The following is a 57,671-nucleotide window of genomic DNA, read 5'->3' on the forward strand; positions in this document are numbered from 1 at the left end:
AATCATCGGCAGAGACATTGCTGACGCTTTCGCTAAAGGTAACGGTGTAATCGACGGATGCAGCATTGGCATCGGGTGAACCGCTGGGGGCAATACTGGTAACGCTGGGAGCCACATCGTCGGTGACATTGATGGTGACATCTTGCGTTGATGCGGTATTGCCATCGGTGGCTTGTACGCTGAGCGTATAGCTGCCGGTCGCACTGGCATCGAGCTGACTGGTATCGCTCAGGATGATCTCGCCCGTGGTGCCATCGATAGTGAAGGCGTTGCCAGTGTTGCCGGACTCGATGGAGTAGTTCACTGGATCGTCGCCCGTGGTAGCGACAGTGCCCAGTACCGTGCTGTTATCATCGCTCTCTTTAACGCTAAAGACTTGGCCGGTGGTGATGGCCGGGGCGATATCGTTGACGGAAATGGTGATGTCTTGAGTAGCCGTGTTGTTGCTGCTTTCACCGTCATCGGCCTGGATAGTCAGGGTGTAGCTTGCGGTGGCTTCATAGTCGAGTGCGTCAGGATCCGCTAGACGAATCTCGCCGTTATTGCTATCGATCTCAAACGCGCCGTCGACGTTGCCAGCGGTGATCGAGTAGGTGACAGAGTCGGTTCCACTGCTATCGCCATCGTTGGCATTGACATCGTGGATGACGGAGGTGGTATCAGTGGACGTTTCGTCGACGACCAGGCCGCCTGGATCCGTATTTTCAAAAACGGGATTATTATTCGTGACAGCCGGTGACGCGACAAGATCATCCATTTCGAGCACGGCGACGTCGCTAAATGTAATCCTGACTTCATCAACGTTGTCGTAGCCAGACTGAAAATCTATCGCGCCATAAGCACCACCCGCTGTAGTTTCGTTGTAGGTGTAGTGGGCGTCTCCTTGTGTATCGGAAGCTGTAAAGTCAAGTGATTCAGCAGAAGTTACTGCGGCACCGTCACGGAACCCCTGAATCGTTGCCACGGGATTAGTGTCAGTTGTTGTCTCAGATATGCCAATGGCAACCGAGGCAAGGTCAAATTCAGATCCATCGGTCGAAGAAAAGGTGAATTGACGAATATCTGGATTCTCAAAGTTCATCCAAATTACTCGGTCATTAGGATCCCCTGAATTATTCAAGTTGACCGTGAAGTCTGAAGGGCTGGGGGTAGCTATCCTGTCAGCACCATCCATTGCAAACGTCCAATCTCCAACGTTTATTGATGTAACCGGTTTTTCATTGATAAGGCCTACATCATCAAAATTCTCATTGGATATTGCCAAGGTCGACTGAAATAGCCCCGGTGCGGGTGAAAAAACGGCTGTTTCGATCAGGCCTGTTTGTTGTTCCAGATCCCAGTCCCCACCAAGATCGCTGGCCCCGGTTAGGTCATCGGAGGCGGCCACATCCGCGCCCGTTACCTGCGCTAGCGATTCCACAAACCGCAGTCCCTGCTCGCCCGCGCCAACATCACAGCCGTAAATAAGGATGTCGCCGTTTGGCCCCAATGCTTCGCCCCATTGTTCCAGGAAGCGGGCATAACTCGGCAGAGTCTCGCTATCAAGCGTGCTGTTACCAAGCGCTATACGCCCCTCACTGCCGTGGGAAACCAAGTGGATGGCGTCAAATTCGCCGCGCTGTGCTAACGCCTGGGCGATTTGTTCAACGCCGTTAGCGCTGGGGTCTAACAGTATGACCACGGTATCGTCGGCCACGCCGTTAAGCAGTGTTTGGTAATCGTCAACTCGGGGGTCGACGAAGATAACTTCGTTACGACCAGTCGATTGGCTTGGGGGCGTTTGGCGGGTGGGAGTATTCATAAAGAGTACACTCTTTAAGTTGTGTAGAGATTTGGTTGTTTGTGTATATTTTATCTGTAGGTATTTGTTTATACGTCTTTTTTATATGGCTTTTCCTATACGGCGTCGATCCGGTAATAGGCAAGTGACAGGCCGGAGACGCCGCCGTCAAAGATAGCAACCCGAAGCGGTGAAATGTCCATCTTAATGCTCCTTGTGCAGTTCTTTACTCTAGGATCTTTCGAGAGCACGTCGCTGACAAGGGGTTGCGAGAAGTTGATACTGAAGTGATCCGTTGTGCTATGGGTGGCCGCTCTAGTGATTTCGGTGATACCCAACTGATACTGTGATGCTGCGGCATCTAAGCTGAAATGCTGAATATGACAGCCGTCACTGAGTAAGCGACACTGTCTGTGATTGATATAAAGACGCTCACAGGGTGAAAGATGCATACATTGGATTTCCCTATTTCAACACTGCTGGATGATCTGGTCGCTAGATGAGGCCCATCTTCCCATGTTCAGAAACACGTGATCGCGCTCTTCGCTACATCAAAGAGCTCCACTGATTTGTGAAGTGCTCTAAGCTTTAATCCAATTTTTGCTTGTTTAACTTTTGTTTATTTATATTACTGCTTATACAGTTTTTTGGTTTCTTAACTATGTAAAAGCAGTCTAGGTTTATTGAGGAATTAGCACAGTAATACTAAAATTATGATCGTGACCCTAAGCATATGCAAGATTTTACTACTAGGTTTAATGAGTCTATGGTTACTGTGCGTGCAGCCGGATCGTCCTTTCCAATCATGCGCAGCCGCTAATGGTTGAGTAACCGCCATAAGCATTAATGATACCTTTATTAAAGATATCTTTATTACAACAGTGACAAGGAGTATTTTATGGATCCATTCCTCGGTGAAATCAAAATGTTCGGCTTCGAATGGGCGCCTCAAGGCTGGGGGGTGTGCAATGGTGCCCAGTTGTCTATTGCACAGAATACCGCCCTCTTCTCTTTACTTGGCGTTGTGTATGGCGGCAACGGCCAAACCACCTTTAACCTGCCAGATCTGAGAGGGCGAATGCCCAGAGGGCAAGGTCAGGGAGCGGGCATGGCAAATGTCGATATCGGGGAGCTGGCTGGAGCGGAAAACCGCACACTGACTATCAATGAAATGCCTCAACATACGCATGCCGCAGGGGCAATGACTACGCCGGATGACGCCAATCAAGCTACGCCTGCCACAGGGGATTATCTAGCCAGCGGTAAAGTGGGCCTAAGTGACTCTGTACGTAATTACTATAGTGGCACCCCCTCTGGCACGGTTGAGTTAGGCAATGGCCAAACGGGCATTAGCGGAGGGAGCCAACCGTTTAACGTTATGAACCCTTATCTCGCCCTGAACTTCAGTATTGCATTGCAGGGTATCTATCCATCCCGCCAATAGGTAGGGCAACAAGTGATGGTGGCCGAACGTTTGGAGGTTCGGCCTCTTATCGTAGGAGTCACGATGTTAGGCACCATTACGGCGGCGGATTTTCAGCCGCTACAGGGAAAAGAGTGTACCTTTGAGGCGACCTCTGCGCTTTCGGTGAAGTTAACGGTCGAGCAAGTCACAAGCCGCCCCGACTGCCAAGTGCCGGGGGCAGGCGAAGCGCGGGAGCCTTTCGGTGTTCTTCTGTCTGGGCAGCAAGACGAGGTTGATTTTACCAGCGCCACCGGGGTCTTGCGCTTAGGCGACGGAGCAACGCTGGAAGGCGTTTACATTAACCGTGTGTTACCCCCAATGGGGGGCGACCCACGGCCCTGGTATCAACTGGTTTTTAACTAATATTTTTACTAACTAATAGTTGACTAGGGCGTTTGCGGATACCAGACCCAGCGTTCTACTGCCCCCATTAATCTTTCAAAGCGGAACCCTAGCTGCTGGTAAAGCTGTTTGGCATAAACATTAAATGGATCGACGGAGAGGGAAACGGGGCTCATAACTTGAGCCCCTGCTGCCTGGACTGCCCTAAGAACGACAGCACCATAGCCTTTATTACGTGCTCCCTTGATCAGCGCGAGGTCGAGAATATGCACTTCGTTGGCACCGAAATCCACGGTGACACGGCCGATCCGCTCACCCTGTTTCTCGACGATATAATACAAGGCATTGGGGTAGGCAGTTCCATAACCGATTGCCTGGGCCTTAACCTGCATCTCAAGCAGCGCCTCAATCATGTCTTGATCAGCCAGCGCTAGTTGCAGGTCTTGCCGGATATCTCGATAAAGCGCTTCAAGAAAAAGATGATCTGAATCTCTAGAGGGTCGAAGTTGCAACCCATCGTTTAAGTGCCCGCCAATACCTGCCATTCGTTTGCCATTGCCCAAGGATATAAGTTGATTGAATCGCCCACCACTACAAGATAAACGTGAGCTTGCCAAAAATCGTGAGTGCTCACCAACCCCCTTGGCCCTCTAACAAGCTTCGGGTGTTGTTATTGAGCGGTAAGCGGAAATCGGCGCTGCCGAGTACCATGGCATCACCTGCTCGAACGACCCGAGCACTTACATAGACGTAGTCCTGGCCCTGTGCATAGGTGCCCATTAGAATTGAACGGGCGTTGTGCTGAGCGGTTAGGCGCTGAACTTGCCGTGATAGAATCAATTCCCCCACGCTCTCTTCGATAAACATGCTGTCGCGCATTTTGACTTCGCGTACCTGCATACCCTGGCGGGCCAGTGCGGAGGCCATAATTTCAGAGCTAATACGCCCAAGCGTAGACGACTGGCTTAGATTGTCGATGCTCACAAAAGTGGCGGCAATCATGGGGCTATAGCGCGTGAGCTCTGGATTGCTGGCAACCATCTGCTCGGCAGCGGCATGAACCAATTCAGAGAGATCGGGTTCCGGTTCGGCGGGCGTGTTGTTAGCATTGCCCAGCGCGCTGCAACCAGCCAGTAACAGTAGCGTTATGCCCATGGTCATCCCACGGGTAGCATGGCCGATAGAGCGAGCGCGCCAAGTAGTTAAAAGTGTCATCAGCATGAAATTACCACGTATCAGTAAGGGGAACGGAGGGTGTGGTAGGTGCCTGAGGCACGCGATGAGGGGCATATTGACGACGGTCACCGGCATTGATGTAGTAAATGTTGGACGAAGAGTAGAGAATTCGTTCGCCATCGATAATTTGCGTGGTCACGATGATCTCTTCGTCACCGGTGTATGTCCAACTACCGCTGGTGGTATCGGCAAGCATGCCGGCGGGGATTAATCCCAGCGCAGGTTCGCTCCACTGATTAAACGGAATCGTGGCTACCGCAATGCCCGCGGTGAGTGCGGTAAAAGCGCCAACCGGTGGGCGGATAAAGCCGCGGTCACGGTGCTCGACAACTTCGACGTCGATAGTGATATTGGCGCTGTTTGCAGTGGGGACGGTGGTAAGGTTAGCGCCCCGTGACACCAGTTCGCTGGTCAGCAGTGCGCGAAAGCCACGCCCAAATTCACCGCCACTGTAGGCGTGCAGTGCTTCACTGTCTGACTCGCTGATGTGTAAATCGCGATTGCGAACGCGCTCGCGTTGTAAAATGCTGGTAGCTTCATGGCGGGCCAGCACATCCCAGTGGTGAGCTGCCTGCATACGTTGCTGTTCGGTATAGGGGTAGGTAGTGGCGATCGGCGCTTGAGATGTGTTGGCATAAAAGCAGCCGCTAAGCATTAAGCTTGCCAGCCCCAAACTAACAGGACGTATGAAATAGGGTAATGGAAATAATCGGGGACGGGTGCGCACCTGCTGGTTCCTTTTTCGCTACAAAACGGCTTTTGATAGACTATGTGCTTTGCTTAGTTTGCCATGCCTAATTCGACGTATCTAATTCATCATACCTAGCAAGATCGGCCACGAGGTTAAAAACTTGAATGAGCGATAATGCCAATGCTTGAAGATCACCGCGGCGGTCCGCGCCATGATTCGCTGATGTCGGCCTATCATGAAAGTGATAGCGGTAGCGGTTGGATGATCAGTTATCTCGATATCATGACCTTGTTGGTGGCTCTGTTCGTGGTCATTATCGCCGCTGCAGGGCCGGTTATTCCTCAATTGAACCAGAAGGATAGTGTGAGCGAGGACGCGGGCACATCCTCGCCTACTTTGGGAGTCCCCCTGCCTGAAGCATTGGCCCAGGTAAGCCATGAGCGTGAGAGTGTCGCCCGGTGGAGCAGTGCAGGATTGAACCCCATGGCGATTAGTGCGGCACTTGGCGTGGCAGGGCTGCCCAAGCTGGCCGATCTTCCTCGACGAGTCAGCTTCGGTGTTCCACCGCTTTTGGCTGCACCATTGCCGCCTGCTGAGCCGGTTATTTCTTTACCAAAACTACTGATGCCCGCGGGCAGTGATGATTTTACATCGCCCTTAGCTGACTACATGGTGGTGTTAACCGACCACCCCCCGGCAAATGTACAAGCGGTGAGCGATGAGTCAGTAGCGGGGGCGACTGCGCTAAATCAGGCGCTTTCGGAACGCGTTGAAGAGTCTACCTATTTGCCCGACCTGGAGGGTGTTGAAGTATCGCGGGTGGCTGAGGGGATTAGCCTGCGTGTACAGGATCAACTGCTGTTTCCCTCTGCCACGGCTGAGCTAACCAACGATGGGTCGTCACTAGTGAGCAGTTTGCTCGAGACTATTCAGCGCTACGATGGCGAAGTGTGGGTGGAGGGCCATTCGGACAGCCAGACCATTAGCACCGAGGAGTTCTCATCTAACTGGGCGCTGTCGAGTGCTCGTGCCATTGCCATTGTGGAAGCGCTGGAAGCGGCGGGCGTGGATGCTGAACGCCTTCGCGCAGTCGGCTTGGCAGCAACAAAACCGCTAGAGAGCAACGCCACCGCGGAAGGGCGTGCACGTAATCGGCGGGTTGAGGTGGTGATTCATGTGGAGTAAGGGGCAGTTAATAGAGGAGTAAATAGCTGCTCAGCTATAAGGAAAATGTCATTGCGAGAAGCGCAGCGACGCGGCAATCTGATTTGTCAGTGATAGCTAACCCCGAGATTGCTTCTCTATGTTTGCAATGACGGCAACATGATCGCCACGCTTCGCTCGCGATGACATAAGAGGGGCAATGACATAGAAAAAAGCCCGCCGGGGGAGGCGGGCATTAAAGGGCTTGGCTCACTGCAGTCCACTGGCATCAGGTGAGGGGGTGTACAGGGTTGCCAGTGGGTACAATATCAGTATAGCTATTTATTAAGCGTTGCCAAGTGCGGTAAAGCTTTTTTTACTTTTTATCATCTTAGTTATCGCTAATGCTTATTCTGAAAGGGGCTGTACAAAGCGCACCGATCTGCTTCATGCACTTTTGTGGTGCGTTTTAACTGCCTCTTTTTGGTGCTTGCAAGTACTCTGATTTATTTATCCCGTCAAATTCCACGTAACCCTCTGTTGAATAGACACTTCTCTGTTTTGGCTTATTAATTGCTATGCTTTACGTAGCAATTAATAGCTGGTCATAGTAGTTAATAGCTGGCCATAGCTATTTAGGCGTTCTAGACATGACGTCTTAACGAAGCGTTAAGGCCGAAGAGAGGTAGTGCTATGCCTGAACCCGCTCGTCTTTCAGCGTCAACCCCTTCGGTTGATCCGGCTCTGCAGCCGCGGCTTGTCTTGACCGATTTAGATGGCTCACTGCTCGACCATCACAGTTATGACTTCAGCCCTGCTGCTCCCTGGCTTGCCCGCTTAAAGCAAATGGGGGTGCCGGTGGTTCCGGTGACCAGTAAAACCCGTGCCGAACTGATACCGCTGCGCGAAGCGCTGGGCCTCACGGCAACCCCATTTATTGCTGAAAATGGTGCGGTTATTGGTCTCCCCCCTGGCTGGTGTCATGCACGCTTAGACCGTCCAGGCAGTGGCCGTGATGGTGTCGTTATCAAACATCCTGGTGTGGATATTGGCTTTATACGTGCCCGATTAAAGGTGTGGCGTGAACGCTTGGATATTCGCTTTACCCGCATGGGAGAGATGAGCGTAGCTGAGGTGATGGAGCTTACCGGGCTCGACGCAGTTCGCGCCCGGGATGCTCGGCAGCGGGAAGGTAGCGAACCGTTGTTGTGGGAAGACTCGGCCGCGGCCCTTGAGACGTTTCGCGCCGCTTTAGAGGGGGATGGCTTACAGCTTACTCAAGGTGGGCGCTTTTGGCATGTAATGGGGCGCTCCGCCGATAAGGGCAATGCCGTCGAGTGGCTGGTTAAACGCTTCACGGCATTAAGAGGGCGAATGCCTCTTTCATTGGGTTTGGGAGATGGGCCAAACGATATCACTATGCTTGAAGCAGTGGATCAAGCGGTCGTGATACGAGGTTGTCACGACTTAGCCGTAGAACCCCGCAACGCTTCGCTCTATCGCACGGATGCCACAGGGCCAACCGGCTGGGCTGAGGGAGTGGCCTACTGGTGGGGGCGAGATGACCGCCGTTTAGCGACGGCGGAAAAGGGCGATGCCGCTGTCCTTTGAGTACAGTTCTTTGAGTCCAGTACTTTGACCCCAGTTCTATGAATCCAGGGAGGTAAGTGAATGAGTGACTTTCATCAAAACGGAATTATTACCGACTTTCACAACCTTACCCGGCGCTCGGTGGAGGCGCTTGAACAAGAGCTGTGCCAGTTTGCTCGACGACGTCCAATGGGGCTGATTCTACCGTCGCTGTTTTCGGAGCTGGAAGGGCCAGCGCTGTCGGCGATCGTCGATGAGCTGGTTAAAGTCCCTTATCTCAACGAGATAGTCATTGGCCTGGATAGAGCCGATCGCGAGCAATTTTTATATGCTCGGGAGTTTTTCTCACGCCTGCCGCAACACACGCGCATCTTATGGAACGATGGCCCACGGCTGCGCGCCCTGGATGCGGAGCTGGAAGAGCACGGTTTAGGCGCTTTAGAGCCTGGGAAAGGGCGCAATGTATGGTATTGCGCAGGCTATATGCTGTCGTCAGGGCGCTCGACGGTGGTAGGGCTTCACGACTGCGATATTTTGACCTATGAGCGTGGGCTGCTTGCGCGCTTGATGTATCCGGTGGCGCACCCCAATTTCAATTACAGCTTCTGCAAAGGTTATTACCCCCGTATTGCCGAGGGCAAACTGAATGGGCGCGTCTCACGGCTGTTAGTCACACCGCTGCTGCGGGCGCTTAAAACTGTCTGTGGGCCGATGCCCTACCTTGATTACCTGGATAGCTTTCGCTACCCACTGTCAGGTGAGTTTGCGATGCGCAGCGAAGTGCTTGAGGGGATTCGTATGCCTGCGGATTGGGGGCTGGAAATTGGCGTTTTGTCGGAGTTACAACGCAACTACTCCCTGCGCCAGCTCTGCCAGGTAGATATTGCCGATGCCTACGACCACAAGCATCAGCCGGTTAGCGAAGATGATCCTGATAGCGGCTTAAACCGCATGAGCCTGGATATTTCAAAAGCGCTCTATCGCAAACTAGCCACCCAGGGGGTTACCTTTAGCAGCGAAGACTTCCGCACGCTTAAAGCTACCTACTACCGCTTTGCGCTGGATTTGATCGAAGCCTACGACCACGATGCGACGATGAACGGCCTAAGCCTTGATCGCCACAGCGAAGAGCAGGCCGTGGAGCTGTTTGCCAGTAACCTGCTCGAAGCGGGCAATCTTTTTATGGATAACCCACGTGAGCGACCCTTTATCCCCAGCTGGAACCGTGTTCAGGCCGCGGTGCCAGATCTGCTCACGCGCATGCACGAAGCGGTAGAGCTGGATAACCAAGGTAAGGTTTAGCGCCTATTCATATGTCATTGCAAGGAGCCTACTCATATGTCATTGCGAGGAGCGCAGCGACGCGGCAATCTCGATCTGCGATGGCAGGTAACCTCGAGATTGCTTCACTGCGTTCCCAATGACAACACCGAGATCGCCACGCTTCGCTCGCGATGACACCCATTTGTCATTGCAAGGAGCCTACTCATATGTCATTGCGAGGAGCGCAGCGACGCGGCAATCTCGATCTGCGATGGCAGGTAACCTCGAGATTGCTTCACTGCGTTCCCAATGACAACACCGAGATCGCCACGCTTCGCTCGCGATGACACCCATTTGTCATTGCAAGGAGCCTACTCATATGTCATTGCGAGGAGCGCAGCGACGCGGCAATCTCGATCTGCGATGGCAGGTAACCCCGAGATTGCTTCACTGCGCTCGCAATGACAAGACATCAAAAATCGCTGTGCTGGAGGGCTGCACGCGGAGCCGATGACGAGGCGGGTAAATTTGCTTGTGCATGTCCCGTGCTCTGGTTAATGCGGAAGTGGGCAACCAGTTGACGCAGCTGAGCACTGAGCTGTGCGAGCGTTTGGGTGGCGTGGTTACTCTCTTGCACCAGGCCGGCATTTTGCTGGGTCATTTGATCCATCTGCGTTACCGCCTGATTGACCTGCTCAATGCCGCTGCTCTGCTCAATGGTGGCTGCAGAGATTTCCTGAACCAGTGTACTGAGCTGTTTAATGTCATCGACCATGCCATTGATCTCATCGCCGGTGTCATGCACTTGACGGCTGCCTTCCACCACTTTGCTATCCGACGCTTCGATCAGCGTTTTGATCTCTTGGGCGGCAGCAGCCGAACGGCTGGCTAGTTGGCGAACTTCATTGGCGACAACGGCAAAACCGCGCCCCTGCTCGCCGGCTCGGGCGGCTTCCACCGAGGCGTTAAGAGCCAAAATATTGGTTTGGAAGGCGATGCCGTCAATGGTGTTAACGATGCTGCTCATTTGGGTGGCGCTTTCGTTAATCGTCGCCATGGTGGAGATCACCGTGGACATTGAGTCACTGCCGCGTTGAGCGCTGTCAGCGGTGCGTGTGGCAAGTGTTCGCGCGTGATCCGCATGTTCGGCATTTTGTTTAACCGTGGCGGTAAGCTGCTCCATGCTGGAGGCCGTTTCGGCCAACGACGCTGCCTGCTCTTCGGTGCGTGTGGAAAGCTCTTCATTAACACCCACAATCTGCTCTACGCCACTGTTAACCTGGTTTGCGCCGTGGTGAATATCGCCAATGGTATTGGCCAGGGTTTCACGCATCCGGTTGATATCAAATAGTAAGCTCTGCTGATCCTTCGACGAAAGCTGAGTGGTTTGGGTCAAATCTCCATCAGCAATATGGCGTACTACGCTAGCTGCATAGCGTGGGTCGCCCCCCAGCCTGCGAGCAACATCACGAATGACCCAGCCCATTAGCAGCGTTACAGGAAGGCCTATAATCAGCAGTACCATTACCGAGTAAATTAAACGTGTAATAAAAGCTTCGTTTATATCATCTACATAAACACCCGTGGCCAGCGACCACTGCCATTCGGGAAGATAGGCCACGTAACTGATTTTCGGTACCTGCTCATCACCAGTGATACGACGGGAGTAGTAGTCAACGTGCCCACCGCCAGCTTGAGCTGCTTCTCGAAAAGCAGCGTAAAGATCCATGCCGCTGGCATCCTGGTAAGCGCTCATGTCTTCACCGCGGGGGCGCTTGGGGTGGGAAACGATCTTTAGGTCATCATCGAAGGAGAAGATATATTCTCCACCGCCAAAACTGACGCTAGACATATTGTCGATGGCACGCTGTTGGGCTTCTTCAAGGCTGAGCTCTCCAGCAACTACCCGCTCTTGTAGCGCTTCAATTTGGCTCTGTACGCTTTCCACCACGTATTGAATACTGTCTCGGCGTTCACTCTCAATCGTCTGGCGATTCTCCCAGGCCAACCAGCCTACCAGCAGTAGCATGGCAACCCAGATAATACCCAGCGTTCCCCAGAGTTTTTGCGTCGTCGTTAAGCGTGTCATTTTTTTCCTAGCCGATGTAAGTAAGCAACGTTGTTCCCTATCGGCCTAAGGCACCAATACCTTAGCAAAATTTAAAGTAAATGCTGCCGCGGCAATTTCGCTTGCCGAGGCAGCATATTCTGAGATGTGTTTCACATCGCTCGCAATGACACCCAGTTGATCATTGTGAGGAGCCTACTCATATGTCATTGCGAGGAGCGCAGCGACGAGGCAATCTCGATCTGCGGTGGCAGGTAACCCCGAGATTGCTTCACTACGTTCGCAATGACAGGTGAAGGATTTCAATGATATCACCTACGTCATTGCGAGGAGCGCAGCGACGCGGCAATCTCGATCTGCGGTGGCAGGTAACCCTGAGATTGCTTCACTGCGCTCGCAATGACAAAACATCAAAAATCGCTATGCTGATGAGCGGTCTGCGGGGCGGGTGAGGAGGCGGGTAAGCTTGCCTGTGTATGCTCCGTGCTCTGGTGAATGCGGAAGTGGGCAACCAGTTGGCGCAGCTGGGCGCTGAGCTGGGCCAGGGCTTGAGTCGCGTGAGTGCTTTCTTGCACCAAGCTGGCATTTTGCTGGGTCATTTGATCCATTTGCGTTACCGCTTGGTTGACCTGCTCAATGCCGCTGCTCTGTTCAATGGTAGCCGCAGAAATTTCCTGAACCAGCGTACTGAGCTGTTTGATATCATCGACCATGCTGTTAATCACATCACCGGTGTCGCGTACTTGGCGGCTGCCTTCAACTACTTTGCTGTCCGACGCTTCGATCAGCGTTTTAATCTCCTGTGCCGCAGCAGCTGAGCGGCTGGCAAGTTGACGAACCTCATTGGCGACAACCGCAAAGCCGCGCCCTTGATCACCTGCTCGGGCGGCTTCAACTGACGCGTTCAGTGCCAAAATATTGGTTTGGAAAGCGATACCGTCAATGGTGTTAACGATGCTGCTCATCTGTGTGGCGCTTTCGTTAATCGTCGCCATAGTGGTCGTGACGGACGACATCGAGTCGCTGCCGCGCTGAGCGCTATCGGCCGCTCTGGTGGCAAGCTTACGCGCATGGTCAGCGTGTTCAGCATTTTGCTTAACAGTCGCGGTGAGCTGTTCCATACTGGAAGCGGTTTCAGCTAGTGATGCTGCCTGCTCTTCGGTGCGGGTCGAAAGCTCTTCGTTTACGCCCACGATCTGCTCTACGCCACTGTTGACCTGGCTTGCGCCGTGGTGGATGTCACCAATCGTCTCGGCAAGAGCTTCACGCATCCGGTTGATATTAAAAAGTAAGCTCTGTTGATCCTTCGGCGAAAGCCGTGTGACCTGGGTCAGGTCGCCGTCGGCAATATGACGTACTACGTTGGCTGCATAGCGTGGGTCTCCACCTAAACGACGAGAAACATCACGAATAACCCATCCCATCAGCAGCGTTACCGGCAGGCCAATGATCAGTAGTATCACGATCGAGCGAATCAAACCGGCAATAAAGGCGGCATTAATATCATCGACATAAACGCCGGTCGCCAGTGACCAGTCCCATTCGGGAAGGTGCGCTACATAACTGGTTTTCGGCAGCTGCTCGTCGCCACCCGCGCGGGTAGAATAGTAATTGACGTGACCACCACCTGCTTGCGCGACACGCAGCAACTCGGGGTACAGCGCCATCCCGCTGGCGTCTTCATAATTGGTCATGTCAGTGCCGGGTGTGCGGCTAGGATGCGATATAATCAGTAAGTCATCGTTGAATGAAAAGATATACTCGCCCGCCCCAAAGCTAACGCTAGACATATTATCGATCGCACGCTGCTGCGCTTCTTCCAGGCTAAGTTCACCGGAGGCTACCCGTTCTTGCAGGGCTTCAATTTGGTTTTGCACGCTTTCCACTACGTATTGAATGCTATCGCGGCGTTCGCTCTCAATCGTCTGGCGGTTCTCCCAGGCAAGCCAGCCAACCAATAGCAGCATGGCAACCCAGATAATACCCAGCGTTCCCCAGAGTTTTTGTGTCGTTGTTAAGTGAGTCATGTTCTTCCTAATTTTTGTAATTGAGTAACTCCTTCATTATCGGCCTAAATGGAGCAGACCTTAGCAAAAATAGTCTTGAACACTCTTTTGGGATATATAGCACTCTTATATTCTAAAATAATCTAAATATAGAACTTAAAATGCACTATGCTGTCTTTATAGCATGAGATTGAGATCACCACCCCTATGGGAGGCAACGATGCAACGCCCAATCGTTACGCACTTTTTTGATGAGCCTACGAACACCTTTAGCTATGTCGTCCAAGACCCTGATAGCCGTGCCTGCGCAATTATAGATTCGGTACTCGATTTTGATTATGCCGCTGGGCGAACCGACGTGCGATCTGCTAACACCATCATCGCTTTTATTCGCGAACACGATCTCGATGTAGTCTGGATTTTGGAGACCCATGTACATGCAGACCATCTCTCGGCGGCGCCCTACCTGCATGAGCAGTTAGGCGGTAAAACCGGCATTGGTGCCAACATAGTGAAGGTGCAGGAGATATTCGGTAAGGCGTTCAATGCGGGCAGTGAGTTTGCTCGGGATGGCAGCCAGTTTGATGCGCTGTTTGAAGAAGGGGATACGTTCACGGTTGGCCAATTACAAGGTCGTGTGCTGCATACCCCAGGGCATACGCCTGCTTGTTTAACCTACGTAGTGGGCGATGCCGCCTTTGTAGGCGATACACTATTTATGCCGGATTATGGCACCGCGCGGTGCGACTTCCCCGGCGGTGATGCGCGCACCTTGTATCACTCTATTCAAAAAGTGTTAGCGCTTCCCGAGCAGACACGATTGTTTTTATGCCACGACTATAAAGCCCCTGGCCGCGATACCTTTCAGCATGAAACCAGCGTTGCTGAGCAGGTAAATGAAAATGTTCATGTACATAAAGGTATCAGCGAAGACGAGTTTGTGAAGATGCGCACCGAGCGTGACGCCACCTTAGGCATGCCACGGCTCATTATTCCTTCGGTGCAGGTCAATATGCGTGCGGGGGAGCTGCCTCCGGCGGAAGAGAACGGCACTGTCTATCTCAAAGTGCCGCTTAATTTTTTCTAACGGTTTAAGTGCGAGCTGAGGAGTGATCAGTGGATTGGACAGCAGGCTTACAAGGGCTGGTTGGGGGTGTATTAATTGGGCTTTCCGCTACCTGGCTGATGGCAACGCTGGGGCGTATCGCCGGTATCAGTGGCATCGTGGGTAACTTGATAACCCAGCGCCCCAAGGGCGATAGCGCTTGGCGAGTGGCTTTTCTGTTAGGGCTGATTAGCGGCCCGCTTCTGCTTATGGCGTTAGGTGGTGGTTTGGGCAACGTTGCCGGAAGCCCTGGTGAGGTGATTGGCGCGCCGGTGGGAGGCGTAGGGTTAATGCTGGTGGCTGGGCTGTTAGTGGGCGTAGGCACGGGGCTGGGCAGTGGCTGTACCAGCGGCCATGGGGTATGCGGGCTGGCGCGCTTGGCACCACGCTCCATGGCGGCCACCGGTATGTTTTTGCTGACGGCGCTAGTGACCGTTTATATCTCGCGCCACATGCTAGGCCTAGGCGGTGGAGTATGAGTCAGTCAAACAAGAGTCATTGGATGAAAACAGCGGCAGGCTATGCGGCGGGGCTACTTTTCGGTATCGGCTTAGCTGTTTCAGGCATGACCGACCCCGCGCGAGTAGTGGGGTTTCTAGACGTAGCGGGCGCCTGGGATCCAACGCTGATGTTCGTATTGGGCGGGGCCGTCATCACCACCTTTGTTGGCTATCGGCTGGTATTCAAGCGTACTGCACCATTGTTGGGTGGCGTCTTTCAGTTACCGACCAAACGAGAGTTAGACGCGAAGTTATTAGGGGGCGCTGCCCTGTTCGGCATCGGCTGGGGGCTTTCCGGCTACTGCCCAGGGCCAGCGATTGCCTCCATTGGCGGTCTTTCCTTACCGCTATTGGCCATGCTGGTGACAATGGTGTTGGGGTGGTTTGCTGCTAAGCGTCTCGCCTAGCCATTCGTCCTTATTCGGCGATTGCCATGCCCGCGCCCTTGCCATCAAAGCAAGGGCGTTTTTATTTGTCTTAACGCTGGGTTAATGCCCGTCCGCCATGCTGATGGGTAATAAATGGGAAACTGCTATGCACGTCTTGTTGATTGAAGATGACCCGCTGGTTGCTTCGGGTATTCGCGCTGGATTAATGACCTTCGACTTTGTGGTCGATCACGTCTCCACGGGGAGCGCTGCCCGTCAGGCGATGCGAACGGTGGCCAGTGATGTGGTCATTCTTGATCGCGGATTGCCCGATGGCGATGGTCTTCAATTGCTGGCCGAGTGGCGCGAGCAGGGCAACGACGTTCCCGTGCTGGTGTTAACCGCAAGGGATGCGGTGCGTGACCGAGTGGATGGACTACAGGGCGGCGCCGACGACTATCTGGTGAAACCTTTCGATTTAGATGAGTTGGTAGCGCGTTTGCACGCCTTGTTACGCCGAGTAGCAGGGCGCAGCAGCGGCCTGATTGCCCACGGCGCACTCTGCTTAGATCCAACGGCTAGGGAGGTCTACGTCGATGAACAGCTGATTATGCTGTCTCGCCGGGAGCTGGTGCTGCTTGAAACCTTCCTGCAATCGCCACGCAGCGTCCTGTCAGCCGACCAGCTTAAAGATAGCCTTTACGGTATGAACGACGATGTTGAGAGCAATGCGCTGAATGTGCATATCCACCACCTGCGCCGCAAGTTGGGGAGCGGCGTGATTGAAACAGTGCGCGGGCTTGGCTATCGGTTGGGCAAACCCGAGGCGGTACATGCGGCCGGTACGCCCTATAAGGGGCAGCTATGAGTTTACGTGCGCGCTTGCTGCTGACTCTGGGATTAACGCTGGCACTGCTCTGGGGTGTGGCGGCGGCGTGGCTGATGCGCGACCTGGAAGAGAAGTTTGTGGAAACCCTGGATCAGCGCTTAGCGCAGTCGGCAAGAATGGTGGCCGGGTTAGTCCTGCAGCTGCCGTTTGACGTATGGGAGGATGCCGAGCATCCAGTGCTGTCTATTCCACCCATTGAGGGTCTGGCCTGCCAAGTGCACTCGCCCCAAGGCGAAATCATGGCGCGCACCCATGCCGATATGGACGCTATTCTCGCCCCGGGAGAGGGCGGCCACACTTATCGCCAGGCAGGCGACGTGACTTGGCGGGTATTTACCTACGAGCGCGGTGGCATCGTGATTACCACCGCTGATCGTATGGATGAGCGCGATATGCTGCTCGGCGGCGTTATACGCATGACCGTGGTGCCCTTTATCGTAGCGCTGGTAGGCAGCATGTTTGCGCTTTGGCTGGGGGTTTGGCGTGGCTTAGCACCGCTAACACGGCTGCGCGAATCGCTGGCCAATCGCCACCCCGATGCACTGGCCCCTGTCGCTACCTATGGCCTGCCTAAAGAGATTCGTCCGCTGATTGAAACCTTAAATACGCTTCTTGAGCGTGTACAGCAAACCATTATCCGTGAGCAGCGCTTTACAAACGATGCCGCCCACGAACTGCGCACACCGCTTACCGCGATCAAAACCCACCTGCAAGTGGCTCGCCGGGTCGAAGGTCAGGCCGCAATAACATCGCTCAACTATGCTGAAGAGGGAGTGGTGCGGTTGAGCTCAACCCTTGACCAACTGCTCACGCTGGCTCGCGTAGAGGGGCGTGTGCGCTTTGATGATGGTGAGGCTAGTCGCGTCGCAGATGTAGCCGAACACGCCCTGGCGGATAGCCAGCACAACAAATCAGCCCGCTTTGTAGTGTCGCCCCATTGGCCCGATGTCGCCCTTGCGATGCCCCGCGAATTGGCTATCACCGCGCTGCGTAATTTGCTCGATAACGCTATTAACCATGGGCCCGCCGATGCCCCCGTTAACTTTGATGCGCAGTGGGAGCCAGGGGAGCGCCATCTTACCTTTAGCGTTAGCGACCAAGGCCCAGGTGTTGATGGCGCGACGCTTGAACAATTAACTCAACGATTCTGGCGCGCCAGTAAACAGCAAGGCAGTGGACTGGGGTTAGCCATTGTGGCTGCTATCGCCGAACGTTTTGGTGGCGAAGTGACGTTTGTCAGCCCTGCTGGAGGTGGTTTTACCGCCCGTCTGGTGGTGCCAGTGGCGGGTAGCTAACAACGATAACGCAAGGGAGAAACCGAGATGAATAAAAAATACTTAAGCAGGTTTGGCCTGCTGATAGGGATTAGCTTAGTCACTGGAGGCGCGCTGGCGCAGCAGGGTGACGCGGAGCGAGGCCAGGCTGCAGCGGCTACCTGCACAGCCTGTCATCAGGCCGATGGCAGCGGTATGAATGTGCCCAATGGTGAGTCATGGCCGCGCTTAGCGGGGCTGAATGCGGACTATATCGCTAAGCAGTTGCACGACTTTAAAGCCGGGCAGCGTCAAAATGCGACCATGATGACGTTTGCCAATATGCTCGACGATCAGCAAATAGCCGATGTTGCCGAATACTATAGCCAAATGCCGGTAACGCCGGGGCAAGGCGGCGATGAGGCCGACGAAGCGCTGCTGGCGCGGGGTCAACAGCTTGCCGAACGCGGCGATTGGAACGCCTACATTGTTTCCTGCCAAAGCTGCCACGGGCCCGGTGGTACGGGCGTTGGCAGCACCTTCCCAGGTGTCGCCAGCCAGCATGCTGGCTATATCAGCGCTCAGTTGAGGGCGTGGAAAAACGAGACACGCATCAACGACCCACAGAATCTCATGGGGGCCATTGCCAAACGCATGAGCGATAACGACATTCAGGCGGTGTCTGCCTGGTATGCCACGCAACCCGGTTCAGAAGAACAGGAGACAGCACAATGACCATCTGTCGTCGCTCCCTCGTCATAACCCTGACCGGCTGCTCGCTGGCGTTCGGTACCGTTTATACAGCCACGGTTTTTGCCCTGCCAGAAGAGCGTCCAGACGCTGCGCTGAATATGCTGGTACACGAGCCCCCCACCATGGAAGACCTTGAGAATTCCGAACTTCATCCGGAACTGAAAAAAGTCATCCGCTATGGGCATGATCTATTCACCAATACGCAGCAGTTGCGTGGTGAGAACGTGTTCAATGATATGAACTGCTCTAGCTGTCATTTGGGCGAAGGGCGGGTGCCGTTCAGTGCGCCAGTGTGGGCCGCGGCTATCACGCTGCCGGATTTTCGTGGTAAGAACCAGCATGTGAATAACCTGGAAGAACGTATCGCAGGTTGCTTTGCTTATTCCATGAATGGTGTGCCACCGGAGTATGGCAGCGATGAAATGCTGGCGCTGAGCGCCTACCATCAATGGCTGGCCACCGGTGCGCCGATGTATCCAGACAAACCGATCTATGGGCGTGGCTTCCCCGCACCGGATGAGCCAGCTGAAGAGCCCGACTACGCTAGAGGCGAAGCGGCTTACCAGGAAAATTGTTCGATATGCCATCAGAACGATGGCTCTGGCCACTATGAAAACGGTGAATACGTATTTCCAGCCCCTTGGGGCGACGGCTCTAATAATTGGGGCGCGGGGATCGCGCGAGTAGAAACCATGGCGGGCTTTATTTACCAAAATATGCCGCTTGGTCAGCCGCGGTCACTCAGCGATCAAGACGCCTGGGATATTGCTTACTTCATAAGCAGCCAAGAGCGACCCCAAGACCCTCGCTACACGGGCGATGTCGCCGAGACAGCCGAGCGTTTTGGCCCGACCTTCCATAACCGCTCACTGTACGGGCAAACCCGCGAACACGACGGCCATGTACTCGGTGATCACGACAACTTCGGGGAGAAGGGCGACCTTAAACCCTGGAACGTCGGGATGCCGAGGTTTGAAAACCTTTCCGAGGAGTAATACCGTCACGAAATGTGATTATGAGGAACTTTCATTTTTTGTCATTGAGAGGAGTCCTCTTTATGTCATTGCGAGGAACTTGCGACGAAGCAATCTTTGGCGGCGGTGGCAGATTAACCCCGAGATTGCTTCACTACGTTCGCAATGACAGGTAGCGGATTTCAATGACATCACCTACGTCATTGCGAGGAGCGCAGCGACGCGGCAATCTTTGGCAGTGGCAGATTAACCCCGAGATTGCTTCACTACGTTCGCAATGACAGGTGAAGGATTTCAATGACATCACCTACGTCATTGCGAGGAGCGCAGCGACGCGGCAATCTTTGGCGGCGGTGGCAGATTAACCTCGAGATTGCTTCACTACGTTCGCAATGACAGGTGAAGGATTTCAATGACATCACCTACGTCATTGCGAGGAGCGCAGCGACGCGGCAATCTTTGGCGGCGGTGGCAGATTAACCCCGAGATTGCTTCACTACGTTCGCAATGACAGGTAGAGGATTTCAATGACATCACCTACGTCATTGCGAGGAGCGCAGCGACGCGGCAATCTCAGCTAGCGGTGGCAGGCTAAGTTCATCAAGGTGTTTCACTGCCCATCATCTCGATCAGCCGCTCATCACTGGGCATACCCTGAATACGGTCAAGACGCACGGCCCCGTTCTCTGTTTCACGCTGAAAAACGGAAGTGGGGGTTGCATATAGGCCCAGCTCTTCGAACAACTGGTTATTGGCGTACACCTGCTCTTCAATTTCTCTCGGTTGGGCACTAGCTTCGATTTCCTGCTGGCCGCTTTCATGGGCATGCAGTGTCGCCGCTGGATCGTCGGCGCCGAGAATAGCGGCTGCTTTTCCAGGGCTGTCGGGTGCTAAGATACCTACCATGATATGGCGTAGCTGCACCTCACCTGCTTCCACCCAGGGGCGAACGTCTTGCCACATTTGACGGCAGTAGGGGCAGTTGGCATCCGTGAAGGTGTAAATCACCCGGGGGGCATCCACATTGCCGTCCTGTACCCAGTGGCTTTCGCTTAATAGCTGCCATGTTTGTGCCTCTAGCGGTGCACGTACATGCTCATTCAGTTGCGCTTCGGTAAGGTCATTCCCCTCATTATCCATTAGCGTACCCACCACGGCGTGCTCGCCATCCGGCGTCAGGTAAATCGCCATGTCCTGGCCCTGCACGCTGGCGCCGTAGCCGCGCAACCCTCCGGGGGCATCGAATTGACCATGAATTTCCAAGCCTTGGTCGGCAAGTGCCTGAATAGGGGCGGGTAGCTCATCGGCATAGCTCGCAGAGGTGCCGACCAATCCTGCCAGCAGGAGAAAACCACTTATGCCAGCGTGACGTTTTAAGTGCATTGCAGCGCCTTGTTTGAATAAGAGTGAGAGGCTAGAGATTTAATAACCGCCGCCTTAGTGCTGGCAATCCCTAAAATAATGCCGTGTTGCGATTATCGCAGCACAACATTATTTAGGGATTATGCGCTTTATAACTGGGGCAATATGTCGCAACTTACGGTTTTTGAAGTTTACGGTTTTTGAAACTTTAGATTTCTCAATGGTATTAACGAAATGGCATTAACGATCAGCTACCAGCCAACGCACCGCGTAGGGCGGCAGCGCTCCTTCTGCGACCCAGGGGTTAGCGGGATCCAGCGCTTGCCAGGCGTGTTTTTCAAGTGCCTGGGTAACTGCCTCGCCCACGTTTTCTAAGGGAAGCGGCAGATCGGTGACGTTGTACAGCGCCAGTAATCGGCGGCCATCGTGCAGTGGGCCGCGCTCTACCGCCAGCAGTTCCGGTGCCGAGACTAACACTCGCTGGGCGGCATTGGGGTGAAAGCAGGGCTCTTGACGGCGCTGATCTAATAGCCGGTTTAAGGCGTGAAAAACATCGTGGGTGGGCGTTGAAGGGCTATCTAACAGCAGGTCTAGCTCGCTACGCTGCCAGCGCCGGCGGTTGATCGAACGTAGCCGCCCACTGCGCTCAACGCCTTCCACGTCATTGAGTGTGCCAGTTAGGGTGTGAATATACAGCGCGGGGATACCTTGCAAACTCAGCATAATTGCTTGGCTGCATAGAAAACGCGCTACCTGCCACGGGTCGGGGCCGCGGCGGGTGCCGCGCATGGCTTCAAACCAGGTGATATTGATCTCATAGGGCGTATCGCTTCCATCGGGGTTGCTACGCATGCTGACAAAGCCTCCGAAACGGTGCATCAGCTCCAGCAGCGCATCCCGCTCGTGATCGGGCAATAAACCTTCCAAGGGTCGCACGCCAATGCCGTCGTGGCTGGCCGTAAAGTTGAGGTAGGTGCATTGGTCGGGCAGTACCGGAAGGCTGGCAAGCCAGGTTTGTAAGGTGCTCGCTTCGCCCCGGGTGAGGGTGTGCAATAGCAGCGGGGGGAGGGCAAACTGATACACCATATGGGCTTCGTCGGGGCCCCCCGCTGGCAACCGATCCAAGCCAAAATAACTGATATTTTCCTGGTGGGGCACATTGGTTTCGGTGATTAACAGGGTACCTGGGGCCACGTGATCCACAATCGCTCGTAGCAGCCGCACCACAGTGTGGGTTTCCGGCAGGTGAATGCAGGCAGTACCCAGCCGCTTCCACAGAAAGGCCACCGCATCCAAACGTACAATCCGCGTTCCTTGCTCCAGGTAGAACAGCAAAATACCCACGAACTCCAGCAGCACATCCGGATTTTCAAAGTTCAGGTCAAGCTGGTCTTCGGAGAACGTCGCCCACAGGTAGCGGGTGCCGCGCCGGGTGGAAATGGGCACCAGCAGCGGGCTGCTGCGTGGGCGCACCACCTGGGAGACATCGGTCTCTGGATCGACTTCGATAAAGTAGTCGCGGCCGGGCAGGCTGCCGCTCAGGTAATCCACAAACCAGAGAGACTCCCGTGAGACGTGATTGAGCACCAGGTCGGCCATTAAGTCGTAATGGCTGGCGAGTTCGCGGATGTGCGACCAATCACCAAGATCGGGGTTCACTTCCCGGTAGTGGATCACCGAAAAGCCGTCGTCGCTGCTCCAGGGAAAGAAGGGCAGTACATGTACACCGCTGATGCGATCGCCCAACCGCGCTTGAAGAAAATCGCTAAGCACTGCCAACGGCGGCACACCATCTTCAATAATCGAGTCACCGTAGCTGATCACCCACTGATCTTTTTCGCTCCAAGAGGGTGCATTTTTAGTGCTGGTTCTACCGGAGCTGGATGAAAATGGGGCAAGCGACTGAAAATGCGCTAGACGCTGGTTTAAACGGCGCTGCACTTCCCCCGCCCTGGGGCCATAAAGGTGGCTGAGGTAGTCGTTAACGGTCTGCTCAAAGGGGGGCATGGGTAGCTCCTGATAAACAATCTGCCACAAACGCTGCAGCTTGTGTGCCAAATCGTTACAATACGAGGTTGATACCGCGTTTAAACGCTAAGATACATTAGCTTGTGGCAGTTACTACTGCTAAAACGCTATTAATAGCACACACATTGACAGGTTATAACACGCTAACTCGTGCGGTACGCCGACACGAGCTGACAACAGGTTGACCGCCATGCATTGCCCTTTTTGTGGTGCAAACGATACTCGAGTGACTGATTCGCGCCTGGTAGCGGATGGTGATCAGGTACGCCGTCGACGCCAGTGTGCGAGCTGCCAAGAGCGCTTTACCACCTACGAAACCGCAGAATTGGTAATGCCGCGGGTGGTGAAGTCCGACGGCTCCCGCGAGAGCTTTAATGAAGCCAAACTGCGGGCAGGTATGTTGCGTGCGCTGGAAAAGCGTCCGGTCAGTGCAGAAGCCATTGAAGCGGCGGTAGAGCGCATCCGCCAAACCTTACGTGCCCGGGGCGATCGCGAAATCAACGCCCGTGATATTGGCGAGTCGGTCATGCAAGCGCTTAAAACCCTCGATCACGTAGCCTATATCCGCTTTGCTTCGGTATATCGCAAGTTCCAGGATCTGGATGAATTTCGCGCTGAGATTGACCGGCTGTCCCAAGAGCCCTCTTCCCGACTGGGCCATGGCAGCGAGTCGTCAAAATGAGTGCTGTCTTTAGCCAAGCCGACCACCGCTATATGGCGCGGGCGCTGCAACTGGCGCAAAAAGGCTTATACACCACGGATCCCAACCCGCGGGTCGGCTGTGTGATTGTGCGTGACGAGCAGATTGTCGGTGAAGGCTTTCACCTGTGTGCCGGTGAACCCCACGCCGAAATTCACGCGTTGAATGATGCTGGTGAGCAAGCCCTGGGCGCGACCGCGTACGTCACCCTGGAGCCTTGTTCCCACACCGGCCGCACTGGCCCCTGCGCGGTGGCGCTCCAGGAAGCGAAGGTGTCGCGGGTAGTGGTTGCCATGGTGGATCCGAACCCGCAGGTGAGTGGCCGCGGTATTCGTCTGCTTGAAGAGGCGGGTGTTGAGGTGGCGGTGGGGTTATTAGAGAGTGACGCGCGCGCTCTGAATCCCGGCTTTATTGCTCGCATGACCCAGCAGCGTCCCTTTGTGCGCCTGAAAATGGCGATGAGTCTAGATGGTCGTACCGCCATGGGGTCGGGGGAGTCTCAGTGGATCACCGGGCCTGAAGCACGCACCCAGGTGCAGCGGCTACGGGCACGCTCCAGCGCGATATTAAGCGGCGTTGAGTCGCTTATTATGGACGACTCTCGGCTGACGTTACGAGCAGAGCAGTTACAGCTTAACAACGCAGACGAAGTGGTTCGCCGCCAGCCCCTGCGGGTGATTTTAGATACCCACTTGCGCCTACCTCTGGCGGCAGCCTGTTTAAGCGAGCCTGGGCGTACGCTAGTGATCACCACATCAGACCACTTGGAAGAGAAGCGGGAACGGTTAACTCAGGCGGGCGCTGAAGTACAGGTGTTGCCCGCCGGTAGCGATGGCCGTATCGATTTAGTGGCAATGCTACAGTGGTTAGCCGAAAATGAACAGGTTAATGAACTGCTAGTGGAAACCGGAGCGACATTGGCGGGCGCTATGCTCGATGCGGCGTTGGTCGATGAGCTACAGCTGTTTGTTGCCCCCACACTGTTAGGCGGCGAAGCGCGGCCCCTTTTTGCGTTGCCAGGGCTCTCACGTATGGCCGATCAGCGGCGGTTAACCATTCACGATATGCGAGCAGTAGGGCGCGATTGGCGCATTATTGCATCCCCTCTAGCGACTAGCGCATCTGGCGAATTTTGCGAGAGCAAGGTACCCTGACGCGCAAAATCGTGACTCACTCTCGCGACACTCTTTCTCGATAACCTATCCTGACAAGCTATCGTGACAACACTTATTGGAGATTCCATGGCGCACCCCTCCTCTAGAGGCTTAGCCCCTATCGCCGAGCTGGTGGACGATATCCGCCAGGGCAAAATGGTGATTCTCATGGACGATGAGGATCGCGAAAATGAAGGTGATATCATCATGGCCGCCGAAAAAGTGCAGGCCGAGCATATCAACTTTATGGCTCGTTTCGCCCGCGGCTTGATCTGCATGCCGATGACTCGCGCCCGCTGTGAGCAGCTTAATCTGCCGCTAATGGTGCGTGATAACGGTTCCGGTTTTGGCACCAAGTTTACTCTCTCCATTGAGGCAACCGAAGGCGTCACGACGGGTATTTCAGCTGCAGATCGTGCGCGTACCGTGCAAGCCGCGGTGGCCCCCAATGCAAAGCCCTCTGATATCGTTCAGCCAGGCCATATCTTTCCGCTGATGGCGGAGCCGGGCGGCGTGCTGCGCCGTGCCGGGCATACGGAAGCTTCGTGTGATTTGGCGGCACTGGCGGGCTGTGACCCTAGCGGTGTAATCTGCGAGATTATGAATGATGATGGCAGCATGGCGCGCCGCCCCGAGCTTGAAGCCTTCGCCCAGGAGCACGGTATTAAGATCGGTACCATCGCGGATCTGATTCACTACCGTATCGTTAACGAACAGACCATCGATCATCTGGAAGCGTCAACGGTCATGACCTCCCATGGCGAGCTTGAGCTGCACGTGTTCCGTGACCGTATCCAGGGCGCTCACCATTTGGCGTTGGTGAACGGTCAGCCCACGCCGGAACAGGCCACCACGGTGCGCGTGCATCTGACTGATACGCTGCGCGATGTAATGGGCTTGATGAAAGACGAACAGTGCCGCTGGGATGCCCATCGCGCGCTGGAAGAGATTGCCGGAGCCGCGCCAGGTGTGTTTGTGTTGATTGACGACGGTCGCCCGCACCAGGATTTGAAAGACCAGCTGGATATCTTTTTGGATCGCGTGCGCCAGCCGCGTACCAGCGACTCCGACGGTGCCGGTAACTACTTGACCATCGGCACCGGTTCTCAGATTCTGCGCTATTTAGGCGTGGGTAAAATGCGATTACTTAGTTCACCGTGGAAGTTTTCGGCGCTGTCCGGCTTTGACCTCGAAGTCGTAGAGCGTCTGGGCCCTAATGACACGGCGTATGAACCAACTTCTCAGCAGAACTAATTCAGCAGGAATAAATTGATGCACTCCCTCACTCAAGTTGAAGGTACGTTTGTTGATGTCGATGGCCGCTATGTCATCGTGGTCGGCCGTTTTAACCATCACGTGGTCGATAGCCTGGTGGAAGGCGCTGTCGACAGCTTGACCCGTCACGGTGTCGACGCCGAGCATATCCACATTGTTCACGTGCCGGGCGCCTGGGAACTCCCGCTGGCGGTGAAGCGCGTGTTGAAGGTAATGAAACCCGACGCAGTGATTGCCCTGGGCGCGGTCATTCGCGGTGGCACACCGCATTTTGAATACGTAGCGGGCGGCTGTAATACGGCTATTAATCACTTACAGCTTGAGTTTGATACCCCGGTGGCTAACGGCGTGTTAACCGTTGAAACCATTGAGCAAGCGATTGAGCGTGCAGGCACCAAGGCCGGTAACAAAGGCACCGAAGCTGCCATGGCCGCGATGGAAATGGTCTCTCTGCTTCGCGCGCTACCGTCAGGAGATACCCAATGAGCGAGCGTAAACCCTCTGCCGCTCAGCAGGGCCGCCACGCGGCGCGGGAATTAACGGTGCAGGGGCTTTATCAATGGCACATGACGGGTAAATCCATTACCACCATTGAAGCCGAGTTTCGTAGTCAAGTCGCCGACGATGACCTGGAAGATCACGAAAATTGGGTCAAGGTGATGGAGATCGCCGACAAGGCGCTGTTTCACGAGTTACTCCACAATACCGTGCGGTTCAAAGCGGAACTGGATCGTGAAATCTCTCCCCTGCTAGACCGCCGCTTAGAAGATCTCGATGCGGTAGAGTTGGCCATCCTACGGTTGGGCGCTTACGAGCTTTCCCGCCGCATGGAAGTACCTTATCGTGTCGTCATTAACGAAGGCGTTGAGCTGGCTAAGTCATTTGGCGCCACCGATGGCCATAAATACGTGAACGGCATTCTCGACAAGCTGGCTATTCGCTTGCGCAGTGCCGAGGTCAGCGCTCGTCGTCTCTGAACGCGAGCGGTATGACAATGCGTTTAAGGGGCCTTTGTGCTTGCCGAATTTGATTTGATTCGACGCTACTTTATGTCGTCGCAGGAGGCGTCGGCTGCGTCAAGTGGCGTCACACTGGGATGTGGAGACGACGCCACGCTGCTGTTGCCACAAGCAGGCCAACAGTTGGTCGTGAGCGTTGATACCTCGGTGGTGGATGTACACTTTCCCCGCGAAGCATCAGCATTTGCGGTGGGTCACCGTGCCTTGGCCGTTGCGCTGAGCGATCTGGCCGCCATGGGGGCGACTTCGCGTTGGTGTTTGATGGCGTTAACCCTTGATCAGCGCCAGTTTGCCAATGATGAAGCCACCCATGCTTGGCTTACAGACTATGCGCGAGGCTTTCATACGCTTTGTCAGCAGCACGCCACCACGCTGGTGGGGGGCGATGTCACTTCCGGTGCGCTTTCCATAGGCGTTACTGTGATGGGTGAACTCCCGGTGGGCGAAGCCTTGACCCGTAGCGGTGCCCAGGCGGGAGATCTGATCGCTGTCACCGGTGCACTAGGTGGTGGGGCAGGCGGGCTGGCGCTTTGGCAGCAGGGCGAGCGCGATCTGGCGCATCCATTGTTAAGTCGCTACCTATTGCCACAACCGCGCTTAGCGGCGGGCCTGGCGTTGCGCGACTTAGCCACCGCTGCACTGGATATCTCCGATGGGCTACTGGCCGACTTGGCGCATATTCGCGACGCTTCGCAGGTCGGAGCCGTCATCGCGCTAGACGCCTTACCACTGGCGGACGAACTGGAAAGCTCCCTAGGTCGGGAAGCTGCACTAAAGGCGGCACTTTCCGGCGGGGATGATTACGAACTGCTTGTTACCCTCGGCGCTGACGACGTCGCAGAGGCGCAACAACGTTTAGCGCCATTGGGTCTCTCGCTGACCGTCATCGGCCACTGCAGTGAAGCGTTAGGCGTTACTGCCTCTGGCCAGAGTGAACTGAGTCGTTATGTCAGCGGCTATGCCGGTTGGCAGCATTTTAGTGGGGAAGCGCCATGAATCATGCACCGAAAAGTGTCTGGCGTCGCCCAACACATTTTTTTGCCTTCGGCTTGGGTAGCGGTGCTGTCCCTTGGGCGCCGGGTACCTTTGGCACGCTAGCGGCCATTCCGTTCTACTGGATGATGGCGGAACTGCCCCTGGGGTGGTACCTGAGTATTTGTTTTGTTGCCTTTATTGTCGGCGTTTGGCTATGTGATAAAACGTCCCACGATTTAGGGGTACACGATCACTCGGGTATCGTGTGGGACGAGTTTGTGGGTTACTGGCTAACCATGGCGGCGGTGCCTTTTTCGTGGGAGGCTGCGCTATGGGGATTTGTGGTATTTCGCATCTTCGATGTCTTTAAGCCCTGGCCGATTCGCTGGGCTGACCGCCGCGTGGCGGGCGGCTTTGGTATTATGATCGATGACGTGATGGCAGGCGCCTACGCCTGGAGTACTATGCACCTGTGGTTCTGGCTACACTAAACTTGGTAAGTGGTAAGTGGTAAGTGGTAAGTGGTAAGTGGTAAGTGGTAAGTGGTAAGTGGTAAGTGGTAAGTGGTAAGTGGTAAGTGGTAAGTGGTAAGTGGTAAGTGGTAAGTGGTAAGTGGTAAATAGAGATCAGGAGCGGTTGATAACTTTTTTCGAGTGCATTGGCTGCAAGGCGTTGGCTTCAAGGAGGTAGCATGCGCAAGGAACGTCTGATTGTCCCCACGCTGGCGATTATAGCCGTAGTGTGGATGGCAGCGCAGCTACTCTCCAGTGTGCTGTTTGAGCGCAGTCTACGCCAAGCGCTCGAAGATCTGGAGGCGCGGGGCGAGTGGCGCGTCAATCGTACTGAGAGTCATCAAGGGTGGTTAAGCTCCCAAGGCAGGGTGATACTGTCACCGCTTTTGGGTCGACCCTGGCGCCTTGAGCTCACGTATAGCGCGCGGCACGGTATTTTAAGCACGGATGTCGAAGGCACCGTACTACCACGTCTCGATACCGTTCTGCAGCAAGCCGTGGGTGAGGTCACCGCCCCCTCTGTGCCGCGTTGGCAGGGGCGCTATCACACCCTTAGCGGTCATAGCGAATTGCGCCTTGCCCTTGCCCCCTTTGTGATTCAACAAAATGGCCGCGATTTAGCCGTCCGCGGTGGTCGGCTGCGCTTGGAAGGCGTGTTTGGCGATTGGCGACTACGCGCGTTATTTGATCAACTTACCCTGACCGACGGTATGGCCCAGCTTGCGATAGGCCCCACGGTGCTCGAAAGCCGCTATACTTATATTGATGATGCTTACCACTTTGCTCAACGCGATCACCTGCATATTGAAACGCTGACGCTCAGCTACCCCTCCTACGATATCCAGTTTTCACCTCTCGATCTAAACAGCCATATGGTGCTGGATGAGAGCGAACTCCGTATCAAAGGCGAGCTTGAAGTGGGCGATGTGATGGTGCCTTCTCAAGCGCCTGATATGCCGCTGCTCAATGGCCGCATAGAGATGGAGCTTTCGCGTTTGAATGCCGATGCGGTTCGCCACTTGATTCGCCGTTTGCGCCAGGAAGCCGCCTGGGGAGACGCTAGTCTACCTATGGCCGAAGGGTTGCTGGCCCGGTTGGAGCCGGATCTGCGCAAAGTGCTTAGCGACTCGCCACGTTTAGATGTCATGACCATCGCCATCGACAGTCCGCTGTTGGGTATTCGCCTGGATGCGGATGGCGCGCTGTTTTTTGATGCCCGCCAGTTGGATGAGCTGAGTGTGGTTAACCTCGACAAAAAGAAAGAGCAGGCGAAATGGCTGGAGCGCATTGATGGCGACTTTACCTGGCACGATGCGCCTACCGTCGCCGCATTATGGTTAGGCCTGCCCCTGGGTACTCGGGAGCTGCAGTTTGATGTGGTGCGTGGCGTTTGGCGTATCAATGGGCGCCCGATGCCCGAGCTTTGGCCTCAATAATTTTAAAAGAAAAGTTTACCTACGGTCGCAGGGAGCGCCGCTAAACTGACTGTTCTACTCGCGAAGGGTTGAAGTTTTGGCCCACTGCCCGCATTCCATGGACAACACTAGGCGGTTCTCACCGCCGGTATCGGTTCATTGGAGGACGCATGAGCGACCAGGATTACGAACACGACGCTGAACATCTTGATTGGCAACTTGATGATGAGCAATCATCCACTACTGATGACACCCCCGGTAGTGAAGAGAGTAGTGAAGACAGTGGTGCAAACCACTCTAACGAACAGACTGCAAAAAGCTCTCAAGAGCCCGATAGTAAGCAGGGAGGAAGTGAGTACCGCTCAGACGGCGAGCGGGTAAACTCTCTGGTGCCCGCTAGCGAAATGCTGCCCGAACGCATTTACCTCCTGCCTATTCATAACCGGCCGTTCTTCCCCGCCCAGGTACAGCCGCTGGTGATTAATCGTGAGCGCTGGGAAGAGACCATGCGCCGTGTGGGTAACACGCCGCACCACACATTGGGTGTTGCCTTTGTGGGCGAGCAGGGTGTCACCTCCCTGGATCATGAAGGTTTCCCGGAGATCGGTACTGCGGTCAAAGTGCACAAACTTAAGGGCGAAGACGATCAGATTCAGTTTATCGCTCAAGGGCTTCAGCGCTTTAAAATTACCCGCTGGCTCTCCAAAGAGCCGCCTTACCTCGTCGAGGTGACCTACCCTAAAGAGCCGGTTGATGCGGAGAACGAAGAGACCCGCGCCTACGCCATGGCGATCATCAACGGCATTAAAGAGCTGCTGCCGATTAACCCGCTGTACGGTGAAGAACTCAAGCACTACCTCAACCGCTTTAGTCCTCATCAGCCGGGGCCGTTGACCGATTTTGCCGCCGCTATTACCTCCGCCAAAGGCCCCGAACTTCAGGATGTGCTGGCAACACTTTCGGTAGAAGAGCGGATGCAGAAAGTGCTGCCGCTGCTGCGGAAAGAGATCGATGTTGCGTTGCTACAGGGCGAGATCAGCGAGCAGGTAAACGCGCAAATGCAGGATCGCCAGCGCGAGTTCTTCCTGCGCGAGCAGCTCAAGGTCATCCAGCGTGAATTGGGTATCTCCAAAGGTGATCGAGAAAACGATGTAGATACCTTTAGAGCGCGTTTGGAGTCACTGGTAGTGCCCGAGCGTGTTCAATCGCGTATTGACGATGAGCTTAATAAGCTCAGCGTGTTGGAAACCGGTTCGCCGGAGTATGGCACCACGCGTAACTACCTGGATTGGTTAACCTCGCTGCCCTGGGGAGTGACCAGCCAGGATCAGTTGGATCTACCCCATGCCCGCCAGGTGCTGGATCGCGACCACGACGGTTTGAAAGACGTTAAAGAGCGTATTATCGAATTTCTGGCCGAGGGTACTTTCAAAGGCGACGTAGGCGGCTCGATTGTATTGTTGGTAGGCCCTCCTGGCGTAGGCAAAACCTCCATCGGACGTTCGATCGCCGAAGCCTTAGGGCGCCAGTTTTACCGTTTCTCAGTCGGTGGTATGCGCGATGAAGCGGAAATTAAAGGTCATCGGCGTACCTATGTGGGCGCTATGCCCGGCAAACTGGTGCAAGCCTTTAAAGAGGTCGAGGTCGAAAACCCCGTTATCATGCTGGATGAAATCGATAAGCTCGGGCAGTCCTTTCAGGGCGATCCAGCATCGGCGCTGCTGGAAGTACTTGATCCCGAACAGAACGTCGATTTCCTTGATCACTATCTTGATGTGCGCATGGACCTCTCCAAGGTACTGTTTATCTGCACTGCCAACACGCTTGATTCGATTCCAGGGCCGCTGCTTGACCGTATGGAGCAGATCCGCCTCTCCGGTTATATCGCTGAAGAGAAGCTGGCGATTGCCAAGCACCACCTGTGGCCGAAGCTGCTCAAGCGCGACAACCTGACGAAAAAGAGGATCAGCCTCTCCGATGCGGCTTTAAAGCAGGTCATTGAAGGCTACGCCCGGGAAGCCGGAGTGCGACAGCTGGAGAAGCAACTGCACCGCATTGTGCGTAAATCGGCCGTTAAACTGCTCGAAGAGGAGTCTGAAACGGTCAAGATATCAGTTAAAAACCTGGAGGAGTTCTTAGGTGCGCCGATTTTCCGTAAGGAGAAAGTGCTTACCGGCGAAGGGGTAGTGACCGGCCTGGCGTGGACTTCCATGGGGGGGGCAACATTGCCCATCGAAGCAGGCAAAGTACACTCACTGGATCGTGGTTTTAAACTGACCGGTAAGTTAGGCGAAGTGATGCAGGAGTCCGCCAATATCGCTTACAGCTATACCCTGGGCCACCTGCAGGAGTATGGTGCCGATACCGACTTCTTTGACTCGGCGTTTGTACACTTGCACGTACCCGAGGGCGCCACGCCGAAAGATGGCCCTTCGGCGGGTGTCACCATGACCACGGCGCTGCTCTCGCTGGCCAAGCACCATGCGATCGATAGGCCTTTGGCGATGACCGGCGAACTAACGTTAACCGGCCAAGTGCTCCCCGTTGGCGGTATTCGTGAGAAAGTCATTGCCGCGCGACGCAGCGATATTTTTGAATTGATTTTGCCCGACGCCAACAAGCGCGATTACGAAGAGTTGCCGGACTACCTGAAAGAGGGCATGACGGTGCACTTTGCCAAGCGCTACCGTGATGTGGCAGATGTCGTGTTTGGCCGAAAATAGAGCGTTGATTTTATTTGCAGCAATGGCTATTTAACCTTTTAAAGCGTCTTACGAGAGTAAGGCGCTTTTTTTACATTTGTTCACTGGTTTGCCGAGATGATCTATAGCGATAATGACCTCTGCTTTTATAAAAATTAAGAATATCTAATTCTTGGAGAACTAATGCGCAATAACCAGCCCGTGACGCAGCGTGAGTATGTTCTGAGTGAGGAAGCGGTGCTTATTTCCCGCTCGGATTTAAAGGGCAATGTGACCTACGCCAACCCTACTTTTGTTGAGGTCAGTGGCTATAGCCGTGAAGAACTCATTGGCTCTCCCCATAACCTCCTTCGTCACCCTGATATGCCTGAAGCTGCTTACAAGGATTTCTGGAAAACCATCCAAGCGGGGACAACCTGGCAAGGCGTGGTTAAAAATCGGCGTAAAAATGGCGATCACTACTGGGTGAATGCCACCGTGGCGCCGCTGCGGGACGGTGAGCGCATCGTCGGCTACACTTCCGTGCGCCGCAAAGCGTCAGAAAAAGCCATTAACCAGGCAGAAAAAATCTATGCCGAGATTCGCGAAAAAGGTAAATCCCGCCACTACGCACTAGCCCATGGCACGCTGCGGCGTAAAGGCTTGACCGGAATGCTGTCGCGCTTTCAGTTCACTAGCCTGAAAGCCAAGCTCACCAGTATGGTGGTGGCGTCGCTGCTGCTACTCTGTCTTTCGGGTGGGTTGGGAGTCTCTGCGCTGTTACTCTCCGGCGAGCGGCTGGAAACCATTAATCGCTCAGGGTTGAGCGATGTCGCCTCGCTGCAGAATATCGAACGCTATATTGGTCAAACGGTTGGCACGCTGGAACCTGCGGTACGAAGCCCTCGTCGGGCTGACCTGGAGGCCGTCAACGCAGACATTGGCCAGTATACCGATGCCATGCAGACGCTGTGGGCGGGCTACTATGCGGATGCGACGGTCACTGATGAGACCGCCCAGGCTTTTGATAGTGCTCTGAATACCTGGATTGATGCGGTGCAAACCGCCCTTGTGGCGATTGAAGAGGGTAATGGGTTCGCGGCCTTTGAGGCCTTGAATGACGTGGTGGTGCCGACCACAGAGTCGCTGCGCGAGATGAACAGCACCTTGGTTGAGCAGGTGCGTGCCGATGCCGAATTGCTGGTGACCGAGGCACAAAGCGGGCGTCAGCAAATGCTGATAGCGCAGCTGGTGCTACTGGCGGTAGGCTTTTTAGTCATGATCGGCTTGAGTGTAATGATTCTGAAATCCGTGTTTCGCAGCTTGTCGGGCGCGCGGTATATCACTTTCCAAATTGCCGCGGGTAACTTGGCCGCCCGTGAACGTCGTCAAACTAACGACGAGTTGGGCGAGCTGCTCTACTCCCTGGACACCATGCGTTTTAGCCTCTCCAGCATCGTGGGCGATGTAGAGAATCGTGTCTCAGTGGTTACTCCGGCGATTCAGCAGATAGCCGCTGAAAATGAGGAACTCTCTTCGCGCACTGAGCAGCAGGCGTCGTCGCTTCAGCAGACCGCTTCGAGTATGGAGGAGATGACCTCGACGGTTCAGCAGAACACCGATAATGCCCGCCAGGCGACTGATCTGGCAGTGCAGAACGCTGCCAGCACCAAGGAAACCGGTCAGCAAATGCAAAAGCTGGTGGAGCGCATGCAGCGTATCGCCCAGAGTGCTGAAAAGATGACCGAGATGATCAGCGTGATCGACGGCATTGCCTTTCAAACTAATATTTTGGCACTCAACGCCTCGGTTGAGGCTGCGCGTGCTGGTGAACATGGACGCGGCTTTGCGGTAGTCGCCAGCGAAGTGCGCAATCTAGCTGGTCGCAGCGCAGATGCCGCCCAGGAAATTCGCAAGATGATTGATAGCACTACTCAGGAAGTCAGCGGTGGTCGTAGTGCGGTAGAGCAGGCGGAGCGGGCGATTGAGGAAGTCTCTCAGCAGGTGAGTCGAGTCAGTGAGCTGATGGAGTCGATCAGCACTGCGTCCAGCGAGCAGAGTAGTGGGATCGGTCAAATTAACTCGGCGATTGCCGAAATGGATCTTGTGACCCAGCAGAACGCTTCAAAAGTTCAGTCGATTGCGGCGTCAGCGGACAATCTCTCCCTCGAAGCCTTTGAACTCGCTAACGTGGTCGATGCATTCCGTTTGGAAGGCGCTCAAGACGAGAACATCAAAGAGGCGCGGGCGAAGTTACAGCGCGCCAACCAGGCACTCAGTAAAGCAACTCAGCAATTGACAGCCCCATCAGAGCAGCGTGCTAAGACACCCGCAACACAGCCTCGTGCTGACCAGTGGGAAGCGTTTTAGCCCGGTAGACGACACTGTTAGGTGCTTGATTTCCCTTTATTCGGTTTTATGACATGCCACCCTTCGCGGTGGCATATTTCATGCATTACCTCTAATTGAAAAGGCTTAGCGTTAGGAGCCTGTCTGGCTTGGCCGATCGTCGCGAGAAGCATAGATTCGCAGTAGATCAGTGTTAAGTCGGACAGGCTCCTAGGGAACCGCTAATCCTAAAGATGGCACAAGCCTTCAATAAAAAAGTAGGGGGTCTCAATGCATAATGCCGCACAAGCAGCATCCACTATTTATGAATTAGCCGATGACGAAGTGTTGATCTCACGCTCGGATCTGCAGGGCAGAATCACCTACGCCAACCAAACCTTTGTAGAGGTGAGCGGCTATACGCTGGACGAGATCATGGGCGAACCTCACAGCCTGTTTCGCCACCCCAGCATGCCTAAAGCGGTTTTTAAGAACCTATGGGAAACGATTGAGGCCGGTAAAACCTGGCAGGGGCTGATCAAGAATCGCCGCCAAACGGGAGAAGCGTATTGGATGCATACCACCATCGCGCCGCTGCTCGATGGTAATCGCGTGGTGGGCTATACCTCTATCCGACGTAAAGCAGCGGATAGAGCCATTGCCCGGGCAGAGCGGGTATACGCTGCAATGCAACAGGGCAAAACGCGTGGTTTCAAGCTGCATTATGGTGCAATACGCCACACCGGCCTGCGTGGATGGGTAAAGCGTTTTAGTTTCAGCAGCATGCAGGCCAAACTAATGGGTATGGTGCTGGCTTCGGTGGCTTTACTAGTCATCGCAGGGGCGGCGGGGGTGTATGGCTTAACCAGTTCCGCTGAACGCTTACGCACTCTCAATCAAACGGGCCTTGAAGGCATTACCGACCTTCAGCAGATAGGTCAGCGGGTTAGCCAAGCAATTCAGGCGTTAGAACCGGCGGTGCGCAACCCGAGGCGAGCGGATCTTGATGCTCTTGAAAGCCAGTTAACCACCATGAGTGCCGACATTGAGCAGTCGTGGCAAGGCTATACTGCAGAGCGCGAAACCGGCGGTGTGCAAGAGGGGCTAGCGGCACATCTCACCACTTTTATGGAAAGTGCCGATATCACCCTGACGGCTATCCGCGATGGTAACGGCTTTGCTGCTTTTGAAGCCTTTAATGACAACGTGCAGCCCACCTCTGAAAGTATTAGTGCCACTATCAATGTATTGGTTGAACAAGAACGCACGGCTGCGCATACGCTGATGGACAATGCCGAACAGCAGCAACAGGTATTATTGTACGGTCAGTTGGGCGTGCTGCTGCTGGGTATTGTGTTAATGGTGGGGCTGAGCATGGCGGTACTCAAATCGCTGATTAAATCACTCAACGAGGCCCGCCGGGTAACGTTCCAAATTGCCGCGGGTAACCTCGCCAACCGAGTGACTTTAAAGCGTAATGACGAGTTAGGCGAGTTGCTGAGTTCGCTGGAAACCATGCGCGCTAGCTTATCGGGGCTGATTACCGAGGTGGGCAACAAAGTCGATGTGGTGACACCTGCGTCCGAACATATCAAACAGCAGAATGAAGACCTGGCATCGCGCACTGAGCAGCAGGCCTCCTCGCTTCAGCAAACTGCCTCTAGCATGGATCAGATGACGGCGACCGTGCAGCAAAACAGCGGAAACGCCCGTCAGGCCAATCAACTGGCCATGCAAAATGCCACCACCAGCCGCGAAACCGGCGAGCGCATGCAGGCGCTAGTCGAACGCATGGAGCGTATCGCTGCCAGCGCCGATAAGATGACCGACATTATTAGCGTCATCGACGGCATCGCTTTTCAAACCAATATTCTGGCGCTGAATGCCTCAGTAGAAGCTGCTCGGGCTGGCGAGCAGGGGCGTGGTTTTGCAGTTGTGGCAAATGAGGTGCGTAGCTTGGCCGGGCGTAGCGCTGATGCGGCTGGCGACATTCGTCGTTTAATCGACTCCTCCTCCCAGGAGATTAGCGGCGGTGCCCAAGCGGTGAAGGAGGCCGAAGCCGCTATCGATCAGGTAGTGACTCAGGTAATGAGAGTCAGCGATATCATGGAAGAGATCAGCACCTCCTCCGATGAGCAGAGCAACGGTATCGCGCAAATCAATACCGCGGTCGCGGAGATGGATCACGTTACCCAGCAGAACGCCTCCAAGGTACAGTCGATTTCCAGCGCTGCTCAAGACCTCACCCGCGAAGCGCTGAGCCTGGCCAACGTTATCGCCGCCTTTCGCTTAGAGGGTGCTGCCGAAGAGAGCAGCGAGACTGCCCGCAAGCGCTTGCTTAAACAAGCAGGGCTTGGCTCCACGCCCCCATTAGCGTCATCTCCCACATTAGCCTCGCCCCAAAACTCCCCGACTCAGCGTACTGCCCAAGCCCAGCCAGCCGAAGAGGCGTGGGCGACCTTCTGATGAATCGGCGCCATGGAGGGCGCTTTACTTCCTATCGGGTCTCGTGATTTAGCCTCTACATCCAGCCTCCACATCTAGTCTCTGCGCATTGCTCATGCCACAATCAAAAGCTACTGATATTTTTTAGAATTAGTCTAGCCTGCAGCCTTGCGTGCTGTGGGCTAATAAAAAATAGAGCCTAGCTATTTATTAGAGAGTAGAGGACACCATGCCAGAGTATCGCTCACGTACCACCACCGCTGGCCGCAATATGGCCGGTGCCCGCGCGCTGTGGCGCGCCACCGGTATGCAGGATGGCGACTTTCAAAAACCGATTATCGCGGTAGCCAACTCCTTTACCCAGTTTGTGCCGGGCCATGTGCATTTAAAGGATATGGGCCAACTGGTGGCGCGGGAGATTGAGAAAGCCGGGGGCGTCGCCAAAGAGTTCAACACCATTGCGGTGGACGATGGTATCGCCATGGGCCACGACGGCATGCTCTACTCGCTGCCCAGCCGCGACCTGATCGCTGACAGCGTTGAGTATATGTGCAACGCCCACTGCGCCGATGCGCTGGTATGTATTTCCAACTGCGACAAAATCACCCCAGGAATGCTGATGGCCGCTCTACGCCTCAATATTCCGGTTATCTTTGTTTCCGGCGGCCCCATGGAAGCGGGTAAAACCAAGCTTCTCAACCACGGGCTGGATCTCGTCGATGCCATGGTGATGGCCGCCGACGACAGCGTGGATGATGACACCCTGGCGGAAGTAGAGCGCAGCGCCTGCCCCACCTGCGGCAGTTGTTCGGGCATGTTTACCGCCAACTCCATGAACTGCTTAACCGAAGCGCTGGGTCTGGCCTTGCCCGGCAACGGTACCGTCTTGGCGACTCACTCGGATCGTCGTCGCCTGTTTGAAACCGCTGGCCATCGCATTGTCGAGCTGGCCAAGCGCTATTACGAAGGCGAAGAAGCCCACCTGCTGCCGCGTGCCATTGCCTCCAAGGCGGCGTTCAAAAACGCCATGACCCTGGATATCGCCATGGGCGGCTCTACCAACACTATTCTTCACTTCCTGGCGGCGGCCCAGGAAGCCGAGGTGGACTTCACCATGGCCGATATCGACCGCCTCTCCCGTGAAGTGCCCCAACTCTGTAAAGTGGCGCCCAATACCCAGAAGTACCATATCGAAGACGTCCACCGTGCAGGTGGCATTATGGCCATCCTGGGGGAACTGGATCGTGCCGGAGTGCTGGATACCTCGGTGCCCACCGTGTATGGCGACAGCCTGAAAGCGGCGCTGGAAGAGTGGGATATCATGCGCTCGCCAAGCGCGGAAGTGGTTGAGTTCTTTAAAGCCGGGCCGGGTGGCGTCCCTACCCAAGTGGCATTTTCCCAAAGTGCCCGCTGGCCGAGTTTGGATGGTGACCGTGCCACCGGCTGTATTCGAGACCTTGAGCATGCCTTCTCTCAGCAGGGCGGCTTAGCCGTGCTCTATGGCAATATCGCGCTGGATGGCTGCGTGGTCAAAACCGCCGGGGTCGATGACTCGATCCTGGTCTTTGAAGGCCCCGCCCATGTGGTGGAGTCTCAGGATCAGGCAGTCGCCGATGTGTTGGCGGATAAGGTCAAAGAGGGTGATGTCGTCGTGATTCGCTACGAAGGCCCGAAAGGCGGCCCCGGCATGCAGGAAATGCTCTACCCGACCTCCTACCTCAAATCCAAAGGATTGGGTAAAGCTTGCGCGCTGCTGACTGACGGGCGCTTCTCTGGCGGCACTTCAGGACTCTCTATTGGCCATGTTTCCCCTGAAGCAGCGGCGGGCGGCGCGATTGGATTGATCGAGCAGGGCGACCTGATCCGCATCGATATTCCCAGTCGGGCGATTAACGTCAAACTGACCGATGCCGAGCTGGCGGCCCGCCGCGAGGCAATGGACGCCAAGGGTGCCGCTGCCTGGAAGCCTGCCGAGCAGCGTCCCCGCAAGATCACTCCGGCACTTAAAGCCTATGCGCTGTTGGCGACCTCCGCTGACAAAGGGGCTGTTCGGGATCTAAGCAAACTCGACTGATATACGCAGCTGAAACATGCAGCTGAAACATGCAATAAGCCCGAGTAAGGAATCAAATGAAGGCGATTATAAACGTTGGATTAGTCGGCTACGGTTTCGCTAGCCAAACCTTCCACGCACCGCTGATCCAGGCCACGGAAGGCCTGGATTTGGTCGCGGTCTCTTCAAGCGATGCCGCCAAGGTGCAGGCGTCACTGCCGGATGTTGAGGTAGAGGCTCAGGCATTAGCACTTTGCCAGCGCAGTGATATTGATCTGATCGTTATTCCCACTCCTAACGATACCCACTTTTCCCTCGCCAAAGCCGCTCTCTCGGCGGGCAAGCACGTAGTGGTCGATAAGCCGTTCACGGTGACCCTGTCAGAAGCAAAGCTGCTCAAAAAATTGGCGGATGATAAAGAGCGTCTATTGTCGGTGTTTCACAACCGTCGTTGGGACAACGATTTCTTGACCGTTAAGGCCCTGCTTGAGGCGGGGACGCTAGGACGTCTGGTCAATTTCGAATCCCATTTCGATCGTTTCCGTCCGGAGGTTCGCGATCGCTGGCGCGAGAAGGCCACCCCCGGTGGCGGCATCTGGTTTGATCTGGGGCCGCATTTGCTAGATCAAGCCTGCGAGCTGTTTGGCATGCCCCAGGCTATTCTGCTAGAACTCGGCGTGCTGCGAGATGGCGCCCAGGCTGACGATGACTTCCTCGCGCTGCTCGACTACGAAAGCTTTCGCGTTACCTTAGCGGCGGGCACGTTGGTGGCCGAACCGACACCGCGCTTCCGGATTAATGGTACCCAAGGCAGCTTCATAAAATACGGCTTAGACCCTCAGGAGGATCGCTTAAAAGCAGGCGAAGTGCCGACACCCCAGTGGGGCGAAGATACTCAACATGGCACCCTGACACTGCGCGAAGGGGAGGGGGATAACGCACCGCTAACGCGTCGTGAACTTGCGACCCTGCCGGGGGACTACCTTGCCTATTACCAAGGCATTGCCGCAGCTATCCGCGATAAAGCACCGCTACCGGTAAGCGTCGACGACGCCCTGCGCTCAATGACCTTGCTGGAAGCAGGCCTAGACAGCCACCGTCAACGGCGCTGGATCGCATTGAAAAATCATCTTTAGAGAGAGGGGCGGGGGATTAGTCGCTTTTGCGTGTGAGGAGCCTTCTTATTATGTCATTGCGAGGAGCGTAGCGACGCGGCAATCTCAACCAGCGGCGGCAGTATAACCCCGAGATTGCTTCGCTTCGCTCGCAATGACAAAAATGAGGTAGCTTCGCTCACGATGACATCGACCCACCTTGAGCGAAGCTACTTCCTACTTAGATACTTCAAAGCAAATCCGTCGCACTATTGCGTTTCTCTTCCCGCAACCTATCCCGGGCGATATAGAGCGCGGCGATAGCGCGGGCTTCGTGAAAATCCTCGCGCAGTAGTAGGGCGGGTAGCTCCTCGATGGCGTGGGTTTCCACAATCAATGGCTCTGGCTCATCCCCTGGCAGGCGCTTGGGGTACAGGTCGGTGGCGAGGAGTACCTGCATACGGTGGCGCATATAGTTGGGTGCCAGCGAAAGCTCGACCAGCGGTTCAATGCGGTGAGCGCCAACGCCACACTCCTCCATCAACTCGCGGTTAGCCGCGGTAATGATATCTTCGCCAGGGTCGACTAATCCCTTTGGCAGGGTGAGAACATAATCTTCAAATCCAGCGGCGTATTCACGTATCAGCAGCACGTGGTCTGGGTCGGGCATCGCCACCATCATCACTGCGCCGCGGTCAGCGCCGGTCAAGCGCTCAAATTGGCGCTCTTCTCCGTTAGAAAAACGCAAATCAAGCGACTCAATCTGGAATAAACGGCTCTGGGCCACGCTCTTGCGAGCCAAAATTTGCGGCTTTTGCTGGTAGCCCGAACGCTTAGCACTGGCACCTTCAGGGTGATTGAAGGTGTCGCGAGTTGGGGGGGGCGTAGACATAAAAGTGGGCCTCCATGGCTGGTAAAAGGCGGTTAAGCTACAATAGCACGCTTACTCCTAACGTGACTGGAGCGGCAATGATTGATTGGCGCGAGATAGACACCGTCCTCTTGGATATGGACGGCACGCTGCTGGATTTACACTTCGACAGCCACTTTTGGCTCGAGCACCTGCCGCGGCGCTACCGCGAACTGCACCAACTGGATGAAGCCTCCCAGGAGGCGCTGCGCGCGCGTATTATCGGCGAGCAGGGCACCTTAAACTGGTACAGCCTGGCGTACTGGAGCCGCGAGCTGGGCGTGGATATCGTCGCTCTGAAGCGCGAAGTCCAGCACTTGATAGGCCTGCGTAGCGATGCTCTGGATTTCCTCAAATGGCTCAAACAGGCCCACCCGAGGGTCGTGCTCGCCACTAACGCGGATCGTGCGAGTCTTGCCCTGAAGCTGCCGCTCACCGGTTTGGAAAGTTACCTGGACGCGATCGTCTCTTCCGAGGACGTAGGAGCCGCCAAAGAGGAGCAGGCGTTTTGGTTTGCACTACAAGACATCGAAGCCTTTGATCCCACGCGTACGCTGTTTATCGACGACAACGCCCGTGTACTCGAGAGCGCTCGTGAGTTTGGCATTAAGCATTTACTGGGCATTAAACAGCCCGACAGCCAGCGGCCTGAAAAAGAGCTGCAAGAATTTATTGCCCTCGATCGCTTTGCCCACCTGCTACCCGAACAGCTTCCTGAACAGGTGTCAGCAACCCAAGGAGTGCCTAAATGAGTGACAGCGTACGCTTGGATAAATGGCTGTGGGCCGCCCGCTTTTTTAAGACCCGCGCACTGGCTAAAAAAGCTATCGAGGGCGGGAAAGTGAATTACGACGGCGGTCGCGCTAAAACCAGCAAGCAGGTGGAAGTCGGTGCGCTTATTCGCGTGCCTCAAGGCTGGGAGATATTGGAGGTAGAGGTCTTATCGCTTTCGGATCAACGCCGCGAGGCACCAGAAGCGCGCACGCTCTATGCGGAAACCGAAGAGAGCGTGCAGCGTCGTACTAAAGAGGCCGAAGCAAGACGCCTCACTAACGAAGCGATGCAGCATCCGCTCAAGCGCCCCGACAAAAAGCAGCGCCGCGATATCCAGCGCTTCCAGCGCCATCAGGGCGAGTAGATCCTCGCTGTTAAACGCTAGCCGTCCTTAAATACTTGCTGCACTTAAATACTTAGGTTGCCAAATTATGTCCGATCAAATTCAACGTTTTATGTTCGATCACACCAATGTCCGCGGCGAGATCGTCACCCTGGCGGCCGCCTACCACGAAGTGCTGGATCGTCATGCCTACCCTCCGGCGGTGAATGAGCTGCTGGGCGAGCTATTAGCCGCCGTGGCGTTGCTTACCGATACCGTGAAGTTGGATGGCACGTTGAGTATCGAGGTACGTGGACGCGGCGTTCTGTCACTGTTAATGGCCGAGTCCAACCCCGGTGGTGAACTGCGCGCGATTGCCCGCATAGCAGAAGACGCCGCACTGCCCAGCGAGCACGCCAGCTTCCGCGAACTGGTGGGAGAAGGCCAGATCGTGATTACCCTTGATCCCCGTGAGGGCCACCGCTATCAAGGTATTGTGGCGTTGGATCAAGAGACCCTGGGCGGCTGCCTGGAAGCCTATTTCAGCCAATCTGAGCAGTTGCCAACCCGCCTCTGGCTGGCCGCCGATGAGAAGCGTGCGGGCGGGTTACTGCTGCAGCGGCTACCAGAAGAGTCACAAAACCAGGATGTCGATGCCTGGGATCGCAGCGTACAGCTAGCCGATACGATCAAAACGGAAGAACTGCTCGGCCTTGAGCAGCGCGAGGTGCTGCATCGTCTCTATCACGAAGAGACCGTGCGTGTTTTTGAACCCAAAGCACTGCGCTTTGGCTGCACCTGCTCCCGTGAGCGTATGAGCTACGCGTTGCACTCTCTGGGTAAAGAGGAACTGCGGGATATTTTGCACGAGCAGGGGGCTATTGATACCCAATGCCACTTTTGCCACACGAAATATCACTACACAGCAGCGGATATTGAAACTTTGTTGGACGACCCTGACGCGCCACCGCCCACGATTCACTAAGTGTGTAGTCGAAAGCGTATATCAGGGTGTTTACCAGCAGTGCTAGGAGCGCCAATGGATTCAATGAATTTGGTATTTCGTGCAAACGGATGTTTGAATTTTTACTGCGCTGCAACACAAAATGTAGTGCCTTTGTAGTAGTTTAACTACAAGATATTTGATCTGCGCCCCCGTTTCCTGGGGGCTTTCTTTTTGCCATAATGCGCCGAACTTCAGCGCGCCCAGCCGGTTTCACAGTGGTTGGGATGAACATCAAGGCGTCGGTGACGCCCGGTAAACCGAGAGAAGCCCAGGAATCGAAATGACCACGACTCAAGCCGCTCCCCAATCCCACGTTAATCTCAGCAGCGCCGAACTAGTCGAGCGCGCAGTGGCACGTGGCGAAGGCCGCCTCTCAGCCAACGGCGCCTTGGTAGTCAAGACCGGCCTGCGTACCGGTCGCTCACCGAAAGACCGCTATATCGTTGATGAGCCCTCCACTAGCAGCCAAATCGATTGGGGCAACGTTAACCAGCCCTTCGACGCCGGCAAGTTCAACGCCCTGTGGGAGCGAGTCAATGACCACCTGGTCAGCCAAGAGCATTTTGTCTCTGAGCTGCACGTGGGCAGTGATTCCACTCACTATCTGCCGGTGCGCGTCACCACCGAAACTGCTTGGCAAAACCTGTTTGGCCGCACCATGTTTGTACGCCCTCAGGCCTACAACCAAGCAGTTAAAGACGAGTGGACGATTCTTAACGCCCCAGGCTTTGAGTGTGACCCTACTCGCGATGGCACCAACTCTGACGGCTGCGTGATCATCAACTTCGCCGAGAAAAAAGTGCTTATCGCGGGTATGCGCTACGCCGGTGAAATGAAGAAAGCCATGTTCTCGGTGCAGAACTTCCTGCTGCCAGCTGCCGACGTACTGCCCATGCACTGCTCGGCGAACGTGGGTGAAGATGGCGAAACCTGTCTCTTCTTCGGTCTGTCTGGCACCGGTAAAACCACGCTCTCGGCGGATCAGGCGCGCTTCTTGATCGGCGATGACGAACACGCTTGGGGGGATGGGGTCGTCTTCAATATGGAAGGTGGCTGCTACGCCAAGTGTATCGATCTTTCCGAGAAGAACGAGCCGGTCATCTGGAACGCCATCAAGTTTGGCACCGTACTGGAAAACGTGGTGCTGGACGACCGTCGTGAGCCTGATTACGCCGACGATAGCCTGACCCAAAACTCCCGTGCCGCGTACCCGTTAGAGCACGTTGAGAAGCGCGTAGCGGAAAACCTGGCTGGCGAGCCGAATGCCATCGTGTTCCTGACCTGCGATATGTCCGGCGTGCTGCCCCCAGTGTCGATTCTTTCCAAAGAAGCCGCGGCGTATCACTTTCTGTCTGGCTACACCGCTAAAGTGGGTTCCACTGAAATGGGCTCCTCTGAAGGCTTGGCCGCCACATTCTCTACCTGCTTTGGCGCACCGTTCTTCCCGCGTCCTGCCCGTGAGTACGCTGATCTACTGATCAAGCGTGTCGAGAAAAAAGACGCCCAGGTATATCTGGTTAATACCGGCTGGACTGGCGGCGCTTACGGCGAAGGTGGCGCACGCTTCTCCATTCCGACCACGCGTGCCATCATCAGCGCGATTCAGTCTGGAGTGCTGCGCGACATCGAGACCAAGCACATCGATGGGCTCAATCTGCAAGTGCCGCTTGCCGTGCCGGGCGTTGATTCCAGCCTGCTCGACCCGCGTGAAACCTGGCAAGACCGTGACGCCTACGACCGCCACCTCAAAGACCTGGCGACCAAATTCGTCGATAACTTCAAGAAATTTGAAGGCGTCAATGAGGCCATTATCCAGGCAGGCCCCCAACTGACCTGAGCATCAGTTGATGACTTGGACGTCAGTTGACCAGCGTGTCAGGCCGCTAGAAAAAGTAGCAGAAAAAAGTAGCGTGCCGGTGTAAGTAAGTCGCACCCAATAGCGACTAAACTACACAGAAATGATCGACCTCAGAATGGGACAGCGCCACGGCACTGTCCCATTTTTATTGGCTCTTTTGCTGGCCGATTATTTTCCTTGCCAATTTCTGGGGAGTGATTCTCATGAAAAGACGTCAATTTTTAGGCCTGGTCGGACTAACCGGCGCGGTCGGGGTGATACCTGGACTGTCATTTGGCTTTCCACGGCTTGACCTGGAGGCTGCACCAGGCCTGGAGCCACTGGAGCTTAGTGAAGCCGAATGGCGTGAACGACTCTCCGATGAAGCCTTTGATGTACTCCGAAAGGCAGGCACTGAGCCCGCCTTTTCAAGCCCGTTGGACAAGGAGTGGGGGGATGGTGAATACCGCTGCGCTGGCTGCGATCTGTTACTCTTCACCAGTGAAATGAAATATGATTCCGGTACCGGTTGGCCAAGCTTTTTCGAACACGTGGAAGGGCATATGCTGACCGAGCTGGACTTCAAGCTGGTTTGGCCCCGTACCGAATACCACTGCGCCCGCTGCGGTGGTCATCAGGGCCACGTCTTCGAAGATGGCCCCGAACCCACCGGCCTGCGCTGGTGCAACAATGGCGTTGCCTTGCGCTTCGTGCCTGCTGAATCGAGCTAGGCTGCCGAGCGGGGGGAGGATAGAACAATCATTAGGAGTGTTGCGTGAAAGGTTGGCTCCAACAACGATGGACTCGAAAGAAACTCGCCAGCATCCATAACCTGCATGATGTTGAGCGGCTGGCCCGAAAAGTGTTGCCCAGGCCAATTTTTGGCTATATCGACCATGTGGCCGAGGATGGGCGAACCCAGCGAGCCAACCTCACCGCTTTTGATGATTACCGCTTTTTGCCCAAGGCGTTTGTCAACGTCTCGCAGATTGATCTGCACACCGAGCTTTATGGCAAACGCTACACTGTTCCGTTCGGTATCGCCCCCATGGGCATTAGTGCGCTGTCAACTTACCAGGGCGACTTAGTGCTGGCGCGGGCAGCAGCAAAGCGCAACCTGCCCATGGTTATGAGTGGTTCATCGCTTGTGCCCATGGAGGAGGTGGCTAAGGTGGAGGGAGCCGACTGGTTTCAGGCCTACCTGCCCGGTACCCCAGAAGGTATTGAGGCTCTGCTCGAGCGGATCAAGCGAGCCGGCTTCAAGAAGCTGGTGGTAACGCTTGATTACCCGGTGCCGCCCAACCCCGACAATTTCCGCCGTTCGGGGTTTTCATCCCCTCTCGAGCCAACCCTTCGCCTAGCATTTGATGGTCTGATACGGCCTAGTTGGCTATGCAATACCTTCCTGCGCACCTTGTGGAAGCACGGCATGCCGCATTTTGAAAACAACTATGCCGAGCGGGGCGCTCCCGTTATCTCCCGCCAAGCAGCGCGGGACTTTTCGGGGCGACGCCATTTTGACTGGGGTTATCTCGATCTTGTACGGCGCCTGTGGCCCGACACCTTGATCGTCAAAGGGATATTAAACCCGGAAGACGCAGTACGTGCTCAGCAGGCAGGGGTTGATGGCATTATTCTTTCAAACCATGGCGCACGCCAGTTGGATTGCACCATTTCCCCGCTCCAGGTGCTGCCCGAGATCAAGCGTCGCGTTAGTGATATCCCCATTATGATCGATAGTGGCTTCCGGCGTGGCTCCGATGTGATCAAGGCGCTGGCATTGGGGGCTGATTTTGTCTTTGTGGGGCGCCCCTTCAACTACGCCGCCGCCTGCGCGGGGCAGGCCGGGGTAGAGCATGTCGCCGATCTTTTACAGCGTGAAATTGAGCGCAATATGGCTTTGCTAGGGCTGACCAGTCTCTCACAGCTAGACCGCTCCTGCCTCTACCTATCAACAGTGTGATTACGTGCCTCGGCCATGTGCATAACGTGCACATCCCCTTGGAATCCCCACATCCATGTGCATGCGAGATTTAGTAGCGCGTGGTAAGCCTAAGGCGCACCCGCGGAAGCAGCGCGAAGCGGTGCCGGAGTTTGGCTGAAGTGCCACTGGGCGTCGTGCCGACGCCTCCCGCGGGTGCCTACGAACGCTCGCTGAACTCGCTTTCTCGTTACCACGCGCTACGGGATGTGCATCTGTCTCATCAAAGCCTAAACCCTTCAACAATATGCTCGGCCAGGCTATCGATAATCGGTGATTGAGTGGCGGAGGTGTGCTGCAAAACGATGGACGCTTCCGGCAGTTCGGGAAACCCTTCTTTTTTACCCAATATCTGCATGTCGGCGGTGACTAAACTGCGCATCCAGGCAGACACTGCCAAGCCCGCCCCCACAACCGCCTGTAACGTCGCCAAACTCGGGCTGCTGTAAGCGACTCGATAGGCCCGACCTGCGCGATCCAGTGCATTGCAGGCATGACGCCGACAAAAGCAGGGAGCCTCAAACATGGCAAGGGGTACTGGTGTCTGTAAATGTGTGCAATGGCTCTCAGCTGAGACCCACACGGTAGCCTCACGCCTTAAAATGGTGCTAACTTCGTCGCCTATCTCCCGCGTCATAATAATCAGGTCTAGGCTCCCTTGTGGCTGCTGAGAGAGTACCGACGAGGGGGCGCAGTGCACATCCACATCTACCAGCGGCCAGGCTTGGGAGAAGGTTTTCAGAATGCCGGGCAGAAAACGCATCACATAGTCATCCGGCACCCCCAGTCGCACACGGCCCACCATATCCGGCTGGCGCAGCAGCGTCAGCGCTTCTCCCTGCAATGAAAGAATTTTGCGTGCATAACCCAGCAGCGTATGCCCTTCGCTGGTTAACAGCAGCTGGCGATTCTGGCGCACAAACAGTGGGCGCTGAATAACATCCTCTTCCAGCCGCTTGATTTGCATGCTGACGGCTGATTGAGTGCGGTTTACCGTCTGAGCGGCGCGGGTGAAGCCGCCCTGGTCGACAATGGCCACAAAGGTGCGCAGCAGCTCATGATCGATGGTGGGTAGTGTGGCCATGGTTATCAATCTTTTTGATGTTGAACATAAGGAGTATTCGTTGGATTGATTTTAGGCGCTGTTCAATACTTCCTTCAACACTTATTCACCACGCCGCTGCTGGCGGCGAAGGGAGGTTGAAATGGAGCGCTCGCTACACTGCTTGCAGAACCAACAGTGCCAATCTGCTGAGAAGCAACCCAGCATCACCTGGCGGGAAAGAATTTATCGCTGGTACCAATTGCGTCGCGAGCGGGATTCCTTGCGCCATTTGAGCGATGACATGCTGAAAGATATTGGCATCAGCCGCGATGACGTACAGCGCGAGTCACGCCGCCCGTTCTGGGATGACCACGGGTGGCGACGCTGAAGCCGCAAGTCATGCCAGCCGTGGCGCGTTTGTGATACCTTGTTGGCACTAAAAAATGCTGCATGAGTTAGTTGCAATTTATGGATGTCAATCAGCGTATTATTTCCCGCCTGGCCACTGAGCTTGGTGTGCGTCCCGAGCAAGTGTCCGCCACGGTGGAGCTGTTGGATGGCGGCGCCACCGTGCCCTTCATTGCCCGTTACCGTAAAGAAGTCACCGGCGCGCTGGACGATATCCAGCTACGCCAGTTGGATGAACGGCTTCGCTATCTGCGTGAGTTGGAAGAGCGCCGCGCCGCGGTACTTGTCGCCATTGATGAGCAGGGCAAGCTCGATGCTACGCTGAAAGCCAGCATCGACGCTGCCGAGACCAAGCAACGCTTGGAAGATTTATACCTGCCGTTTAAGAAAAAACGCCGCACCAAAGCGCAAATCGCTCGCGAAGCAGGGCTTGAGCCGCTGGCGGATGCGCTGCTTGCCGATCCAACGCTTAATCCGGAAAGCGAAGCGGAAAACTATCTGCGCCCAGCAGAAGGCGATATTCCTGCCATCGAAGATGCCAAGGCCGCTCTGGATGGCGCCAAGCAGATCTTGATGGAGCGCTTCGCCGAGGATCCCGAGCTCATCGGCCAACTGCGCGAACGGCTGTGGCAAGAGGGCCAGCTCAGCGCCCGTGTGCTGGAGGGTAAGCAGCAGGAGGGCGCCAAGTTCTCCGACTATTTCGAGCACGATGAGAAACTCGCCAAAGCGCCATCACACCGCGCTTTGGCAATGTTCCGGGCGCGTAACGAAGGCGTGTTGAGCCTGTCGATTCGACTGCCCGGCGAAGACGAGGCCCCCATTCACCCCGCCCAGTTGGCGATTGCCAAGCAGTTTGGCATCAGCGACCAGGGCCGCCCGGCGGATAAGTGGTTAGCCGAAGTGGTGCGCTGGACCTGGCGGGTGAAGCTCTATACAGCACTGGAGACCGAGCTGCTGGGCCGCCTGCGCGAACAGGCTGAGCTTACCGCCATTGAAGTGTTTGCGGCCAACCTAAAAGACCTGCTGCTGGCTGCGCCGGCGGGGCAAAAAGTGACGCTGGCTATCGACCCCGGCCAGCGCACCGGCTGTAAGGTCGCGGTGATCGATGCCACTGGGCAATTTGTCGATCACACCACTATCTATCCCCATGCGCCGCAAAACCAGTGGAATGAAGCCTTGAGCGTGCTGGCTAAGCTGGTGAAACAGCACGGCGTCGAGCTGATTGCGGTGGGCAATGGCACCGCCAGCCGTGAAACTGACAAGCTCGCGGGCGAGCTGCTAAAAGCGCTGGCACCAGCGCATCGGTTAAGCAAAGTGATGGTCTCTGAAGCGGGCGCCTCGGTCTACTCCGCCTCTGAATACGCTTCGCGGGAAATGCCCGATCTCGATGTCACCGTGCGCGGTGCCGTCTCTATTGGTCGCCGCCTGCAGGATCCGCTGGCCGAACTGGTTAAAATTGAGCCCAAGTCGATTGGCGTAGGCCAATACCAGCACGATGTCTCCCAGGTGCAGCTGTCGCGCAGTCTGGAAGTCGTCATTGAGGACTGTGTTAACGCCGTGGGCGTCGACCTCAATACCGCTTCCAGCGCACTGCTTTCACGGGTAGCCGGTCTGAGCGCTGCGCTGGCCGAAAATATCGTTGCTCAGCGTAATGTCAAAGGCGCCTTCAAAAACCGTAAAGAGCTGTTAGAAGTGAGCCGCCTCGGTGCCAAAACCTTCGAGCAGTGCGCGGGTTTCCTGCGTATCCACAATGCCGATAACCCCTTGGATGCCAGCGCCGTTCACCCGGAAGCCTACTCACTGGTGGAACGTATCGCCAAGCAGAGCGGGCGTGAAGTACGCGGCTTGATTGGCGACAGCGCCGCGTTGAAAGCCTTAAAGCCCGCCGATTTTGCCGATGAGCGTTTCGGCGTGCCCACCGTCAGCGATATTCTCAAAGAACTGGATAAACCTGGTCGCGACCCTCGTCCTGAGTTTAAAGCGGCCGAATTCCGCGAAGGTGTCGAAACCCTTAATGACCTCAAGCTTTCCATGGTGCTCGAAGGCACAGTCACCAATGTGACCCACTTCGGCGCTTTTGTGGATATCGGTGTCCATCAGGACGGCCTGGTACATATCTCGGCGCTATCTGATCGCTTTATCGATGACCCCCGCAGCGTGGTGAAAGCAGGTGATATTGTCACCGTTAAAGTGATGAGCATTGATATCCCCCGCAAACGGGTAGGTCTATCGATGCGTTTGGATGACCAGCCTGAGGCTGAAAACGGTGCTAACAGCGGTGCCAATAAGAACAGTGGCTCGCCTAAAGAGCAATACAGTGGTGCTCGTAAACCGGCTCGAAACCAGCGTAACAACGCTAATAAAGCGGAAGCGCCAGAGCCCATGGGTGCGCTTGGAGCTGCGCTATTGAAAGCGCGTGGCGGCAAATAGTCGCGTGTCCTGGAAGCGAAGGTGTCTTGAAAAAACGATCGTTGCCGCCATATCCTGTTTTCTGTTTTTGAATCAGCGATGATGGCGATGCCACCTGACTACACCAAGGCCCGCTCAAGGCGGGCTTTACTGACAAGGAGTGTTCACCTTGCCTGAACCACTCACTGTGCCATCCGCGCTGACCGCGCAAGTCGAGCGCCTGATACCCAGTGCGCGCCTTGGTCGGTTGGGCCGCCTGCGTCGTGGGCTTGAAAAAGAGGGACTGCGGGTCGATGCTACTGGCCACATTGCGCAAACGCCGCACCCGCACGCGCTGGGGTCGAAATTAACCCACCCGCATATCACCACCGACTACTCAGAGTCGCTGTTAGAGTACATCACGCCGGTTTACTCTCAGCCGGGTGAAGCGCTGTGCTTTCTATCTGACCTGCATACTTTTACTTATCATCACCTGCAAAACGAATGGATCTGGCCCGGCAGTATGCCCTCTAGGCTATCCGGCAACGACAGCGTGCCGATTGCCGATTATGGCAGCTCCAACGTGGGCACCATGAAGCATGTTTACCGCAAAGGGTTGGACATGCGTTACGGCCGCATCATGCAGGCGATTGCAGGCGTTCATTACAACGTATCGCTGCCTGATGATATGTGGCACGCCCTACGCGAGTTGGAAAAAGCCACCAATATCCCCTTCAACGACTATCGTTCCACCCGCTATTTCGGCATGATCCGTCACTTCCGCCGCCATAGCTGGTTGTTGCTCTATCTGTTTGGCGCTTCACCGGCCATCGATAAAAGTTTTTTGCCTGAAGGTAAGGTACCCGAAAAACTGCAGTCGCTTAGCGACGACACCTACTTTGCCCCATACGCGACGACTCTGCGGATGTCCGATCTGGGGTATCAAAACAAAGTACAGTCGCAGCTTAAAATCTGTTTTAACTCGCTCTCTAACTACGTTAATACCCTGCGGCACGCCATCTCTTCGCCGTGGCCCGACTATGAAAAAATGGGTGTTAACGTGGATGGTGAGTGGCGTCAGTTGAACGCTAATATTCTCCAGATCGAAAACGAGTACTACAGCGACATTCGGCCCAAGCGGGTTGCCAAACACAACGAAACGCCCAGCCAAGCCCTCGAAGCCCGCGGCGTGGAGTATATCGAAGTACGCTGTTTGGATTTAAACCCCTTCGACCCCCTGGGCGTTACTGAAGACCAGATGCGCTTTGTGGACACCTTTTTGATGTGGTGCCTACTCAGCGACAGCCCGTGGATCTCCGACGAAGAGTGTGACCGCTTGGACGACAACCGCCGCTGGGTGGTGGAGCGCGGCCGTGACCCTGAACTCATGCTAATCAACCATGGTGAAACCACCTCGGTGCGTGAGTGGGGCGAACAAATTTTCGCCGAGATGGGCGAAGTTGCCCGCCTGCTGGATGCGGTCGAGGAGGGGAGCCCGCATGCTGATGCGCTGGCAAGCCTTGCACCACGTCTTGCAGACCCTTCGCTAACGCCTTCTGCCCAGGTGCTGGAACGGTTAAAAGCGCACGGCGGATCGTTAAGCGATTTGATGCTTAGCCTGGCCAAAGAGCAGGCCGAGCAGTTAAAAGCCGCGCCGATGCAGCGCAGTCGTGAAGCGCTGCTTGCTCAGCTGATTGAGACCTCGCACCAGCAGCAGCACGATATTGAAGCCGCTGATAAAGAGACCTTCGAAGAGTTCTTGCAGGCCTATTTCACTAAAGCTCGTGAGTCCCGCGCCATGTCGGCGCTGCCATCTGAGGTTAGACAATGATTCTGCACTCCTTTCGCTCGGCCGCCCTGGCTGGTTTAGCCTTCTGCGTTTTAATGATGGCGGTAGCCCTGGGGCTTGAGCACATCGGCGGATATGAACCTTGCCCGCTGTGTATCTTTCAGCGCGTCGCGGTGATCGCCGCGGGTATCGTATTCGCAATAGCTGCTATCCATAGTCCCGCCGGGCGTGTGGGCAAAGTGATTTACGGGCTGCTGTCGCTGGCTGCTGTTGGAACAGGTGCCTTTATCGCCGGGCGTCACGTTTGGCTGCAGGGCTTGCCTGCCGATGAAGTCCCTTCCTGCGGTCCTGGGCTTGGCTACATGATAGATATCCTGCCATTGCAGGACGTGGTGGCCATGGTGTTAACCGGTTCTGGCGAGTGCGCCAATATCGATTTCTCGTTGCTCGGCCTATCACTGCCCGCCTGGACGCTAATCGGATTTGCCATTCTGGCAATCGCACCGCTGCGTATGCTGTTGATGAAAAGTCGGGGTTAGTAGGGCGTCAGCGATAAGGAGACGTACATGCTTTATCAACATTTTGCGACTCAAGAAGAGATCGATCGCGCCTACGACCCGATGATGGGTCGTGACCCGGCGGTGTTGGTAAAGGATTGGCGTGAGCGCAGTGAAGCATCAAGAGTTAACCACTGCACAACGCTCGATCTGCCTTATGGCCCAACGCTTGCGGAACGCATGGATATCTTTCATGCCGATGCACCTGATACCGATAGCCCAAAAGCGCCGGTGCATGTGTTTTTCCACGGCGGCTACTGGCGATCGCTGAGTCATCGTGAATTTAGCTTTATCGTTGACGACTTGGTGAAAGCCGGTATCACCGTCGCGGTGGTCAACTACGCTCTCTGCCCGCAGGTACGCTTTAGCGAGCTGGTGCGGCAGAGCCAAGCAGCGGTGGCCTACGTTTATCGCCATGCCGCTGAATTGGGCGTTGATCCGGAGCAGCTGAGTATTTCGGGGCACTCGGCAGGTGGGCATCTATGCGCGATGCTGATGTCGACGGACTGGGAGGGCACTTTTGGCTTACCCAACCAACTGATTCGCGGCGCGCTCTGCATCAGCGGTTTATACGACCTGCAACCCTTTCCCTGGTCGTGGCTGCAGCCCAAGCTTCAGCTAAGCGGGCGCGACGTGCAGGAGTTCAGCCCCATATGGCTGCCATGCCGAGTACCTGCGCCTATAAAGCTGGTAGCAGGGGGCCTGGAGTCAGAAGAGTTCGAGCGCCAGATGAGCAGCTATGCTGAGCACTTGAGCCAGCAAGGCCAAATAGTGACTCAGCAGCTACTTCCCAACGTAGACCACTTCTCGATTCTTGAGAACTATCTTAACGATGGCTGCTTCGTTGAGTGGATTAAAGGGTTTCACGCTAGCGTTAAGATATGATTAAAAACTAACGAAGCTTCTCAATACAGGATCGAAATCAGCCTGAAGCGGGGGTCTTTCGCCATGGATGGCGAAAGTAGCGCCCAGGGATGGGTTCACAGCGCCCCCGCGGAAGGTTGTTTCGATCCGGTGCACCTCTTTGTACTCTACTAGAGGCACTTTTGATTATCTTTAATGAGCTGGAATCACCGCCGTCGCTTCGATTTCTACCTTGGCCTGATCCTCAACCAGCCCCGCCACCTGAACCATCGTCATCGCCGGAAAATGTTTACCCAGCACCTCACGGTAGGCGGTGCCCACCTCCTTAAGCCGCGCCAGATACTCCTGCTTGTCCGTCACATACCAGGTCAACCGCACGATATGCTCCGGGCCTGCGTTCGCCTCTTTTAAGATCGCTACGATATTCTGCAGCGCCTGATTCACTTGAACGACAAAGTCATCGCTTTCAAATACCTGGTCGGCATTCCAACCAATCTGCCCACCTACAAACACACTCTGGCCTGAAGCCAGCACGCCGTTAGCGTAGCCCACCGCTGCTTTCCAATGCGAAGGGTGAAGAAGCTGATGAAAGTTGGCGTCACTCATTATGGCTATCCTTATAGGTTTTCGACGGTAAAGTGCTGGCGCATAGCCTCTGTCCAGGGCATTGGCTGACCGCTATTTAGATCCACATATACAAGGGTTGAACGACTGGTTAGACGTTTCTGATCACCGCAGTAAGCGATAATCTGAAGGGTAAGGCTGCTACGCCCAACGGCTTGAACCGCTAATTCAAAGGTGAGTCGTTCGCCTAACCGGCTCGGCGCATGAAACTGGGTGTCGATAGCGGCGGTGGGAACCCCGGTGCCGCTCTCCACATGCAGTTGGTTAAAGTCACGCTGAACGACCTCCTCAAACCAATCCTCCACCACGGAGTTAATCATCTCGAAATAGCGGGGGTAAAAAACGATACCCGCCGGATCACAGTGCTGGAAACGAACTTTTCGCTGGGTAGTAAACGCCACTGTTTTCTCCTCCCTACACGCCCAGATAACGGTCACGCACAGTGCTGTCCAGCGCTGCGGGTTTGCCATCCCACACGGTGCAGCCTTTTTCCAGGATGGTGCAGCGGTCAGCAATGGGTAGAATTTCGCTTAATGACTTATCCACCAGCAGCGTGGCTTGACCTTGCTCCTTGAGCAGCCGAATCGCCCGCCAGATCTCCTGACGAATCACCGGCGCCAATCCTTCAGTGGCTTCATCTAGCACCAGCAAACGCGGATTGGTCATCAGCGCCCGGCCAATAGCCAGCATCTGCTGCTCACCGCCGGAGAGGGTCTTGGCCATTTGCGCGCGGCGCTCCTCCAAGCGCGGAAACAGCGTTTCTACTTTCTCCAGTGTCCACTCGCCCGGGCGGGCGGTCACCAATAGGTTTTCGCGCACCGACAAATTAGGGAAACAGCGGCGCCCCTCCGGCACCAAGCCAAGCCCCGCTTTAGCGATACGAAAAGCGGGTAAGCGGCGTATGTTCTGGGATTCAAACTCAATCGTGCCACGGCTGGCCGGAGTCAGACCGAATATCGAGCGAATGGTGGTGGTTTTACCCATACCGTTGCGCCCCATTAGGGCGACCATCTCACCGGCGTTAACGTCAAGGCTAACGCCAAATAACGCCTGAGAGGGCCCATAAAACGTTTCAATATCAGCAACCTTAAGCATCAGAATCCCCCAGGTAGGCTTCACGGACGCGGGGATCCTGCCTAATAGTGTGGCTATCCCCATGGGCGATAACGCTCCCGGATACCAACACAGAGATACGATCAGCCAGACGAAATACCGCCTCCATATCGTGCTCGATCAGCAGGATAGGCACTTCCAGCTTAAGCGCCTCCAGCAGCTCGGTCAGCTTTGCCGATCCTTCTGGACCCAAGCCTGCCATGGGTTCGTCCAGCAGCAGTGCGCGAGGTTTGAGCGCCAGAGCGCAAGCCACCTCAACCTGGCGGCGTTCCCCGTGGGAAAGTTCGAATACCGGCGTCCAGGCGCGGTGACTAAGCTGCATACGCGCCAGTGCTTCATAGGCTGGTTCAAGCAGTTGCCGATCGCGAGCAACGGGCTTCCAGAACCGAAAACTGTGACTCTGCAGCGCTTGAACTCCCATCATCACATTGCGCATCACCGATAGCGGCTCCGCCAGCGAGGAGACCTGAAAGCTACGCCCCAGGCCCAGGCGCGCCCGCTGAGCGATACTCATGCTCGTGATCTCACAGCCTGCTAAGTAAACACTCCCTTCATCAGGGCGTATATTCCCCGCGATTTGGCCAATCAGGGTCGATTTCCCCGCGCCGTTGGGGCCAATCAAGGCGTGAATCTCCCCGGGTCTAAGATCCAACGAAACATCGCTGGTCGCCTGTAGTGCGCCAAAGCGCTTATGCAGGTTTTGTAGTGAAAGAACCACATCACTCATTGCGTTCCCTCCCGGCCAGCCAACCCATCACACCATGTTTGGCAAATAGCACCACCCCAAGCAGTACTAACCCGAGGAAAAGCTGCCAATATTGGGTGACTCCCCCCAGAAAGGTTTCCATCATCACAAACAGCACCGCACCGGCTAACGGGCCGTAAAGACGCCCCACGCCGCCTAAAATGACGATGACCATCAGTTCGCCGGAGAAGTGCCAACTCAGCATTGTCGGGCTAACAAAGCCATTTAGATCCGCATAGAGCGCACCAGCAAGCCCGGTAATCGCGGCAGAAATCACAAACGCCACCAAGCGAATGGGGTAGGGGCTGATCCCGGCAGTGGCAAGGCGTACATCGTTAAGCCGTGCCATGGTCAAGGCCGCACCAAAGCGCGATTTCATCATTCGTGAGGTAATTGCCATCGCTAACACAAGCCCGGTGAAGCAGATCAGGAAATAGGTGAGTGCATCGCTGCTATCGAGCATGTTGTTATTGAACAGGGGCAGGGTGTTGCGAATATAAATAGGCAGACCATCTTCGCCGCCATAGGTCGGCCAGGAGTTGGCAAAGTAGTAAATCATCTGCGCAAAGGCGAGGGTGATCATAATGAAATAGACCCCCGTGGTACGCAGTGAGATAGCGCCGATGACCAGCGCTAGCAGCCCGCACAGCAACATAGCGGCGAGCCATATCACCAGTAAATTGTCGCTGCCCGGCACGCTGAAAGGCCACGTCATAAATGGGGTCATATCAAAAGCGTGATAAGCACTGATGCCTGCCACATAGCCACCTAAGCCGAAATAGGCCGCGTGGCCAAAGCTCACCATGCCCCCATAGCCAATGGCCAGGTTAAGGCCAACGGC

51 protein-coding genes (1 of these 51 running past the window's edge) are annotated in these 57,671 nt (G+C 55.4%); 36 read left to right on the forward strand and 15 right to left on the reverse strand.

Annotated features, from left to right (window positions below):
• A partial coding sequence (locus ACW17M_RS21935; protein ID WP_457548091.1) for a DUF4347 domain-containing protein occupies positions 1-1,801 on the reverse strand: 1,801 nt, incomplete at its 3' end.
• A gap of 877 nt (positions 1,802-2,678) precedes the next feature.
• On the opposite strand from ACW17M_RS21935, the gene ACW17M_RS21940 reads away from it, so the two are divergent.
• Complete coding sequence (locus tag ACW17M_RS21940; protein WP_457548092.1) at positions 2,679-3,224, forward strand: phage tail protein; 546 nt, start codon at positions 2,679-2,681, stop codon at positions 3,222-3,224.
• A 63-nt stretch (positions 3,225-3,287) separates the two neighbouring features.
• Complete coding sequence (locus tag ACW17M_RS21945) at positions 3,288-3,608, forward strand: DUF6916 family protein (RefSeq protein ID WP_039857260.1); 321 nt, start codon at positions 3,288-3,290, stop codon at positions 3,606-3,608.
• A gap of 23 nt (positions 3,609-3,631) precedes the next feature.
• Here ACW17M_RS21945 and ACW17M_RS21950 read toward each other — a convergent pair whose 3' ends face one another.
• The 3 genes from ACW17M_RS21950 to ACW17M_RS21960 all read right to left on the reverse strand — a co-directional run bounded on the left by ACW17M_RS21950 (position 3,632) and on the right by ACW17M_RS21960 (position 5,478).
• Positions 3,632-4,132 (reverse strand): GNAT family N-acetyltransferase, encoded by a 501-nt coding sequence (locus tag ACW17M_RS21950; protein ID WP_039860590.1) that lies wholly within the window; start codon positions 4,130-4,132, stop codon positions 3,632-3,634.
• An 85-nt stretch (positions 4,133-4,217) separates the two neighbouring features.
• Positions 4,218-4,748 carry a FlgO family outer membrane protein gene (locus tag ACW17M_RS21955; RefSeq protein ID WP_035538611.1) on the reverse strand — a complete coding sequence of 177 codons (531 nt, stop codon included), beginning with the start codon at positions 4,746-4,748 and terminating at the stop codon, positions 4,218-4,220.
• Between the two features lie 64 nt (positions 4,749-4,812).
• Positions 4,813-5,478, reverse strand: coding sequence for a hypothetical protein (locus ACW17M_RS21960; protein WP_240550038.1), 666 nt, complete (start codon positions 5,476-5,478; stop codon positions 4,813-4,815).
• A gap of 210 nt (positions 5,479-5,688) precedes the next feature.
• On the opposite strand from ACW17M_RS21960, the gene ACW17M_RS21965 reads away from it, so the two are divergent.
• The 3 genes from ACW17M_RS21965 to ACW17M_RS21975 all read left to right on the forward strand — a co-directional run bounded on the left by ACW17M_RS21965 (position 5,689) and on the right by ACW17M_RS21975 (position 9,549).
• Entirely contained in the window at positions 5,689-6,699 is a 1,011-nt protein-coding gene (locus tag ACW17M_RS21965; protein WP_309599313.1) for an OmpA family protein, read from the forward strand.
• Positions 6,700-7,350: 651 nt separating this feature from the next.
• The gene (locus tag ACW17M_RS21970; RefSeq protein WP_027959601.1) at positions 7,351-8,268 is read left to right on the forward strand and encodes an HAD-IIB family hydrolase; all 918 of its coding nucleotides are present in this window, start codon (positions 7,351-7,353) and stop codon (positions 8,266-8,268) included.
• Positions 8,269-8,328: 60 nt separating this feature from the next.
• On the forward strand, positions 8,329-9,549 hold the full coding sequence (locus ACW17M_RS21975) for a glycosyltransferase family protein (RefSeq protein ID WP_009288458.1): 1,221 nt from the start codon (positions 8,329-8,331) through the stop codon (positions 9,547-9,549).
• A 433-nt stretch (positions 9,550-9,982) separates the two neighbouring features.
• On the opposite strand, the gene ACW17M_RS21980 is transcribed toward ACW17M_RS21975, so the two are convergent.
• Both ACW17M_RS21980 and htc2 read right to left on the reverse strand, forming a co-directional pair.
• Positions 9,983-11,599 carry a methyl-accepting chemotaxis protein gene (locus ACW17M_RS21980; RefSeq protein ID WP_400675324.1) on the reverse strand — a complete coding sequence of 539 codons (1,617 nt, stop codon included), beginning with the start codon at positions 11,597-11,599 and terminating at the stop codon, positions 9,983-9,985.
• Positions 11,600-11,988: 389 nt separating this feature from the next.
• On the reverse strand, positions 11,989-13,605 hold the full coding sequence (gene htc2, locus ACW17M_RS21985) for a methyl-accepting chemotaxis protein Htc2 (protein ID WP_022519604.1): 1,617 nt from the start codon (positions 13,603-13,605) through the stop codon (positions 11,989-11,991).
• A 199-nt stretch (positions 13,606-13,804) separates the two neighbouring features.
• Here htc2 and ACW17M_RS21990 point away from each other — a divergent pair, with 199 nt between their 5' ends.
• The 7 genes from ACW17M_RS21990 to ACW17M_RS22020 all read left to right on the forward strand — a co-directional run bounded on the left by ACW17M_RS21990 (position 13,805) and on the right by ACW17M_RS22020 (position 19,447).
• Positions 13,805-14,671, forward strand: a complete 867-nt coding sequence (locus ACW17M_RS21990) for an MBL fold metallo-hydrolase (RefSeq protein ID WP_400675327.1) — start codon at positions 13,805-13,807, stop codon at positions 14,669-14,671.
• Positions 14,672-14,700: 29 nt separating this feature from the next.
• Positions 14,701-15,168 carry a YeeE/YedE family protein gene (locus ACW17M_RS21995; protein ID WP_041157907.1) on the forward strand — a complete coding sequence of 156 codons (468 nt, stop codon included), beginning with the start codon at positions 14,701-14,703 and terminating at the stop codon, positions 15,166-15,168.
• A gap of 23 nt (positions 15,169-15,191) precedes the next feature.
• Positions 15,192-15,596 (forward strand): DUF6691 family protein, encoded by a 405-nt coding sequence (locus tag ACW17M_RS22000; protein WP_027959597.1) that lies wholly within the window; start codon positions 15,192-15,194, stop codon positions 15,594-15,596.
• A 127-nt stretch (positions 15,597-15,723) separates the two neighbouring features.
• Positions 15,724-16,425: a response regulator gene (locus tag ACW17M_RS22005; RefSeq protein ID WP_039860596.1), complete on the forward strand. Its 702-nt coding sequence runs from the start codon at positions 15,724-15,726 to the stop codon at positions 16,423-16,425.
• Positions 16,422-17,741 (forward strand): ATP-binding protein, encoded by a 1,320-nt coding sequence (locus tag ACW17M_RS22010; protein ID WP_009288463.1) that lies wholly within the window; start codon positions 16,422-16,424, stop codon positions 17,739-17,741. The genes ACW17M_RS22005 and ACW17M_RS22010 overlap by 4 nt, the downstream gene beginning before the upstream one ends.
• A 27-nt stretch (positions 17,742-17,768) precedes the next feature.
• A complete protein-coding gene (locus tag ACW17M_RS22015) occupies positions 17,769-18,434 on the forward strand; it encodes a c-type cytochrome (RefSeq protein WP_027959595.1) in 666 nt (221 codons plus the stop codon).
• Entirely contained in the window at positions 18,431-19,447 is a 1,017-nt protein-coding gene (locus tag ACW17M_RS22020) for a c-type cytochrome (RefSeq protein WP_457548093.1), read from the forward strand. The genes ACW17M_RS22015 and ACW17M_RS22020 overlap by 4 nt, the downstream gene beginning before the upstream one ends.
• A 579-nt stretch (positions 19,448-20,026) precedes the next feature.
• Here the strand turns inward: ACW17M_RS22020 and dsbG are convergent.
• Both dsbG and ACW17M_RS22030 read right to left on the reverse strand, forming a co-directional pair.
• Positions 20,027-20,809, reverse strand: a complete 783-nt coding sequence (dsbG, locus tag ACW17M_RS22025; protein WP_400674906.1) for a thiol:disulfide interchange protein DsbG — start codon at positions 20,807-20,809, stop codon at positions 20,027-20,029.
• A gap of 219 nt (positions 20,810-21,028) precedes the next feature.
• Complete coding sequence (locus tag ACW17M_RS22030) at positions 21,029-22,795, reverse strand: sugar phosphorylase (RefSeq protein ID WP_400674909.1); 1,767 nt, start codon at positions 22,793-22,795, stop codon at positions 21,029-21,031.
• A gap of 211 nt (positions 22,796-23,006) precedes the next feature.
• On the opposite strand from ACW17M_RS22030, the gene nrdR reads away from it, so the two are divergent.
• The 13 genes from nrdR (at position 23,007) to ACW17M_RS22095 (ending at position 40,509) form a co-directional block, all read left to right on the forward strand.
• Entirely contained in the window at positions 23,007-23,498 is a 492-nt protein-coding gene (gene nrdR / locus ACW17M_RS22035; RefSeq protein ID WP_022519727.1) for a transcriptional regulator NrdR, read from the forward strand.
• Complete coding sequence (gene ribD, locus ACW17M_RS22040) at positions 23,495-24,670, forward strand: bifunctional diaminohydroxyphosphoribosylaminopyrimidine deaminase/5-amino-6-(5-phosphoribosylamino)uracil reductase RibD (protein WP_027958808.1); 1,176 nt, start codon at positions 23,495-23,497, stop codon at positions 24,668-24,670. Before nrdR ends, ribD begins: the two co-directional genes overlap by 4 nt.
• A gap of 87 nt (positions 24,671-24,757) precedes the next feature.
• On the forward strand, positions 24,758-25,924 hold the full coding sequence (gene ribBA / locus ACW17M_RS22045; RefSeq protein ID WP_022519725.1) for a bifunctional 3,4-dihydroxy-2-butanone-4-phosphate synthase/GTP cyclohydrolase II: 1,167 nt from the start codon (positions 24,758-24,760) through the stop codon (positions 25,922-25,924).
• A gap of 18 nt (positions 25,925-25,942) precedes the next feature.
• Positions 25,943-26,431 carry a 6,7-dimethyl-8-ribityllumazine synthase gene (gene ribH, locus ACW17M_RS22050; RefSeq protein ID WP_007114490.1) on the forward strand — a complete coding sequence of 163 codons (489 nt, stop codon included), beginning with the start codon at positions 25,943-25,945 and terminating at the stop codon, positions 26,429-26,431.
• Positions 26,428-26,922, forward strand: a complete 495-nt coding sequence (nusB, locus tag ACW17M_RS22055; protein WP_007114491.1) for a transcription antitermination factor NusB — start codon at positions 26,428-26,430, stop codon at positions 26,920-26,922. Before ribH ends, nusB begins: the two co-directional genes overlap by 4 nt.
• A 36-nt stretch (positions 26,923-26,958) precedes the next feature.
• The gene (gene thiL / locus ACW17M_RS22060) at positions 26,959-27,960 is read left to right on the forward strand and encodes a thiamine-phosphate kinase (RefSeq protein WP_457548094.1); all 1,002 of its coding nucleotides are present in this window, start codon (positions 26,959-26,961) and stop codon (positions 27,958-27,960) included.
• A complete protein-coding gene (locus ACW17M_RS22065; RefSeq protein WP_009288468.1) occupies positions 27,957-28,430 on the forward strand; it encodes a phosphatidylglycerophosphatase A family protein in 474 nt (157 codons plus the stop codon). Before thiL ends, ACW17M_RS22065 begins: the two co-directional genes overlap by 4 nt.
• A 200-nt stretch (positions 28,431-28,630) precedes the next feature.
• Positions 28,631-29,887, forward strand: coding sequence for a DUF945 family protein (locus ACW17M_RS22070; protein ID WP_027958811.1), 1,257 nt, complete (start codon positions 28,631-28,633; stop codon positions 29,885-29,887).
• Between the two features lie 149 nt (positions 29,888-30,036).
• A complete protein-coding gene (gene lon / locus ACW17M_RS22075; RefSeq protein WP_457548095.1) occupies positions 30,037-32,589 on the forward strand; it encodes an endopeptidase La in 2,553 nt (850 codons plus the stop codon).
• Between the two features lie 162 nt (positions 32,590-32,751).
• Positions 32,752-34,917: a methyl-accepting chemotaxis protein gene (locus ACW17M_RS22080; protein WP_022519720.1), complete on the forward strand. Its 2,166-nt coding sequence runs from the start codon at positions 32,752-32,754 to the stop codon at positions 34,915-34,917.
• A 249-nt stretch (positions 34,918-35,166) separates the two neighbouring features.
• Positions 35,167-37,341 (forward strand): methyl-accepting chemotaxis protein, encoded by a 2,175-nt coding sequence (locus ACW17M_RS22085; RefSeq protein WP_457548096.1) that lies wholly within the window; start codon positions 35,167-35,169, stop codon positions 37,339-37,341.
• Positions 37,342-37,549: 208 nt separating this feature from the next.
• The gene (ilvD, locus tag ACW17M_RS22090; protein WP_457548097.1) at positions 37,550-39,394 is read left to right on the forward strand and encodes a dihydroxy-acid dehydratase; all 1,845 of its coding nucleotides are present in this window, start codon (positions 37,550-37,552) and stop codon (positions 39,392-39,394) included.
• A 56-nt stretch (positions 39,395-39,450) separates the two neighbouring features.
• The gene (locus tag ACW17M_RS22095) at positions 39,451-40,509 is read left to right on the forward strand and encodes an oxidoreductase (RefSeq protein ID WP_457548098.1); all 1,059 of its coding nucleotides are present in this window, start codon (positions 39,451-39,453) and stop codon (positions 40,507-40,509) included.
• Positions 40,510-40,717: 208 nt separating this feature from the next.
• On the opposite strand, the gene nudE is transcribed toward ACW17M_RS22095, so the two are convergent.
• On the reverse strand, positions 40,718-41,359 hold the full coding sequence (gene nudE, locus ACW17M_RS22100) for an ADP compounds hydrolase NudE (protein ID WP_022519716.1): 642 nt from the start codon (positions 41,357-41,359) through the stop codon (positions 40,718-40,720).
• Positions 41,360-41,436: 77 nt separating this feature from the next.
• On the opposite strand from nudE, the gene yrfG reads away from it, so the two are divergent.
• The 6 genes from yrfG (at position 41,437) to ACW17M_RS22130 (ending at position 47,279) form a co-directional block, all read left to right on the forward strand.
• Complete coding sequence (gene yrfG / locus ACW17M_RS22105; protein WP_027958816.1) at positions 41,437-42,129, forward strand: GMP/IMP nucleotidase; 693 nt, start codon at positions 41,437-41,439, stop codon at positions 42,127-42,129.
• Positions 42,126-42,515 carry an RNA-binding S4 domain-containing protein gene (locus ACW17M_RS22110; RefSeq protein WP_457548099.1) on the forward strand — a complete coding sequence of 130 codons (390 nt, stop codon included), beginning with the start codon at positions 42,126-42,128 and terminating at the stop codon, positions 42,513-42,515. Before yrfG ends, ACW17M_RS22110 begins: the two co-directional genes overlap by 4 nt.
• A 67-nt stretch (positions 42,516-42,582) precedes the next feature.
• Complete coding sequence (gene hslO / locus ACW17M_RS22115) at positions 42,583-43,458, forward strand: Hsp33 family molecular chaperone HslO (RefSeq protein WP_022519713.1); 876 nt, start codon at positions 42,583-42,585, stop codon at positions 43,456-43,458.
• Positions 43,459-43,759: 301 nt separating this feature from the next.
• Positions 43,760-45,316, forward strand: a complete 1,557-nt coding sequence (locus ACW17M_RS22120; RefSeq protein ID WP_457548100.1) for a phosphoenolpyruvate carboxykinase — start codon at positions 43,760-43,762, stop codon at positions 45,314-45,316.
• A 224-nt stretch (positions 45,317-45,540) separates the two neighbouring features.
• Complete coding sequence (msrB, locus tag ACW17M_RS22125) at positions 45,541-46,047, forward strand: peptide-methionine (R)-S-oxide reductase MsrB (RefSeq protein WP_161463343.1); 507 nt, start codon at positions 45,541-45,543, stop codon at positions 46,045-46,047.
• 44 nt (positions 46,048-46,091) lie between these two features.
• Positions 46,092-47,279 carry an alpha-hydroxy acid oxidase gene (locus ACW17M_RS22130; protein WP_278371396.1) on the forward strand — a complete coding sequence of 396 codons (1,188 nt, stop codon included), beginning with the start codon at positions 46,092-46,094 and terminating at the stop codon, positions 47,277-47,279.
• Positions 47,280-47,520: 241 nt separating this feature from the next.
• On the opposite strand, the gene ACW17M_RS22135 is transcribed toward ACW17M_RS22130, so the two are convergent.
• Entirely contained in the window at positions 47,521-48,381 is an 861-nt protein-coding gene (locus ACW17M_RS22135; RefSeq protein WP_457548101.1) for a LysR substrate-binding domain-containing protein, read from the reverse strand.
• Positions 48,382-48,502: 121 nt separating this feature from the next.
• Between ACW17M_RS22135 and ACW17M_RS22140 the strand changes: the two genes are divergently transcribed.
• From ACW17M_RS22140 to ACW17M_RS22160, 5 genes are all read left to right on the forward strand, one after another.
• Entirely contained in the window at positions 48,503-48,730 is a 228-nt protein-coding gene (locus tag ACW17M_RS22140) for a DUF1127 domain-containing protein (protein ID WP_027958820.1), read from the forward strand.
• Between the two features lie 80 nt (positions 48,731-48,810).
• On the forward strand, positions 48,811-51,180 hold the full coding sequence (locus ACW17M_RS22145; protein WP_400674941.1) for a Tex family protein: 2,370 nt from the start codon (positions 48,811-48,813) through the stop codon (positions 51,178-51,180).
• A 148-nt stretch (positions 51,181-51,328) separates the two neighbouring features.
• Positions 51,329-52,969, forward strand: coding sequence for a glutamate--cysteine ligase (gshA, locus tag ACW17M_RS22150; protein WP_027958822.1), 1,641 nt, complete (start codon positions 51,329-51,331; stop codon positions 52,967-52,969).
• On the forward strand, positions 52,966-53,466 hold the full coding sequence (locus ACW17M_RS22155; RefSeq protein WP_009288479.1) for a disulfide bond formation protein B: 501 nt from the start codon (positions 52,966-52,968) through the stop codon (positions 53,464-53,466). Before gshA ends, ACW17M_RS22155 begins: the two co-directional genes overlap by 4 nt.
• A 27-nt stretch (positions 53,467-53,493) precedes the next feature.
• Entirely contained in the window at positions 53,494-54,369 is an 876-nt protein-coding gene (locus ACW17M_RS22160; protein WP_457548102.1) for an alpha/beta hydrolase, read from the forward strand.
• 171 nt (positions 54,370-54,540) lie between these two features.
• On the opposite strand, the gene ACW17M_RS22165 is transcribed toward ACW17M_RS22160, so the two are convergent.
• The 5 genes in view from ACW17M_RS22165 to ACW17M_RS22185 are tightly spaced (at most 13 nt apart) and all read right to left on the reverse strand, a layout consistent with a single transcriptional unit that may run on beyond the window.
• A complete protein-coding gene (locus ACW17M_RS22165; protein ID WP_161463852.1) occupies positions 54,541-54,954 on the reverse strand; it encodes a Rid family hydrolase in 414 nt (137 codons plus the stop codon).
• A gap of 11 nt (positions 54,955-54,965) precedes the next feature.
• Positions 54,966-55,373 (reverse strand): acyl-CoA thioesterase, encoded by a 408-nt coding sequence (locus tag ACW17M_RS22170; protein ID WP_022519702.1) that lies wholly within the window; start codon positions 55,371-55,373, stop codon positions 54,966-54,968.
• Between the two features lie 13 nt (positions 55,374-55,386).
• Complete coding sequence (locus ACW17M_RS22175; RefSeq protein WP_035538356.1) at positions 55,387-56,067, reverse strand: ABC transporter ATP-binding protein; 681 nt, start codon at positions 56,065-56,067, stop codon at positions 55,387-55,389.
• A complete protein-coding gene (locus ACW17M_RS22180) occupies positions 56,060-56,812 on the reverse strand; it encodes an ABC transporter ATP-binding protein (protein ID WP_022519700.1) in 753 nt (250 codons plus the stop codon). The genes ACW17M_RS22175 and ACW17M_RS22180 overlap by 8 nt, the downstream gene beginning before the upstream one ends.
• Positions 56,805-57,671, reverse strand: the 3' portion of a protein-coding gene (locus ACW17M_RS22185) for a branched-chain amino acid ABC transporter permease (protein ID WP_022519699.1). 189 nt of this gene lie beyond the right edge of the window; the window shows 867 of its 1,056 coding nt (coding positions 190-1,056); its start codon lies beyond the right edge, outside the window; it ends in the stop codon at positions 56,805-56,807. Before ACW17M_RS22185 ends, ACW17M_RS22180 begins: the two co-directional genes overlap by 8 nt.

This window comes from Vreelandella sp. 2A-K22 (genome assembly GCF_054065485.1).

What these genes read in the sequence shown, in the direction of transcription:
- ACW17M_RS21940 (WP_457548092.1), top strand. Translation starts at nt 2,679, where the DNA reads ATGGATCCATTCCTCGGTGAAATCAAAATGTTCGGCTTCGAATGGGCG.
- ACW17M_RS21945 (WP_039857260.1), top strand. Translation starts at nt 3,288, where the DNA reads ATGTTAGGCACCATTACGGCGGCGGATTTTCAGCCGCTACAGGGAAAA.
- ACW17M_RS21950 (WP_039860590.1), bottom strand. Translation starts at nt 4,132, where the DNA reads ATGGCAGGTATTGGCGGGCACTTAAACGATGGGTTGCAACTTCGACCC.
- ACW17M_RS21955 (WP_035538611.1), bottom strand. Translation starts at nt 4,748, where the DNA reads ATGACCATGGGCATAACGCTACTGTTACTGGCTGGTTGCAGCGCGCTG.
- ACW17M_RS21960 (WP_240550038.1), bottom strand. Translation starts at nt 5,478, where the DNA reads ATGCTTAGCGGCTGCTTTTATGCCAACACATCTCAAGCGCCGATCGCC.
- ACW17M_RS21965 (WP_309599313.1), top strand. Translation starts at nt 5,689, where the DNA reads ATGCCAATGCTTGAAGATCACCGCGGCGGTCCGCGCCATGATTCGCTG.
- ACW17M_RS21970 (WP_027959601.1), top strand. Translation starts at nt 7,351, where the DNA reads ATGCCTGAACCCGCTCGTCTTTCAGCGTCAACCCCTTCGGTTGATCCG.
- ACW17M_RS21975 (WP_009288458.1), top strand. Translation starts at nt 8,329, where the DNA reads ATGAGTGACTTTCATCAAAACGGAATTATTACCGACTTTCACAACCTT.
- ACW17M_RS21980 (WP_400675324.1), bottom strand. Translation starts at nt 11,599, where the DNA reads ATGACACGCTTAACGACGACGCAAAAACTCTGGGGAACGCTGGGTATT.
- htc2 (WP_022519604.1), bottom strand. Translation starts at nt 13,605, where the DNA reads ATGACTCACTTAACAACGACACAAAAACTCTGGGGAACGCTGGGTATT.
- ACW17M_RS21990 (WP_400675327.1), top strand. Translation starts at nt 13,805, where the DNA reads ATGCAACGCCCAATCGTTACGCACTTTTTTGATGAGCCTACGAACACC.
- ACW17M_RS22000 (WP_027959597.1), top strand. Translation starts at nt 15,192, where the DNA reads ATGAAAACAGCGGCAGGCTATGCGGCGGGGCTACTTTTCGGTATCGGC.
- ACW17M_RS22005 (WP_039860596.1), top strand. Translation starts at nt 15,724, where the DNA reads ATGCACGTCTTGTTGATTGAAGATGACCCGCTGGTTGCTTCGGGTATT.
- ACW17M_RS22010 (WP_009288463.1), top strand. Translation starts at nt 16,422, where the DNA reads ATGAGTTTACGTGCGCGCTTGCTGCTGACTCTGGGATTAACGCTGGCA.
- ACW17M_RS22015 (WP_027959595.1), top strand. Translation starts at nt 17,769, where the DNA reads ATGAATAAAAAATACTTAAGCAGGTTTGGCCTGCTGATAGGGATTAGC.
- ACW17M_RS22020 (WP_457548093.1), top strand. Translation starts at nt 18,431, where the DNA reads ATGACCATCTGTCGTCGCTCCCTCGTCATAACCCTGACCGGCTGCTCG.
- dsbG (WP_400674906.1), bottom strand. Translation starts at nt 20,809, where the DNA reads ATGCACTTAAAACGTCACGCTGGCATAAGTGGTTTTCTCCTGCTGGCA.
- ACW17M_RS22030 (WP_400674909.1), bottom strand. Translation starts at nt 22,795, where the DNA reads ATGCCCCCCTTTGAGCAGACCGTTAACGACTACCTCAGCCACCTTTAT.
- nrdR (WP_022519727.1), top strand. Translation starts at nt 23,007, where the DNA reads ATGCATTGCCCTTTTTGTGGTGCAAACGATACTCGAGTGACTGATTCG.
- ribD (WP_027958808.1), top strand. Translation starts at nt 23,495, where the DNA reads ATGAGTGCTGTCTTTAGCCAAGCCGACCACCGCTATATGGCGCGGGCG.
- ribBA (WP_022519725.1), top strand. Translation starts at nt 24,758, where the DNA reads ATGGCGCACCCCTCCTCTAGAGGCTTAGCCCCTATCGCCGAGCTGGTG.
- ribH (WP_007114490.1), top strand. Translation starts at nt 25,943, where the DNA reads ATGCACTCCCTCACTCAAGTTGAAGGTACGTTTGTTGATGTCGATGGC.
- nusB (WP_007114491.1), top strand. Translation starts at nt 26,428, where the DNA reads ATGAGCGAGCGTAAACCCTCTGCCGCTCAGCAGGGCCGCCACGCGGCG.
- ACW17M_RS22065 (WP_009288468.1), top strand. Translation starts at nt 27,957, where the DNA reads ATGAATCATGCACCGAAAAGTGTCTGGCGTCGCCCAACACATTTTTTT.
- ACW17M_RS22070 (WP_027958811.1), top strand. Translation starts at nt 28,631, where the DNA reads ATGCGCAAGGAACGTCTGATTGTCCCCACGCTGGCGATTATAGCCGTA.
- lon (WP_457548095.1), top strand. Translation starts at nt 30,037, where the DNA reads ATGAGCGACCAGGATTACGAACACGACGCTGAACATCTTGATTGGCAA.
- ACW17M_RS22080 (WP_022519720.1), top strand. Translation starts at nt 32,752, where the DNA reads ATGCGCAATAACCAGCCCGTGACGCAGCGTGAGTATGTTCTGAGTGAG.
- ACW17M_RS22085 (WP_457548096.1), top strand. Translation starts at nt 35,167, where the DNA reads ATGCATAATGCCGCACAAGCAGCATCCACTATTTATGAATTAGCCGAT.
- ilvD (WP_457548097.1), top strand. Translation starts at nt 37,550, where the DNA reads ATGCCAGAGTATCGCTCACGTACCACCACCGCTGGCCGCAATATGGCC.
- ACW17M_RS22095 (WP_457548098.1), top strand. Translation starts at nt 39,451, where the DNA reads ATGAAGGCGATTATAAACGTTGGATTAGTCGGCTACGGTTTCGCTAGC.
- nudE (WP_022519716.1), bottom strand. Translation starts at nt 41,359, where the DNA reads ATGTCTACGCCCCCCCCAACTCGCGACACCTTCAATCACCCTGAAGGT.
- yrfG (WP_027958816.1), top strand. Translation starts at nt 41,437, where the DNA reads ATGATTGATTGGCGCGAGATAGACACCGTCCTCTTGGATATGGACGGC.
- ACW17M_RS22110 (WP_457548099.1), top strand. Translation starts at nt 42,126, where the DNA reads ATGAGTGACAGCGTACGCTTGGATAAATGGCTGTGGGCCGCCCGCTTT.
- hslO (WP_022519713.1), top strand. Translation starts at nt 42,583, where the DNA reads ATGTCCGATCAAATTCAACGTTTTATGTTCGATCACACCAATGTCCGC.
- ACW17M_RS22120 (WP_457548100.1), top strand. Translation starts at nt 43,760, where the DNA reads ATGACCACGACTCAAGCCGCTCCCCAATCCCACGTTAATCTCAGCAGC.
- msrB (WP_161463343.1), top strand. Translation starts at nt 45,541, where the DNA reads ATGAAAAGACGTCAATTTTTAGGCCTGGTCGGACTAACCGGCGCGGTC.
- ACW17M_RS22135 (WP_457548101.1), bottom strand. Translation starts at nt 48,381, where the DNA reads ATGGCCACACTACCCACCATCGATCATGAGCTGCTGCGCACCTTTGTG.
- ACW17M_RS22140 (WP_027958820.1), top strand. Translation starts at nt 48,503, where the DNA reads ATGGAGCGCTCGCTACACTGCTTGCAGAACCAACAGTGCCAATCTGCT.
- ACW17M_RS22145 (WP_400674941.1), top strand. Translation starts at nt 48,811, where the DNA reads ATGGATGTCAATCAGCGTATTATTTCCCGCCTGGCCACTGAGCTTGGT.
- ACW17M_RS22155 (WP_009288479.1), top strand. Translation starts at nt 52,966, where the DNA reads ATGATTCTGCACTCCTTTCGCTCGGCCGCCCTGGCTGGTTTAGCCTTC.
- ACW17M_RS22160 (WP_457548102.1), top strand. Translation starts at nt 53,494, where the DNA reads ATGCTTTATCAACATTTTGCGACTCAAGAAGAGATCGATCGCGCCTAC.
- ACW17M_RS22165 (WP_161463852.1), bottom strand. Translation starts at nt 54,954, where the DNA reads ATGAGTGACGCCAACTTTCATCAGCTTCTTCACCCTTCGCATTGGAAA.
- ACW17M_RS22175 (WP_035538356.1), bottom strand. Translation starts at nt 56,067, where the DNA reads ATGCTTAAGGTTGCTGATATTGAAACGTTTTATGGGCCCTCTCAGGCG.
- ACW17M_RS22180 (WP_022519700.1), bottom strand. Translation starts at nt 56,812, where the DNA reads ATGAGTGATGTGGTTCTTTCACTACAAAACCTGCATAAGCGCTTTGGC.